This is a genomic window from Sulfitobacter brevis, from assembly GCF_900112755.1.
Taxonomy (GTDB): Bacteria; Pseudomonadota; Alphaproteobacteria; order Rhodobacterales; family Rhodobacteraceae; genus Sulfitobacter; species Sulfitobacter brevis.
Genome location: NZ_FOMW01000003.1, coordinates 1 through 57,671, shown reverse-complemented (window position 1 = coordinate 57,671; position 57,671 = coordinate 1). Strand labels below are relative to the sequence as shown.

Genomic DNA, 57,671 nt, shown 5'->3' with positions numbered 1-57,671 from the left:
ATCGCGGGCAATTACCTGTTTGCGGGTACATTGCTGAACGCGCCCGATAAAAGTCTGTGGGAAGTGACACCGCCTGATGCCGCCTATGCCGCCGCCCTGCACGGTTTTGCCTGGATGGATGATCTGGCCGCAGTTGGTGACCCGCTGGCGCGGCAGCAGGCTCAGACATGGATTTGGGGTTGGATTGACGCCTATGGCAAAGGTCATGGCGCGGGATGGACACCTGATCTGACCGGACGCCGCCTGATCCGCTGGATCAACCACGCCATCTTCGTGCTGCGCGGGCAGGACTCGGCACAAAGCAAAGCGTTCTACCGTTCGCTGGAACAGCAGGCCAAGTTCCTGTCGCGCCGTTGGCGGGCCGCAGCACCGGGATTACCCCGTTTCGAGGCGCTGACAGGGCTGATCCATGCGGGGCTGTCGCTGGAAGGGCAGGAGAATCTCGCCGGTCCCGCGATCAAGGCGCTGGCCCGCGAATGCAGTACCCAGATCGACAAGGAAGGCGGGCTGCCAACCCGTAACCCCGAAGAATTGCTAGCGGTGTTCACCTTGCTAACATGGGCGGCAGCGGTGCTGAGCGACGCGGGTCGTGGCGCACCCAAAGAACATCTCGCCGCGATTGCCCGCATTGCACCGACCCTGCGCACCCTGCGCCATTCGGACGGGGCGCTGGCGCGGTTTCATGGCGGCGGGCGCGGGGCCGAGGGTTGGCTGGATCACGCGCTGGCGGCGGCTAATGTTCGCGCTGGCCAAGTTGACGGGCTGTCGATGGGCTATGCCCGTTTGTCCGCAGGACGCACCAGCGTGATCGTCGACGCAGCCTTGCCCCCGCAGGGTGACGGTTCGGCCAATGCCCATGCCTCGACCCTCGCGTTCGAGCTGACCTCGGGGCGGCGTCCCTTGGTGGTCAACTGCGGGTCGGGTGCGGCTTTCGGCATTGAATGGCGGCGGGCAGGGCGCGCGACGCCGTCTCATTCGACCCTGTCGCTTGGCGGTTATTCCTCTGCCCGACTGGCTGAACCGGACCCGACCACGGGACAGGAAGACCTGATCGAAGGCCCCACCCATGTGCCCATCGAGATCGGCACCGCCTCGGATGGGCTGCGCTTTCAGGGCGGCCATGACGGATATGTGCGCAGCCACGGGCTGACCCATGCGCGCACGCTGGAGCTAACCCTCGACGGGCGCGGTTTGGCGGGCGAGGACATGCTGCTGGCCCTGAATGATGTTGAAAAGCGGCGTTTTGACAAGGCCTTGGACACCGGCCAGCTCAAAGGCGTGCGGTTTGAGTTGCGGTTTCACTTGCACCCTGATGTAGACGCCACGCTGGACTTGGGTGGGGCGGCGGTCTCAATGGCGCTAAAGAGCGGGGAAATATGGGTTTTCCGCCATGACGGCACCCATAATCTCTCGCTCGAGCCGGGGGTCTATCTGGAAAATACCCGTCTTAAACCCCGTGCAGCGGAGCAGATTGTGCTCAGCGGAATGGCCTTTGCCTATGCCACCCGTGTGCGCTGGTCCTTGTCGAAGGCGCAGGAAACTGCGATTGGCGTGCGGGATCTCTCCCGAGACGACATTTATCTTGATGACGACGACTGACCAAAGGATGCTGCCCATGCCCGACCTCGCCCCGCTTAACCGCGCTTTGCTTTCCGTTTCCGACAAAACAGGGTTGGTCGAACTGGGCCGCGCACTGGCCGCAAAGGGGGTCGAGCTGCTTTCTACCGGTGGCACTGCCAAGGCGCTGCGCGATGCCGGGCTTGAGGTGAAGGACGTGGCCGAGGTAACCGGCTTTCCCGAAATGATGGATGGCCGCGTCAAAACCCTGCACCCGGTGGTGCACGGCGGTTTGTTGGCCCTGCGCGACAATGACGATCACGTGGCCTCGATGACCGAACACAGCATTGGTGCGATTGATCTGGTAGTGGTCAACCTCTACCCGTTCGAGGAAACCGTCGCCAAGGGCGCCGATTATGCCGAGACGATCGAGAATATCGACATCGGCGGCCCGGCGATGATCCGCTCTGCGGCCAAGAACCATGGTTTTGTGAACGTCATCGTTGATACTGAAGACTACGCGCCGCTGATTGCCCAGATGGAGGCGAACGACGGCCAGACCACCTATGAATTCCGCCAACGTTTGGCGCAGACCGCCTATGCCCGCACCGCAGCCTACGATACCGCCGTCAGCACATGGATGGCCGCGCAGGTTGGCGGCACGCCGCGCCGCCGCAGCTTTGCGGGCACGCTGGCCCAAGGCTTGCGCTATGGCGAGAACCCGCATCAGTCGGCAGCATTCTACACCGATGGCGCCGCGCGTCCCGGCGTGGCGACCGCCACCCAGCATCAGGGCAAAGAGCTGAGCTATAACAACATCAACGACACAGACGCCGCGTTTGAATTGGTCAGTGAATTCACCACAGACAGCGGCCCTGCCTGCGCCATCATCAAACACGCCAATCCCTGCGGCGTGGCGCGTGGCGCGACGATGCTGGAGGCCTATACTCGTGCGTTTGACTGTGACCGCACCTCGGCCTTTGGCGGCATCATCGCGCTGAACCAAGTGTTGGACGGTGAAACCGCCGAAGCCATCGCGGCGATCTTTACCGAAGTTGTTATTGCGCCCGGGGCGGATGCCGACGCGATGGCCGTTTTCGAGCGAAAGAAGAACCTGCGACTGCTCACCACCGACGGGCTGGGCAATCCTGCTGCGGCGGCGCTGGCCGTGCGTCAGGTCTCGGGCGGGTTTCTGGTGCAGGACAAGGACGTGGGCCGGATCAGCCGCGATGACCTGAAAGTGGTGACCAAACGCGCACCAACGGAGCAGGAGCTGAACGACCTGCTGTTCGCTTGGACCGTGGCGAAACACGTCAAATCCAACGCGATCATCTACGTTAAGGACGGCGCCACCGTGGGTGTCGGCGCGGGCCAGATGAGCCGCGTCGACAGCACCCGCATCGCGGCACGCAAGGCACAGGACATGGCCGAGGCGATGGGCCTTTCTGCACCGCTGACCCAAGGTTCGGTCGTGGCATCGGACGCGTTTTTCCCCTTTGCAGATGGGTTGATCACTGCCGCCGAAGCCGGCGCCACGGCGCTGATCCAGCCCGGCGGATCGATGCGTGATGACGAGGTGATTGCCGCAGCGGATGAGGCCGGGCTTGCCATGGTCTTTACCGGCATGCGCCACTTCCGGCACTAAAGGAGCGAGCGGATGCGGGTATTTTCCATAGCGGCCCTCGTGGCTTTTCTGATCGACCAGATCAGCAAATATGTGGTGATCCACTCAATGGAGCTTGCCCGCGTCGGGTCCATCGACGTTTGGCCGCCGCTGGTCAACTTCCGCTACGGCGAGAACCGTGGCATCAACTTTGGCCTGTTTGGTGACGGCTCCGAAGTCAGCCGCTGGTTTTTAATCGCCTTGGGCGTGGTGATATGTGCGGCAGTAACCTTCTGGATGTACCGTCGTCGCTTTGACTTGTGGCCGCAGATCAGTGCAGGGCTGCTGGTGGGGGGCGCGATGGGCAATGTGGTGGACAGGCTCTACTACGGCTATGTTCTGGATTTCCTCAACAATTCTTGCTGCGGGTTGCGCAATCCGTTCGTCTATAACGTCGCAGATATCTTTATCTTTGCCGGTGCGATCGGGTTGGTCCTGTCCACCGATGACAAAAAGACGGGCGCAAAAAAGCCGCCCAAAGTACCTGGCAAAAAACGCCAGTGACATTGACCTGTTGCCTGCGTTAATACTTGGGTGACCACGAAGGAGACGACCCATGCGCCGCTTTGCCGGATTGCTCATCATCTCGCTCGCCCTTGCTGCCTGTAGCAACAAGGGATTGAGAGACATGCCCCATGCCGGCAATGGGCCGAACGAATTCATGATCGCGCCTGTCAAACCGCTGGAAGAACCAAGCAGCTATACCGATTTGCCAACCCCGACACCGGGGCAGGCCAACCTGACAGACCGGTCCGCGATCTCCGAAGGTATTGCAGCCTTTGGTGGCAGCCCTGCCGCGACTGCAGGGGGTGTTCCGGCAAATGATGGCGCGTTGGTGCAACACGCCAGCCGCATGGGCGTTCTGCCCGGCGTCCGGCAGGCACTGGCCACCGAAGATGCCAAGTTCCGCAAGCGCAAAGGCCGCTTTACCAGCATCCGTCTGGTGCCGGTTGATCGGTACAATCAGGCGTATAAACGCCAGTCGCTTGATGCCCAACAAGAGGCCAGCCGCTGGCGTCGTGCAGGTGCACGCACGCCGTCTTCGCCTCCCGCTGCGGGCATTTCGCTCCAGTAATCTACCCAGTTCTCGCTGTTGATGCAGGCAGGCGCAGTTTTGCGCCTGCTTCACATTTGCGCGTTTCGGCTTGATTGTGCGGGCAGGGGGCGTACCTAGGGTGAGAGAAATAATCTGGGGAAACATCATGTTCCGACTGCCGGTCCTTGCCGCCGTTGCGGCGCTGTGCCTGCCACCTGCTGTGGCTCAGGCGCGCGACAACGAAGCTGTCACAGCCTTCACGCTGGAGAACGGCATGCAGGTGGTGGTGGTCGAAGATCACCGCGCCCCTGTGGTTCAGCAAATGGTCTGGTACCGTGCGGGATCGGCGGATGAGCCCAAGGGCGCCTCGGGCGTGGCGCATTTTCTGGAGCACCTGCTGTTCAAAGCCACAGACAAGATGGAGTCTGGCGAGTTCTCTTCCACCGTGGCGGCCAATGGCGGGCAGGACAACGCCTTTACCAGCTATGACTACACCGCCTATTTCCAGCGCGTCGCTGCCGACAGGTTAGAGCTGATGATGCAGATGGAAAGCGACCGGATGAAGAACATCCGCCTCACGCCGGAAAACATCGAAACTGAACGCGACGTGATTTTGGAAGAGCGCAACCAGCGGACCGAAAACAGCCCCGGTGCACTGCTCAATGAACAGGTCAGCGCCACCCAGTATCTTAACCATCGCTACGGTACGCCGGTGATCGGCTGGAAGCACGAGATGCAGGAGCTGCAACTCAAGGACACGCTGGCGTTCTATGCGCTTTATTACTCGCCCAATAACGCCATTCTGGTTGTGTCTGGCGATGTGCTGCCCGACGAGGTGAAAACCTTGGCAGAAAAGTACTACGGCGCGATCCCTGCCAACCCCGATTTGCCAGAGCGGCTACGTACCAAAGAGCCGCCACAAATCGCCGAGCGACGGGTTACCTACCGCGATGCACGGGTAGCCCAGCCCTATATCAGCCGGTCCTACATGGCACCGGAGCGTGACAGTAGCGCGCAGGACAAAGCCGCAGCGTTAACGATTTTAGCCGAGATTCTAGGGGGTGGCACCACATCGTTCCTCGCTGAAAAACTGCAGTTCGACACCCAGGTCGCAACCTATACCGGCGCATTTTACAGCGGTGCCACACTTGACGACACGACATTTGGTTTTGCCGTGGTGCCAGCAGCAGGTGTCACGCTGGAAGAAGCCGAAGCAGCTCTGGACGGTGCGCTTGCCGAGTTCATGGAGGCCGGCGTCGACCCCGAGCAGTTGGAACGGATCAAATTGCAAATCCGCGCCGATCAGATTTATGCCCGTGACAATGCCGACAGCGTCGCCAACCGTTACGGTCAGGCGCTCGCGATCGGGTTGACTGTCGAGGACGTGCAGGCTTGGCCCGACGTGCTGGAAGCGGTGACCGGAGAGGACATCATGCAAGCCGCGCGGGACGTGTTTGACCTGCGCACCTCGGTCACTGGAATGTTGAAGAAGAAAGAGGCCGCAGAATGAAGCTGTTTTATGCATTGATCCTGACGTTTGCGGCCGCACTGCCGGCCCGTAGCGAAGTCGAAATCCAGTCGGTCACCAGCCCCGGTGGCGTCACTGCGTGGTTGGTCGAGGAGCATTCAATCCCGTTCACAGCGCTCGAAATCCGGTTTCGCGGTGGCGCGTCGCTGGACCGGCCCGGTAAACGCGGTGCGGTAACAATGATGACGGGGCTCTTGGAAGAAGGGGCCGCCGACCTTGATGCGCGGGCTTTCAGCCGTGCTACCGAAGCTTTGGCGACCACGTTCGGGTTCGATTCTTCGCATGATGAAGTCTCTGTCTCGGCACGGTTTTTGACCGAGAACCGCGATGCCTCGATGGCGCTGCTGAAGGATGCGTTGCAATCGCCACGTTTTGATCAGGACGCGCTCGACCGTGTGCGCGGACAAGTACTGTCAATCATCAATTCGAGCCTCAAGAATCCGGGCGACATTGCGAACCAGACGTTCAACGAAACCATATTCGGCGGGCATCCTTATGGCAGTTCTATCAACGGCACTGTGGAGAGCGTGAACGGGCTAACCCGCGAGGATTTGTTGCAGGCCCAAGGTGATGTATTGGCACGCGACCGCATTTACGTGGGCGCCGTGGGGGACATCACGCGCGAGGAACTGGGCATGTTGCTCGATGATCTACTGGGGGATCTGCCAGAAACCGGTGCGCCGATGCCACCACGGGCCGAGGTAAGCATCCCCTCCGGCGTCAAGGTCGTTGATTTCGCGACACCGCAATCGGTGGCTTTGTTCGGCCACAAAGGCATCAAGCAAGATGATCCCGACTTTTTCGCTGCCACTGTGCTTAATCAGGTGCTGGGCGGCGGGTCGTTTGAAAGCCGTTTGATGACCGAAGTGCGTGAAAAACGGGGGCTTACCTATGGGGTGTCTTCCTATCTGGTGCCGCGTGATCTGGCCGAGACCTATATGGGATCGGTCAGTTCGGCCAACGACCGCATTGCAGAGGCGATTTCAGTGATCCGCGATGAGTGGTCCAAAGCGGCCACCGAAGGGGTGACCGAGCAGGAGTTGCAGGACGCCAAGACTTATATCACCGGGGCCTATCCGCTGCGGTTCGATGGCAATTCGACGATTGCGAATATTCTGGTCGGGATGCAGATGATTGGCTTGCCGATTGACTACATCGCGACCCGCAATGACAGGGTCGAGGCGGTGACGTTGGCGGATGTCAAACGGGTTGCCGGTGAATTGCTGACGCCGGACGATATGCTGTTTGTGGTGGTCGGCCAACCGGAAGGGCTTGAGACCACGATCCCTGAAGATGCGCCTGCCGAGTAACGATGGTGCTTGCGGGTTGATTGTCCTGACCCTTGCGGGTCAGGACGTGCCTCCGGCGGGGTTTTTTCGCCAACGGGAGCGGTATCATTCGCCGTAGGGGATCCAGACGTTTTTAACTTCGGTGGCGGCTTGCAGGAAGGCGCGGCCTTCGCCTTCGGCCTCGGACCAGTTGCGGGCCATGCCGTGATTGACCCATGTGCGTTTGAGATTGCTGGCGGCGGCTTTTTCGATCACCGCGCTGAGATCGGCGGCGCCAAAGCTCCAGACCGCATCAACATCCATATGGCGCGCCAAGGGCTCGGCGAGATCGGCGTGCGGGCCCGTGAGGATGTTAACCACACCTGCGGGAATATCAGAGGTTTCCAGTATCTGTGCGAAGTCGGTAGCAGCCAGCGGGAAAGGCTCCGAGGCCGCGAGGATCACGCGGTTGCCCATCGCGATGGCCGGAGCCATGCAGGAGATCAGGCCCAGAAGCGGGGCCTCGGCAGGGCAGAGGGCGCCGATCACGCCAACGGGCTCTTTCATCGCCAATGCGACACCGCGAATGGGCACGCCGTGGATCTGGCCGTCATATTTGTCGGCCCATGCAGCATAGGTAAAGAGCCTGCGGATCGCGGCTTCGACCTCGGCGGCGCCTGATTTTCCGCCCTGCAGATCATTCAGACGGTTGGCGAATTCGTCGGATCGTGCGGCGAGATTTTCGGCCACGTAATAGAGGATCTGCGCCCGCAGGTGGCCCGTCGTGCCCGACCAGCCTTTGGCCGCATGGGCGGCTTCGACTGCGTTGCGCACATCTTTGCGGCTGGCGAGGCTGGCATGACCCAAAAGCGCGCCGGATTTGCCCCAAACCGGAGCGGAGTAGCCGCTGTCGGGGCGCGATTGCTTGCCACCGATATAGAGCTTGGCAGTCCGGTCGATCGGGTCTGACGGGGCACCCTCGCCGCTGAAGGGCTCGATGTATTTCAGCGGTTTGGCGGTGCCTTTGGGGCGGGTGTATCCTGCCAGCCCTTCCCAGCCGCCTTCACGGCCAAAACCGCTTTCGCGCACGCCGCCAAAGCCTGCGGCGGCGTCCATCATATTGGTACCGTTGATCCAGACAATACCCGCCGCCAGCTTGGGCGCGATATCCAGCGCGAGGTTGATGTTCTCGCTCCAGACCGTCGCGGCGAGGCCGTAGCGGGTATTATTGGCAAGGCTCACGGCTTCGAGTGGCGTGCGGAAGGTGGTGGAGACCAGAACGGGGCCGAAAATTTCTTCCTGCATCAGCGTATCGGCGGGGTTGAGGCCGGTGATCAGGGTCGGGGGATAGAAGCACCCCTGTTCGGGCATCGCTGCGGTCGCGGTAAAACGCTCGCCCGCCGTATTGGCCGAGACCAAGTCGCTGACCGATTTAAGCTGAACCGGATCGACCAAGGCACCGACATCAATGCTTTTGTCGAGTGGATCACCGACACGCAGTTTTTCCATCCGGTTGCGCAGCTTGGCATAGAATGCCTCGGCCACTGGCTCGTGCACCAACAGGCGCGATCCTGCGCAGCAGACCTGCCCCTGATTGAACCAGATCGCATCCACCAGCCCTTCGACCGCGCTGTCGAGATCAGCGTCGTCAAAGACGATGTAGGGCGACTTGCCGCCGAGTTCCAAGGTGAGGGCCTTGCCACTGCCTGCGGTGGCTTCGCGGATGCGGCGGCCTACGGCGGTGGAGCCGGTAAAGGCGATCTTGTCGACTTCCGCGCTGACGATCATTTCGCCCACGGCCCCGTCGCCTGTGACGATATTGACCACGCCTTTCGGCAACCCTGCCTGGCGACAAATGTCGGCGAATAGCAGTGCAGTAAGGGAGGTGTACTCCGCCGGTTTTAGCACCACGGTATTGCCCATCGCCAGTGCGGGCGCGATCTTCCATGCCAGCATCAACAGCGGGAAATTCCACGGGATGATCTGGCCGCAGACACCCAACGCCTGCGCATCTGGCAATTCGCTTTCCATCAGTTGGGCCATGCCCGCATGATAGTAAAAGTGCCGCTGCGCCAAGGGCACATCAATGTCACGCGCCTCGCGGATCGGTTTGCCGTTGTCGAGCACTTCGAGCACAGCAAACAGCCGGCTGTGCTTTTGCAAGAGCCGCGCCAGAGCATAAAGATAACGTGCACGGCCATGACCGCCCAGTTTTTCCCATTTTGGTTGCGCCTTGCGCGCAGCTTTGACGGCGGTATCTACATCGCTTTGGGTGGCCTGCGTGAGCGTCGCCAGCACCTCGCCGGTGGCGGGATTGCGGCTGTCGAAACCATCGCCGGGCTTGGTAAATTCACCGTCGATAAAATGGCCGAAACGACTGCCCTGATCGACCAGCCACGCCAGCGCCTCGGCGGCTGACTCTGGGGCTTTGCCATAGTCCATCGTTTCAAAGATTTGCGAGACTGTCATGGGGTAACCTTTCGAAAAGGCATTGAATGTAAGGGGGCCAAAGAAGGGCTTAGCTGGAAGCGTGGCGGTAGCCAGCGGAGTAGCTGCCGGTCATAAAATGCTCTAGCTGGCGCTCGATATCATTGAGCAGCGAGGAGGCACCGAACCGGAAAAGGTCGGGCTGGGTCCAACGGTCGCCAAGCTCCTCCTTCATCATCGCCAGATAGGTGATCGCGTCCTTGGCTTTGGAGATGCCGCCCGCAGGCTTGTAGCCGACGCGAATGCCGGTCTTTTCATAATAATCGCGGATCGCACGGATCATCCCCAGCGAGACAGGCAGGGTCGCATTGACGCTTTCCTTTCCGGTCGATGTTTTGATGAAATCGGCACCGGCCATCATGCACACAAGGCTGGCGCGGGCGACATTGCGCAGACTGCCAAGCTCGCCGGTGGCCAGAATGGCTTTGACATGCGCCTCGCCGCAGGCGGCGCGAAAGGCGCGCATCTCGTCGTAGAGCGCTTGCCAATCGCCCGAAAGCACATGGCGGCGCGAGATGACGATGTCGATCTCGCTGGCACCTGCTTCGACGCTCATTTCGATCTCGCGGATGCGTAACTCGAGCGGTGAAAGCCCTGCGGGGAACCCTGTGGAAACCGCCGCGATCGGGATATTGGTGCCTGCAAGCGCGGCGCGGGCGGCAGGGATCATCTCGTGGTACACGCAAACTGCGCCCACGGTAATCGGCCCCATGCCGAGCGATTTAAGCAGCGCCTGAGCCACCGGTTGGCGCGCCTTGGCACACAGACGCTCGACACGGCGGGCCGTATCGTCGCCGGACAGAGTGGTCAGATCAATGCAGGTAATCGCGCGCAGCAACCACGCGGCCTGATGGGCTTTCTTCACCGATCGGCGCGCCGGCAAACTGGCGGCGCGACGTTCAATCGCGGAGGGATTGGCCTGCACACGGCGGACCCAGTCCATATCCAGATCCATGCCCTGATTGCGTGGCTCGGTCACCTGCGGCAGGTGCGTTTGAGCCTGCACCGCGGCCGTAGACTGGGTTGGGGAATTCTGCGTTGCCATCGGCGTCCTCCGAGCGTTTTTCAGACAGGCAAGGTGCCATGCCGCAGCACTGCTTGGCAAGCACATCTGCGGGTGCCGCTTGGGCAGCCTGCGGGCCTCAGGCCAGCGGCGCAATCGTATGGACGTTGATCAGAAATCAGCTGCCGCGATAGGTGGAATAGCCGAAGGGCGAAAGCAGCAGCGGCACGTGATAATGCTTGTTCGCGTCTGATACGCCAAAGCGCAGGGGGACCACGTCCAGAAAGCGCGGCGCTTCGGGCGGGGTGCCCGTGCGGTCAAAATATGCGCCCGCCTCGAACACCAGTTCATAGGTGCCGGTGGAGAGCTGGCCTTTGGGCAGGATCGGCGCATCGGTGCGCCCGTCGGCATTGGTTTGGGCCGCACCAAGCTTGAGCCGGTTGGTGCCTTCAATGCGGTAGAGCGTCACTGCGACCCCTGCGGCGGGCGCGCCGCGGGCGGTATCAAGTACATGGGTCGTCAAATATCCATCAGCCATCGGGGCACCTTCGTTTATGATGCCACGATAGCTAAAGCAAAGTGGCGGGTTTGTGTATCTGTTAGCGAGCTAGCGGGAATAGGGCCTTTGGCAAATTGTCCCACGTGAAACAGGCGGGGGCAGGATCGAAAGAAATCTATTTTCTACCCTTCCGCGATTTTTGTTTTGACCTGCGAATCATCCTTTGCCTATATGTAGGCAAGCAAGCCGAGAAGCAGCGCCATCTGCCCTAAGCAACCAGTCTGTGTGGTTTCTGGGCACAAAGCGCCGATATGTAGGGTGGGATGGGCGCAATGAGACGTTTCTGCCAGTCTGGCAACCCTGCGGCCCTCGGCGCCAGACTTTACAGCTTTCGAGTAACACCGAGTTTCAGATTGGCCAGCACCTGACAAACTTTAAGCAATAAAAACCCAAGCGTGTTCAGCAGCCATCTGGCAACGGGCCGTGTTCTTTCAGGAACGCGGCCCGTTGGCTTTTTATGCCGCTGTTTTTGGCAGAAGCCGAATTGCACCTCTGCGCCGATATGTGCAGTGTGGCGCGAAACCAGCAGGACCCGATGATGAACCGCTATCCCAGAGATTTCCGTGGCTACGGCGCGACACCGCCCGACGCGCAATGGCCCGCCGCCGCACGCATCGCCGTGCAGTTTGTGGTAAATTATGAAGAGGGCGGCGAGAACTGTATCCTGCACGGTGATGCGGCATCCGAGGCATTCCTCTCCGAGATTGTCGGTGCGCAGCCTTGGCCCGGGCAGCGTCACTGGAACATGGAATCGATCTATGACTACGGCGCACGGGCAGGGTTCTGGCGTCTGCACCGGCTGTTCACTACGGCGCAAATTCCTGTCACGGTTTACGGGGTGGCAACAGCTCTTGCCCGCGCGCCTGAGCAGGTCGAGGCGATGCAATCCGCCGCGTGGGAAATCGCCAGTCACGGATTGAAATGGATCGACTACAAAGATCACACCCCCGAGGCGGAGGCGGCCGACATTGCCGAGGCGATCCGCCTGCATACCGAAGTCACCGGAGAGCCCCCGCGTGGCTGGTATTGTGGCCGCACCTCGATCAACACAGTAGCGCTGGCGGCACGCACCGAGGCGTTTGACTATGTCTCCGACACCTATGACGATGATCTGCCCTATTGGGCCGAGATCGACGGGCGCGACCAGTTGATCATCCCTTATACGCTGGATTGTAATGATATGCGGTTCGCCACCCCGCAGGGCTTCAATTCCGGTGACCAGTTCTATGCCTATCTGCGCGATACCTTCGATGCACTTTATGCCGAAGGAACCGCAGGGCAGGCCAAGATGATGTCGGTCGGTTTGCATTGCCGTCTCATCGGGCGGCCCGGCCGCATTCAGGCGCTCAAACGGTTAGTTGACTACATTCAGTGCTTTGAGGGCGTCTGGACCCCGCGCCGCATTGATATCGCTGACCATTGGCGCGCCACCCATCCGCCAAGCCGTCAATTACGCCCCAGCCGGATGGCGCAAGACACATTTGTCAAAAACTTCGGCAGCGTGTTCGAGCATTCGCCATGGATCGCCGAGCGCGCCTTTGATCTGGAATTGGGTCCGGCCCATGACAGCGCCGCGGGCCTGCACAACGCTTTGGCGCGGATGTTCCGCTCGGCCACTCAAACCGAGCGTCTGGGCGTGTTGAACGCACACCCCGATCTTGCCGGAAAACTCGCAGCCGCCGAACGGCTCACCGCCGAAAGCACTGCCGAACAGGCCAGCGCTGGATTGAACGCGCTGACAGATGCGGAGCGCGCCGAGTTCGAAGCCCTCAACCAAAGCTATGTCGAAAAGCATGGCTTTCCCTTTATTATCGCGGTCAAGGATCACGACAAGGCAGGCATCCTGCGCGCCTTTGTGACCCGCATCGCCAACGACACAGATACCGAATTCGCGACCGCCTGCGCACAGGTTGAACGGATCGCGCGACTTCGACTGGAGGATATACTTTGACCTACGCTTTCCCCCCCGGCGGCCTGCCGGACCAATCCGCCAATCCCGAAGGCACGGCCGTCTTCACGCCCGCCTACGCGGTGCTGCCCGCCATCACCCAAGCGGATATTGTCACTAGCTTGCTGCCCGGCTGGCGCAACATGCGCATGTGGATTTTGGCCCGCCCACTTTCGGGTTTTGCCGAGACCTTTTCCCAATATGCGGTCGAATTGTTGGCAGGCGGCGGGTCTGACGCGCCCGAAGTCGATGAAGAAGCGCAATCGGTGATATTCGTGGCCAGCGGCACGCTAACTCTCAACATCGACGGCTCGACGCATCAGCTCGCACCCGGCGGCTATGCCTATATCCCCCCCGACACGGTTTGGACGGTCTGGAACGATGGTGATGCGGCCGCAAACTTCCACTGGATCCGCAAGCGCTATGTTCCCGCCGAAGGAGTGGAGGCGCCCAGCGCCTTCGTGACCTCCGAAAAAGACGTGGCGCCCACAGAAATGCCGGATTGCAACGGCGTCTGGGCCACCACCCGCTTTGTCGAGCCAACCGACCTGCGCCACGACATGCACGTCAACATCGTCACCTTCCAACCTGGCGGGCGCATCCCCTTTGCCGAAACCCACGTGATGGAGCACGGTCTTTATGTGCTGCAAGGCAGCGCCGATTACCTGCTGAACAAAGACTGGGTGACTGTTGGTGCCGGAGACTTCATGTGGCTGCGCGCCTTCTGCCCGCAGGCCTGCATCGCCACGGGCGACGCGCCGTTCCGCTATCTGCTCTACAAAGACGTCAACCGCCACGCCCTGCTATGACCCGCAACATCACAATAGAACCGCTCAGCGCTTCCAGCTTCGCCCCTTTTGGCGATGTGCTGGATGCGAGCGGAACGCCGGATAAGATGATCAACGCAGGCCTCTGTGCCCGCCACCACGACCGTGCCAATCTCGACTTTGGCCCCGATGGTCGCGCTGGCATCAGCATTTTTAATGCCGAACCCCGCGCCCTGCCGTATTCCCTCACCCTGATGGAGCGGCACCCAGACGGCAGCCAAGCCTTCCTGCCGATGTCGGACGCTGCCTTCCTCGTGATCGTGGCTGCCGATGACAACGGCCAGCCGGGCACACCCCGCGCTTTCCTCACCACCCCGCACCAGGGGATCAACCTGCACCGCGGTATATGGCACGGCGTTCTGACGCCTCTCAAAAGCCCCGGCATCTTCGCCGTGGTCGACCGGATCGGCGGGACCGCCAACCTCGAAGAAGTCCACCTCGATCCGCCCTACCTGATCAACGCATAATCAAAACCACTGGCTTGCGCGCACTTTTTGACCCAAAATATCCCCGCCGGAGGCTCCCGACCAAGGCCCCGCCCGCATCCGCTGCTTCTGGAGACACCGCATGTACGACCTCGCCGCCATTGCCACCTGGATCGAATTTGCGGTGCGTTGGGTGCATGTTATCACCGCCATCGCCTGGATCGGATCATCGTTTTATTTCATCGCGCTCGACCTCGGCCTGCACCGGGACCGTAACCTTGCCACGGGTGCTGATGGTGAGGAATGGCAGGTCCACGGCGGCGGCTTCTATCACATCCAGAAGTACCTGATCGCGCCGGACAAAATGCCCGGCGATCTGATCTGGTTCAAATGGGAAAGCTACGCCACATGGCTCAGCGGCTTTGCCCTGCTGGTGCTGGTCTACTATCTCGGCTCAGAATTTTACCTGATTGATCCGCGCATTGCCGATCTTTCAGCCTTCCAAGCCATCGCCATTTCATTGGCCTCGCTCACCTTTGGCTGGGTCGCCTACGACCAACTTTGCAAAAGCCGCTTTGGCGAGGACAGCACCCGCCTGATGGTGTTGCTCTATGTTATCCTCGTCGGCATGGCGTATTTCTACACCTCGGTCTTTTCGGGCCGTGCCGCCCTGCTGCACCTCGGCGCTTTCACCGCTACGATTATGAGCGCGAATGTCTTTTTCACCATCATGCCGAACCAGCGGATCGTCGTCGCCGACCTACAGGCAGGGCGAACCCCCGATGCCAAATACGGCAAGATCGCCAAACAGCGCAGCACCCATAACAACTATCTGACCCTGCCGGTGATCTTCCTGATGCTCAGCAACCACTACCCGCTGGCCTTCGCGAGCGAGATGAACTGGCTGATCGCCGCGCTGGTCTTTCTGATGGGCGTCACCATCCGGCACTACTTCAACTCCCTGCACGCCCGCCAAGGCAATCCGATCTGGACATGGCTCGCCACTGCACTCCTGTTTGTGGCGATCATCTGGCTCTCCACCGCGCCAATGTTCCGTATGGACGAGCCGACCGAGGCACAGGGTGGCGCATTGCGCTTTGCACAGGCCGAAGGCTTCGATCAGGTCCATGACATTGTGCGGGGCCGCTGCTCCATGTGCCATGCCGCCGAGCCTGATTGGGAGGGGCTACACTGGCCCCCCAAAGGCCTGCGGCTCGAGACGGAGTACCAGATCACCAGTGCCGCCAAGCAGATCTATCTGCAAGCCGGTCTGACACACGCGATGCCCCCCGCAAACCTCAGCCATATGCAGGCCAGCGAACGGGCTGAAATCATCGCATGGTATCGGGCGGCGACCCGCTGATCCGCGTCAGAACGTCGCCGAACCCGCCGTCATTCTTCCGTCAGAATCGGTTTTAGAATCGGGAATGAACATGCTAGGTCTTGCGGCATGGCACATCCCAACCCCAATATAAGCACCCTTTCGCCGGTTATCCGTCAACTCGACGAATCCGCGATCAACCGTATCGCAGCGGGCGAGGTGGTCGAACGGCCTGCCTCCGTGGTCAAGGAACTGGTGGAGAACGCGCTTGATGCAGGGGCGCGGCGCGTCACAGTAGAATACGCTGATGGCGGCAAAACCCTGATCCGCGTCACCGATGATGGTTGCGGCATCGCGCCGGGTGATCTGCCGCTTGCCCTGTCGCGCCACGCGACCTCGAAAATCGACGGCTCCGACCTGCTCAACATCAACACCTTCGGCTTTCGCGGTGAGGCATTGCCCTCGCTGGGCGCTGTCGGGCGCTTGACCATCACCAGCCGTGCCAAGGGCGCTGAGGGCGCCGAGATCACTGTCAACGGCGGTCGCACTGAACCCGTCCGCCCCGCCGCGCTGAACGGCGGCACGGTGGTCACACTGCGCGATCTCTTCTTCGCCACGCCTGCACGGCTGAAATTCCTGCGCACCGACCGCGCCGAAGCCCAAGCCATCGCAGATGTCATCAAACGTCTGGCCATGGCCGAACCCTTCGTGCGCTTTGTGTTGCGCGATGTTTCGGGCGAGGGCGATGGGCGCGAGGTGTTCCGCACCGAGGCCGAACAGGGCGATCTATTCAGTGCGCTTCATGGCCGATTGGGCCGTGTTCTAGGCCGTGACTTCGCCGAGAATTCCTTGCCGATCGACGCCAACCGCGACGGGCTGCACCTGACCGGATTTGCGGCGCTGCCGACCTATTCACGCGGCTCTGCCGTGGCGCAATACCTCTTCGTCAACGGGCGGCCTGTGCGTGACAAGCTCCTCGTCGGAGCATTGCGCGGGGCCTATTTTGATTTTCTCAGCCGCGACCGTCACCCCGCCGCCGCCTTGTTCCTTGATTGCGAGCCGACACTGGTCGACGTCAACGTCCACCCTGCAAAATCCGAGGTCCGGTTCCGCGATCCCGGCATGGCGCGCGGGCTGATCGTTTCAGCGCTGCGTCACGCGCTGGCCGAGGCAGGCCACCGCGCCTCCAGCACCGTCGCGGGTGCCACTCTCGGGGCGATGCGCCCCGAAAATACCAGCGCACGGGTCTATCAGATGGACCGACCCTCCGGCGGCGCGCGCTTTGCGCCCTCAACTTATAGCGCCCCCGCGCCAGAAGCCCCCGCCTTTGCCGAGATGAGCGGCGTCTGGGGCCGCGTGGAACAAACCGAAGAAACCGCCGATACCCCACAGGACTACCCGCTTGGCACCGCACGCGGGCAGGTCCACGAAAATTACATCATCGCGCAAACCGCCACAGGTATGATCATCGTCGACCAACACGCAGCCCACGAGCGGCTGGTCTATGAAAAGCTGAAAAAGCAGATCGCGGGTAGCGGCGTCGCCGCCCAAGCCCTCTTGGTGCCCGAAATCGTCGAGCTTTCTGCCAGCGATTGCGCCCGTCTGCTCGATGTCGCGGATGATTTGGCAAAGCTCGGCCTCGGCATCGAGCCCTTTGGCGGCAGCGCCATTGCCGTGCGCGAAACCCCCGCGATCCTCGGTACCGTCGATGCCCGTGGCATGCTTCTGGATATTCTCGATGAACTCGCCGACCAGAACGACAGCAACCTTGTTCAGGCGCGGATTGAAGCGATCCTCAGCCGCGTCGCCTGCCACGGATCAATCCGCTCGGGCCGCCGGATGCGCGCCGAAGAAATGAACGCCCTGCTGCGTGAGATGGAGGCTACGCCCCATTCCGGCCAATGCAACCACGGTCGCCCCACCTATGTGGAACTCAAGCTGGCAGATATCGAACGGCTGTTCGGTCGCACATGATCGAAATCGCCGGCCAAAGCTATAGCTGGGACAGCCCGCTGGTGATCCTGATCCTTGCAGGCGGCGGTGTGTTGCTGCTCATCGTGATCTTGCTGGTGATGGCCGTCCGTGCGGCAGGGCGCTCGGCCCGGATGGCAGCGCCGCTGGCGCAGCAGATGCATATCCTCGGCGGCCATGTCCAGCAACTCGGCGCAGGCCAGCAACAACTGCGCGGCGGGCTGCAAACCGTCTCTGACACCCAAGCCCACGCCCAAGCGCAGATGATCCAGACTGTCGAGGCGCGGCTCAACCACGTCCAGCTTCAAATGCAGGAACGCCTTGCCGACAACGCCGCCAAATCCGCCCGCGCCATGGCCGAGATGCAACAAAGGATGAGCGAAACCCTGCACGGCTCGTCTAAACGCACCACCACCAGCCTGACGCAACTGCAAGAACGCCTCGCCTCTATCGACAAGGCCCAAGATAATATTACTAAACTCTCCGGTGATGTCCTTAGCTTGCAAGACATCCTCAGCAACAAACAAACCCGCGGCAATTTTGGCGAAATCCAACTGCGCGATATCGTGTCAAAAGCCCTACCCAGCGATAGCTACAGCTGGCAGGCTACACTCTCCAACGGCAAACGCCCCGATTGCCTGATCCACCTGCCTAATCCGCCCGGCCCGATTGTCATCGACAGCAAATTCCCCCTCGAAGCCTATGAGGCCCTGCGCCGCGCCAGCACCGAGGCCGAGACCCGACAGGCCGCAGCCCAGATGCGCGTCGCGATCCGCACCCATATCAAAGCAATCTCCGAGAAATACGTCCTCGACGGCGAAACTGCCGATGGTGCGCTGATGTTCCTCCCGTCCGAGGCCGTCTATGCCGAGCTGCACGCGAACTTCCCCGAATTGGTGCGCGAAGGTTTCGCCGCGCGGGTCTGGATCGTCTCGCCCACCACCTGCATGGCAACCCTGAACACCATGCGCGCCATTCTCAAAGACGCCCGTATGCGCGAACAGGCAGGTGCGATCCGTAAAACTCTTAAGCTCCTGCACCGCGACGTGGAAATTGTGGTGGAACGTGTGGGCAAACTTCACACCCACTTTGGTCAGGCCCGCGCCGACCTCGAAGGTCTTGGTACCGCAGCAGAGCGCGCCGGCAAGCGCGCTGCCCGCCTCGACAACTTCGATTTTGAGGAACTCTCCCCAGAAGAAACCGCCAATGTCGTCCCGCTCACCCCGCCCGACCCCTGAGCGCTTCACTCCTCTATTTGAAGATAACTCCTTCGACGGAGGTCAGAAATCTCTGCCGGTCGCACCTCGTTGAGCCTTCGTTTTTCTAAGACAGCTCCGCGTACGACGTAACGTCCCCTCTGCAAGACGCAGCCATAGCATCGATAATCTGCTCTAACGGCCTATCTTGCCGCATGGCTGTGACACCTGCACTGGGCGCGCGGTTGGCCGAACCCATCTATCTCTGCCAAAGATACTGATTTTTAACGCCACTGCCTCAATCTGACGCAACTTTTCCACGCCCCGCCCCGTGTCTGCCCTACAGACACCAACCGATCAGAACTTTTTACAGGACGCGCACCATCCATGCCATTCGAAGCATTGACCCCCGATCCGGAGCAGTCGCGTCCGAACCGCCGAAGAATTGCCGTGATCGGCGCGGGCATCTCTGGCATGGGGGCGGCGTATATGCTGGGTTTGGATCACCACGTCACCCTGTTTGAGTCAGGTCCAAAGCTTGGCGGCCACGCGCGCACCGTTGTCGCCGGTAAAAACGGCGACCAGCCTGTCGATACGGGGTTCATCGTGTTTAACTACGCCAACTACCCGCATCTGGCAGCCCTCTTTGCCGAGCTTGACGTGCCAGTCGTTCCCTCGAATATGAGCTTTGGCGCCTCGATTGACGGCGGGCGGATCGAATATGCGCTGACCAGCATGAACGCGGTCTTTGCACAACGGCGCAACATGGTGAACCCGTCGTTTCTGCGCATGCTGCGCGACATTTTCCGTTTCAACAAACACGCGCTCAGCTTTGCCGGTGACCGCTCGCTTACCATTGCCGAATTTCTGCAGGTGCTGGGCACGGGGCAATACTTCCGCGACTATTATCTCTCGCCGCTTTCCGGCGCGATCTGGTCGACTCCGACTGATAAGATCATGGATTTTCCCGCCCACGCGATGATCAACTTTTTCGAGAACCACGCGCTGCTCAATTATTCGGGCCAGCATCAGTGGTACACAGTCAAAGGCGGCTCAACCGAATATGTCTCCCGATTGGCCGCTGCGCTGCGTACGCGCGGGGTCGAGACGCGCTTGAATGCCGATGTGGCAGGGGTGCGGCGCTCCGCTCAGGGCGCCCAAGTGCGCGTGACCGGTGGCGAGTGGCAGGATTTTGACGAGGTCATCTTTGCCACCCATTCCGATGACACGCTGGCCCTGCTTTCAGATGCCACCGCGCAGGAACGTGCCGCTCTGGGCGCGATCCGCTACCAGCCCAACGATATCACCCTGCACGCCGATGCCAACATCATGCCCAAGCGCCGCGCCACTTGGGCCTCTTGGGTATATACCGAAGACCGCAAGAAAACCTCCGACCGGATCGACCTGACCTACTGGATGAACTCGCTTCAACCGATCCCGCAGGACGATCCGCATTTCGTGACCCTCAATACCAAACGCACGATCCGCGAGGAGTTGATCTATGATCAGGTCACTCTGCGCCATCCGGTGTTCGATCTGGCCGCTTTGGCCGCGCAAAAGCAGGTGGCGGCCTTTAATGGCGCGCAAAACACCTGGTTCTGCGGGGCATGGATGCGCAATGGCTTCCACGAGGACGGCCTTGCCTCCGCCGTGGCGGTCGTCGACGGTATCCGCGACCGCAGCGCGTTGTCCTTGGCCGCTGCGTGAGAGCACGGGTCGATCATATCGCGGGCCAGACTTTTCATGGCCGCAAGGGGCCCGTGAAGAATGCCTTTCGCTACCGGATCGACTATGTGCTCTGCGACGCTGAAGCCGAGGTATCAGAGCCGCTGCTGTTTGCCCGTAACAAGGCCGGGCTGATCTCCTTGCACGATAGTGACCACGGCGGCCCACCAAAAGAAGGCCGAGGTGCCGTTTGGGTGCGCGAAGTTCTGGCGGCCAACAGCATCCGGAACGTCGCGCGGATCGAGATTTTGGCGCAGCCGAGGGTGTTGGGCTATGTGTTCAATCCGGTCAGCTTTTGGCTGTGTCGCGATGCCCAAGAGGCGCTGATCGCTGTCATTGCCGAGGTTTCCAACACTTATGGCGACAGGCACAGCTATCTTTGCCATCACGGTGATCTGCGCCCGATCTTGCCGGATGACCATCTGACGGCAGCCAAAATCCTCCACGTCTCGCCGTTTCAGCCGGTTGCGGGCGGCTACCGCTTCCGTTTCGACATCCGCGAAGATCGCATCGGCATTTGGATCGACTACACGACCGAAGGCGGCGGCTTGATTGCCACGCTTAGCGGCAAGCGCAAACCCTTGCGCAGCCTTGCGATCTCGAGGGCGTTGCTGACAAGGCCATTGGGGGCGCGGCGGGTACTGGCGTTGATACACTGGCAGGCGCTGAAGCTGTGGTGGAAAGGCGCCGGATTTCGCAATCGCCCTGCGCCGCCCGCACCGGAAGTCACGCGCGGATGACGATGGCACGCCGCTCACTGGCCGCTTACGCAACCTTTGCCGCGCTGCTGGCGGCGGCGGGGTTGCCCATCTACATCCATGCGCCGAAATTTTATGTCGATACCTACGGTGTTTCACTGGGCGCGTTGGGCTTGGCGCTGTTTGGCTTGCGGTTGTTGGACGTGGTGCAAGACCCCGCGCTGGGATGGCTGGCTGAACGTTTGCGGCATCGGCGCGGGCAGGCTGTCGCGCTGGGGTGCGGCGGCATGGCCTTGGGGATGCTGGGGCTCTTCGCGGTCGCGCCGATGCTGCCGCCCTTAGTGTGGTTCGCGTTGATGCTGGCGCTGGTCTTCACCTCCTTCAGCTTTCTGACCATTTGTTTCTATGCCCAAGGTGTCGCGAAAGCCGCCACCCTGCCGGGTCAGGGGCATCTCATCCTGGCGCGTTGGCGTGAGACCGGCGCACTTTTGGGTGTCTGCATCGCCTCGATCACGCCGGTTGTATTGGGTATCTGGATGAATGCGCCCTTTGCGGGGTTCGCCCTTGGCTTTGCCGCGCTGGCGCTGGTCGCTGCCCTCGTGATGCGCGGAGAGTGGGGCAGTAGCGGTATCGCAGGCCCATCGGGTTTTGGCGTTGTACTAGGCGATGCGCCCGCGCGGATGCTGTTGTTGATCGCGCTGGTCAATGCCGCGCCTGTGGCGATCACCTCGACACTATTCCTGTTCTACGTCGAACTGGCTTTGCAGGCGACGGGTTGGGAAGGCCCGCTGTTGCTGCTGTTCTTTTTGTCCGCTGCCTGCGCCGCGCCGCTTTGGGGCAAGCTGGCCGAGCGGTTCGGCAGCTACCGCACCCTAACGGTGGCGATGTGGCTGGGCATCATGACCTTTGGCGGCACGCTATTTCTGGGCGCGGGCGATTTGTGGCAATTCGGGCTGATTTGCGTGGCATCCGGGGCCGTGTTGAGCGCAGATATGACGATCCTGCCCGCCATCTTTGCCGGACGGCTGGCAATAATCGCGCCCGCCGCTGCGCAGGGTTTCGCCTTGTGGTCCTTCGTGTCGAAATTCACCTTGGCTTTGGCGGCCGTTGTCCTACTTCCATTGTTGCAAGGCGCGGGCTTGCAGAGCGGCATCGGCCAAAGCTCTGACAGTGCGATCAACCTGCTGATCATATTTTACGCGGGTATCCCTTGCGGGCTTAAGGTCATTGCGATTGTATTGCTCGAATTTGTTAAACAGTTAGAGGCGTCTTGATGGAACCGGTGATCTTTACTTTGCTCGGGTTGGGGCTGGCGGGTATCATGGTGGTTATCCGCCGCCGCTTTGCCGAATTTTATGGCCAGACACCGGATGACTACACTGACGGTTTCCCCCATTTCGAACTGCGCAAACATTTGAATGGCCAGATGGTCTGCGAAGGTGCGATCTTTGGTCCGCTGGGGCGTGTGACAAGCACTTTCGTCGCGGATTTCGATATAGAGTGGACCGGCAACACTGGCGTGATGAGCGAGAAGTTCCGCTATAATGACGGCTCGCGGCAGGATCGCGAATGGGTGATCACACTGGGCGAAGAAGGTGCATTTACCACGCAGGCCAGCGATGTGCCTGCAGGCGGGCGCGGCATTCAGACCGGATTGGCCGCCCAGATGCGCTATGTGATTCACCTGCCAGAGAGCAGCGGCGGGCATAAGTTAAACACAGTCGACTGGATGTATCTGACACCGGACGGGGCGATCGTAAATCGCAGCCAGTTCCGCAAATACGGGTTTAAGGTGGCCGAGCTTGTCGCCACCATTCGCCCCAAGGAGGCGTGATGAAACATTGGCCAAAAAAACGCTATTGGTTGATCGGGGCCAGCACGGGACTGGGTGCTGCGCTGGCGCAAAAGCTTAACCGTGCCGGAGCCGAAGTGATCTTGTCCGCACGCTCAACCGACAAGCTGGAGCGGCTGGCTGCGGAACTGCCGGGGCGGGCGCATGTGCAGACGATAGACGTGACAGATGACGCCAGCGTCGCTGCTGCTGCCGAGGCGGTGGGCGAGGTCGATGGGGTGGTTTATCTGGCGGGGGCCTATTGGCCGTTCGGGGCCAAGGAATGGGAGCCCGCGCATGGCACCGCGATGGCCGATGTGAATTTCACCGGCTTGATGCGGGTGATGGGGCAGGTGGTGCCAAAGATGGTGGCGCGCGACGCAGGCCACATCGTTATCACCTCCAGCCTGACCGGATTCCGCGGATTGCCGGGATCAATCGGCTATACTGCATCCAAGGCCGCGACGATGTCCCTGGCGGAGTGCATGTACGCCGACCTGCGCAAGACCGGCGTGCAGGTTCAGGTCATCAACCCCGGTTTTATCAAGACCCAGTTGACCGACAAAAACGACTTTAAGATGCCCTTCCTGATGGAGCCGGAGGCCGCCGCGCAGGCGGTGTTCGAGCATATGAACGGCGACAGCTTTAAAAAGAGCTTCCCTTGGGGGTTCTCATTGTTGTTTCGGGGCGCACAGTTCTTGCCGGACTGGCTCTATTACCGGATATTTTCCTGAAACAGGGCGCGGGCGCGGGACCAGACGGCGGCGTCTTCGCGTGCCAGTTCTGCCAGTGTCGGCAATAGTTGTGCTGCATAGTCCTGCGAGCTTTCCAGCGGCAGCATCGACGGCAGATTATCGATCGCCATAACGTCGAGCGGCGGAATATCATGCACCCGCAGGGCTGGGTGTTGCCATGTGGTGGCGCGGTCATAGACCTGCACGGGGTTAAAATCGCTGTCTGGGTCGCAGGCGACATCACCGATCACCCGCAGCGCGCGCTCGGCGCTCGGCGCGTCAGGGCGCACGAAGGCCGGCGTTTTCGGTCCCGCGAGGATGCAGTTGATAAAGATCGCATGCGCCAGAATTTCGGGAAACGGCCCGCCGTGCGCGGTTTCGGCCATGTCCCAGCTGGTCACTGGGCATTCAAGGGCGCGTAAAAGGTCAGCAGCGCCGGAGCCGACGCGGCCCAGCGCACCGATGATCAGCGCATCGGGGCGCGCCAAGCCTGACAGGTCTTCGGCCAGCGCGGATTTGAGAGCTTCGGCGTTCCTGTAGGGTGTGACGGGTCCCGCGATACCACCGTGCTGCTGCGCCGCCCAGCATTTTAGCGCCACGGCCGCGCCCGCAAAGCCCGCCCAATAGCCGAAAGCAGCGACCCTGCGACCAGAGGCTTCGGTCAGATATTCCAGATCAAGCAGAGTGCCGCCCCCGGCGCGAAAGCGCTCCAGTAATACACGGCCAGAAGCTTGGCCCTTGTAGGCATGGCCAAACATGATGTGGGTGTGAGGCAGCGGCGTGCCGTCATCTGGCAGTTCTTTCAGACCAAAGATAATCGCATCGCGCGGGGCGTGGGGCCATGTGCCCGCGGGGGCGATAGCGCAGCCAGCTTTGGCGTATTCCGCTGTAGAAATCACGCGACTGTCGCTGTCTTCGACCGTGACGGTGAAACCTGCGGCCAGAAGCTCGGCCGCCCCTGAGGGGGTCAGCCCGACGCGGGTTTCATTGGCGCGTTGTTCGGCGCGGAGCCAAAGGTGCGGCATGATCAAAGCAACCCTTTGGAGCGCACAGATTGCACGCTGGGGCGGGCTTCCATGCGGGCCAGAAACGCCGCGATACGCGGATAATCAGCGGGGTTCACGCCGTCGCCTTCAAGCCATTGCCCGACTGTAAAAAGATAGGGGTCGGCAAGGCTGAAACTATCGCCCAATACAAAGTCGCCTTGTAGGCAATTGTCTTCGATGTGGCGGGCGCAGGCGGCTACGGTTTGCGGCACTTTAGCGGTCATGTCGTCAAAGCTTTCCTGCTTATCGGCCCAGCGACTGCCGCGCATTTTATGGGCGTGGGCCACATGCATGGTCGAAGCGAGGTAATACATGACTGCGCGCATATGGGCGGCGGCTTCGGCGTTGAGCGGGACCAGATCTGCCTGCGGTGCCAAGGCCGCGACGTACTCAAGCAATGCACCGGTTTCGGTAAGCACGGTGCCGCCTTCGGTCACCAACGCGGGCACGCGGCCCTTGGGGTTGAGCGCAAGATACTCCGGCTTGGTCTGCGCGGCGCTGGCAAAATCTACGCGCACTGGCGTGTAGGGCAAACCAGCCTCTTCTAGGGTGAGGGCAACCGCAATCGCGATCGTGCCTTTGGCGTAATAGAGCGTGTGCATGGGCTGGCCTTTCAGATGTGGGTTTGTGCGCTTTGACGGTCGGGCGTGTCGAGATGCGGGACCGCGTTGAACAGGACCGGCGACCAATGACCGCCAATCGGATAAAGCCGGTGCATAGAGGTATGCATAATCGCCAGTGCGATCCGCGACATCGCCGGAATGCCTAGACCCATCGCTTGGGCCATGACCATCGAAATCAGCCCGCCGGAGGTGACCACCAGCGCCGGCCCGTCGCCTTCGGCAATTTCGTGCAAAACCGACTGGATGCGCTGCTCGAAGCTTTCGTAGCTTTCGGGCGGGCCTTCGAGCTTGCCAGCTTTCCAGTAGTCGAACACCTGCGGCAGGTGCAGGGCGAACTGGCCTTGTTCGGCGGGGAAGGGCACCGCGTGCTGTTGCTCCAGCAAGGTTGCGAGGGTGAAATATTCCAGTTCGTTCAGGCGTGCGTCACGGATCGGCTCAAGGCCGGTATCCATGCCTTGGGCGGTCTCCACATGGCGGCGCAAGGTCCCGGTATAAAGGCGGGTATGCTGGGTGGCACTTTGCTCAAGATGAGCGCCGAGCCATGCGGCTTGCTCGTGGCCCAAGGGGCTGAGCCGGTCATAACTGATCTCGTCGCGGGCCAGTGAATTGGCCTGACCGTGGCGGATGAGGGTGATGTGGGACATGACGCGGCTCCTTTGTCGCTTTGATAGGCGAGCGGGGGCGGGGAGGAAAGTGCGGGACGCTTCGCGGCGCGTTTATTTGGCCAAATGATGGCGGGGCGACGCGCATCGGAAACGCGGGTGGCGTAAAAACGGGTATGGGTGTCGGGATTGGCACTCCTGAGCGTGGCGGGTTTTGGCTATAGATTAGGGGATATTGCAGGAGGCATCCCATGGCGGACAGGATCACATTTACGCTGAACGGCGAAACCGTTGAAGCCGAGGCGGGGATGACCATCTGGGAGGTCGCCAACGGGCGCGGGTTGAAGATACCGCATCTGTGCCACAAGCCTGCGCCGGGATATCGCCCTGACGGCAATTGCCGCGCCTGTATGGTCGAGATCGAGGGCGAGCGGACATTGGCCGCCAGCTGCATCCGCGAACCTGCCGAGGGCATGGTAGTGGTGACCAACAACGCGCGGGCCGAGCGCGCGCGCAAGATGGTGGTAGAGCTTTTGGTTGCCGATCATCCGGCCCATGAGGTTGCGCATGATAAATCGAGCCACATGTGGGATATGGCCGCGCTGAACGGGGTGGAGGAGAGCCGCTTTCCCAAACTCGAAGCGGGGCGGATTCCGCTGCTGGATGACAGCCATGTGGCGATGCGGGTCAATCTGGATGCCTGTATCCAGTGCGGGCTTTGTGTGCGGGCCTGCCGCGAGGTTCAGGTGAATGATGTAATCGGCATGTCGGGACGTGGGCAGGACAGCTATCCGACGTTTGATATGGCCGACCCGATGGGCGCGTCATCCTGTGTGGCGTGCGGGGAATGTGTGCAGGCATGTCCGACGGGGGCCTTGATGCCAGCGAGCGTGGTGAACGAGAACCAGATCGGCGATTCTGCGGATTTCGACGAAGAGGTGAAAAGCATCTGCCCGTTCTGTGGCGTTGGCTGCCAGATTTCGCTGAAGGTAAAGGACGGCAAGGTCAAATACGTCGACGGGATTAACGGGCCTGCCAATGAAGGGCGGCTCTGCGTCAAGGGGCGCTTTGGCTTTGATTATATCCATCACGACCACCGTCTGACCAAGCCGCTGATCCGGCGCGACGATGCGCCTGCTAAGGGGTTGAACGTCGATCCGGGCAACTGGAGCGAATTTTTCCGCGAAGCAACATGGGACGAGGCGCTGGATGTGGCGGCCAAGGGCTTGCGCGATATTGGCGGGCGCGGCGTTGCCGGTTTTGGCAGTGCGAAATGCACCAATGAAGAAGCCTATCTGTTTCAGAAGCTGATCCGGCAGGGATTTGGCCACAACAATGTCGATCACTGTACGCGGCTGTGCCATGCGTCCTCGGTGGCGGCACTGATGGAGAATGTCGGGTCCGGCGCTGTGACGGCGACGTTCAACGAGATCGAAAACGCCGATGTGGCGATCGTGATCGGGGCCAATCCGGTGGAGAACCATCCGGTCGCTGCAACCTTTTTCAAGCAGTTCACCAAGCGCGGCGGCAAACTGATCGTGATGGACCCGCGCGGGGTCGGGCTCCGGCGCTTCGCCAGCCATATGTTGCAGTTCCGGCCCGGTACGGATGTGTCGATGCTGAATGCGATCATGCATGTGATCGTGGAAGAGAAGCTCTACGACGAACAATATATCGCCGCCTATACCGAGAATTGGGAGGCCGAGAAGGCGCATTTGGCCGATTTTACGCCAGAGAAGATGGCGGCGGTTTGCGGCATTGAAGCCGAGGTTCTGCGCGACGTGGCGCGGACCTTCGCGGGGGCCAAAGCAGCGATGATATTCTGGGGAATGGGTGTGTCGCAGCACATTCATGGCACCGACAACGCGCGCTGTCTGATCTCGCTGGCATTGATGACCGGGCAGGTCGGGCGGCCAGGATCGGGGCTGCATCCGCTGCGTGGGCAGAACAATGTTCAGGGCGCGTCGGACGCCGGATTGGTGCCGATGTTCCTGCCCGATTACCAGTCGGTGATGGATGACGGCGTGCGCCGCGCCTTTACCGAAGTGTGGGGGTCGGAAGACTTCAGCGCGCAGAAGGGGTTGACCGTAACCGAGATTATGGATGCGGTGCATGAAGGCTCGATAAAGGGGATTTATGTGCTGGGTGAAAACCCTGCGATGTCGGACCCGGATGTGGAACATGCGCGGGATGCTTTGGCGAAACTGGAGCATCTGGTGGTGCAGGATATCTTTATCACCGAGACTGCGAATTATGCGGATGTGATCCTGCCGGCGTCGGCCTTTGCCGAAAAATCAGGGACGGTGACCAATACCAACCGTCAGGTGCAAATGGGCCGCCGTGCTGTGGCGCCTCCGGGCGAGGCGCGTGAGGATTGGTGGATCGAGGTGGAACTGGCCAAGCGGCTGGGGCTGGGGTGGAGCTATGAAAGCCCTGCCGAGGTTTTTGCCGAGATGAAGCTGAACATGCGCAGTCTGAACAACATCACATGGGAGCGTTTGGAGCGCGAGAACGCGGTGACCTATCCCTCGCTCAGCGAGACTGATCCGGGGCAGGCGATTGTCTTTGCCGACGGTTTCCCACGGCCCGACGGGCGGGCGCGGTTTACGCCTGCGAGCATCATTGCACCCGATGATGTGCCGGATGCAGACTTTCCGATGATCCTGACCACAGGGCGGCAGCTGGAGCATTGGCACACCGGTTCAATGACGCGGCGGTCCACGGTGCTGGACGGGCTGGAGCCGGAGGCGAATTGCTCGCTTCATCCCAGCACATTGCGCAAACTTGGCGTGGCGCCGGGCGGGCACGTGCGATTGACCACCAAGCGCGGATCGATCGAGATCATGGCGCGGGAAGATCGGGCGGTTTCGCCGGATATGGTGTTCTTGCCCTTTGCCTATGTCGAGGCGGCGGCGAATATTCTGACCAATCCGGCGGTGGACCCTTACGGGAAAATTCCGGAGTTCAAATTCTCGGCTGTGAAAGTGGAGGCGGCTGTTGTGGTGGCGGCAGAGTGACATCTTGCCTCGGCTTGTCTGGTTCTGGATTATCGGGTTGATGAGGGGGCTTTGCCCCCTCAAAGTCCCTCGGGATAGTTTGGGCGGTAACAGGGGCGAGCGATGATCAACGCAGAACGGTTTTTGGCAGATTTGCACGAGTTGCGCAGCTTTGGCGCGGCAGGCGTTGGTAAGGGCGTGGTGCGTCCGGCCTATTCGGATGCGGATGTGGCGGCACGCAGGTGGTTGGCGACAAAATTTGAAGCGGCGGGATTGCGGGTCGCGGTGGATGCGATGGGCAATTTGTTTGGCATCGCGCAGGGGCCATCGGTTTTGATGGGATCGCATTCTGACAGCCAGCCGGAAGGCGGGTGGCTGGACGGTGCGCTGGGCGTGATTGCGGCATTGGAAGTGGCGCGCAGCTGTGGCGGCGTTTCGGTGGTGTCGTTCCAAGATGAGGAGGGGCGGTTCGGGGTGACGACCGGATCGGCGGTTTGGTCAGGGCATTTGACGTTGGCCGAGGCGGACTTGCTAAAGGATCATAGCGGCGTGGCCTTGGGCGCGGCACGATTGGCGGTGCAGGGCATGGTCACGGGAGAGGTTTCGCCTGCGCAATTCAGCGGTTTCATTGAGCTGCATATCGAGCAGGGGCCAACGCTGGACACCTCGGGCGAGCAGATCGGGGTGGTGACGGATATCGTTGGCATCAGGGATATGAAAATCACTTTTGAGGGCCAGCAAAACCACGCAGGCACCACGCCGATGCATTTGCGGCGCGATGCGTTTCAGGCGGTTGCGGCATTCAATGCGGAGTTGAACGAACGGTTTCGCAATGTGGTGACGCCCAGCACGGTCTGGACCATCGGGCATCTGTCGCTGCATCCCAACGCCTCTTCGATCGTGCCAGGCAAGGCGGTGTTTTCGATGCAATGGCGCGATGGCGATGCAGAACGGTTGGGCCGGATGGAAACGATCATCCGCGACACCGCCGCCGAGATCGCCGAGGCGCGCGGGATGATTTTGAATTCTGGCACCATGCTTGGGCTAGAACCGGTGCAGATGGATGCAGGCTTGCGCGGCGCGTTGGAGCGCGGGGCTGAAGCGGTGGCACCGGGCCGGTGGCGCAAGATGCCTTCAGGCGCGCTGCACGATGCAACCAATGTATCGCGGCTGATGCCCGTGGCGATGTTGTTTGTGCCGTCGATTGGCGGGATCAGCCATGCGTTCGAGGAAGATACCGACGAGACGGATTTGGTCGCGGGTGTCGAAGTCCTGGCACAGGCAGTGGCGGGGCTGAAATAGGTCTGATTAACGTGGGTCTACTGCGCAGCGCAGGGTGATTGATGTGGGACGGCTAAAGCCTGCATGGGCCGTGCGGGCATGTTCGGAGAACCCCAAGGCCGCGAAAGTTGCGTGGTTTTCGACCAGTTCGATGCGGGTTTGAAGTTCCAGCCACGGCAGGCCAAGGGCGGCGGCGCGGTGGTGGGCCAGATCAATCAGTCGTCGGGAGAGACCTTGGCGGCGGGCGTGGGCTGCCACCGAGAGCTTGCCGATATAGAGACGATTCGGCTTCGCGGTGAACAGGACGCAGGCCGTCACAGGCACCCCCAGCGACCAGACCTCGCCCATGGTGCAGTGACCTTGTAGTTCAGCAAGGGTAAGGCGCTGCATTGAGGACGGTGGGTCGATACGCCCCTCCATCGAGGCAAAACTGGCTTGGATCAGCGTCAAAACTTCAGCCAAAGCGGGGTCGTGGGCGCGATGCTGTTGCGCCTTTAGCGCCATGTAACGTCGCCGAGAAAGATATAGCCCGCGCCGTAGATGGTCTTGATGAGCTGTGGATTTTTCGGGTCTTCACGCAGTTTGGTGCGCAGGCGCGAAATACGCACATCCATCGCACGGTCAAAACTTTCGGAGGCGGCACCGCCAAGGCTTTCCTGCATTTGTGCGCGGCTGATCAGGCGTTTGGGGCTGTCGAGAAACAGCCGCAGCACCTCGCCTTCGGCATGGGAGAACGGGGTCTCGGCGCCCGCGTCGTCTTCCAGAACGTAGCGGTCGAAATGCGCGGTCCAACCGTTGAACTGCGCGGTGCTGCCGGTTTGGGGGGTGGCGCGGGCGCTGCGCAAGCGGGCGCGAATGCGGGCGACAACCTCGGCAGGCTCGAAGGGTTTGATGATGTAGTCGTCAGCACCGAGTTCCAGTCCTGTGACGCGATCCTGCACTTCGGAACGGCCTGAAATGATGATCACAATCGCGCCCTGTTCCAGCGCCAGACGGTGCACGAGCGTCAGCCCATCGGTGTCCGGCAGACTAAGATCGACGAGACAGACATCGGGGGTATGGGTCGCCAAGGCGGCCTCGAACGCGCGGGCGCGGCCAAAGCTGAGGGTGTCAAAGCCTGCGTCTTCGAGCACATCGACCAGCATGGTGCGAATCGCCGGTTCATCGTCGAGGATGGTCACTAGGGGGCGGGTCATTCGGCGGCAGCCTCGCTGGGGGTGATCAGGGCGACCAGATCATCGTTGGAAAAAGGTTTGCGCAGCAAAGGCGCCAGAGTCTGGCCCTTGAGGAACAGCGGGTGATCTGCGGGCAGTGAGGTCATCAGCACCAAAGGCAGAGTGCCCGCGATGCGGTTGGCAAGGTCGATGCCCGTGGCGTCGCCTTTAAGCTGGATATCAGACAGGACCAGCGAGATGTCTGGCAGATCGGCAATAATCGCAACCGCCTCGTCGGCGCTGGTGGCCTCAATGACGGAATGGCCCAAATCCATCAGAATTTCACGGACAACAGCACGCAGATCGTCAGCGTCTTCGACCAGCAGGACAAGCCCCGTGGTGGCGGGGACGGCAACGCGGTAGGGCAGGCGCAACACCACTTTGGCGCCGCCGTCGGGCAGGTTTGACAAGCGCAGATCACCGCCGCAGGAGCGGGTCATGTCATAGGCCATCGACAGTCCGAGCCCCGATCCTTCGCTGCCTTTAGTAGTGAAAAACGGGTCAAACCCGCGCTCCAGCGCCGAAGGGGAAAATCCCGGTCCGCTGTCACAAACGGTCCATTCGATCCATGTGTCATGCACGCGCTTTTGGCTGAGAGTGATCAGCCCGCTGGCCCCGCAGGCATCACGGGAATTGAGGATCAGGTTGAGCAAACTATCTTGCACCAAGCCTTTGTCGAGCAGCACAAGCTCGTCGGGGGCCTCGTTTTGCACGCTAAGGGTCACCCCGTCGGATAAGGTGGGTGCGGCGAGAATTTCCAGATCGGCCAATAGGGCGGCAAGATCGGTGGCAATCGGGCGCAGAGCACGCGGGCCGGTGACATCGGCGATCGAGCTGAGCAGGGTGCCGCCCCGGCGTGCGGCGGCAAGTGTGCCTTCAATCAGCGGGGCCGCATCGGCGGGCAGGGCGGGCAGCCGGCCCAGACGCGACTGCATCCCAAGGATGATGGTCAGCAGGTTGGAGAAATCATGTGCGAGGCCCGAGATCATCTGCGCCGCGATTTCGCGCTTGCGGGTTTGCTGCAGGGCCACGCGCGCTTGGGTTTCTTCGGTCACGTCCATCGACAGAATGTACACTCCACCGCGTGTATCAGGGGTGAACGAGCCTCTGATCCGTCGCGCCGAGTTGTCGTCGCTAAATTCAATCACCGCGGCAGAACCAGAATAGGCCTGCGCCAGCGAGGCGGAGATATTGGCATAGGCAGACGCGCCCAAAGCATCAGAGATATGCATGCCGATGATGTTGCTGGGTCGCCCCGAGATCACCGAGGACAGGCGGCGGTTGGAATAGGTGTAGTGGCCGCTGGCATCGACGTGGGCGATGTGGGCGGGCATCATTTCGGTGGTTAGTCGCATTCGCGCTTCGGAATCGGTCAGCTGGCGTTTGGTCTCCTCCAGCGTGGTGATCATCGAAGCCAGCTCGCGGTTTGATTTGCCCAGCTGTTCGGCATGGTCAAGCAACTGGTCGGACAGCGCATCCGAGCGGGCGCGCAACAAGGTCTCTTGCTGCTTGGTGGCGGTGATATCTGTATAGACCGTGACCCAGCCACCCTGCGGCAGCGGGGATCCTTCGACACTGATGGTGCGGCCATTGGCGCGGGTCCGTTCCATATAATGCGGAGCAAATGCGCGGGCCTGTTCGACACGTTCGGCAACAAAGCTGTCTATATCGTCAACAACGCCGTATTCGCCACGGCTGGCGAGGTGATGGATGGTTTGCTCGAAGGTGGCACCGGGCGTGACGAGCACATCAGGCAGGTCGAACATCGACTGGAACGGCGCGTTGCACACGACAAGTCGCAGACCGGAATCGTAGATGGTCAGCGCTTGGGCAATCAGGTTGAGCCCCGCCGTCGTCATTGCCTTGGTTTGTCGGTCGGTGATCTGCATCCCATATCGCTAGCACCGCCCCCGCCCGCAGAAAAGCGGATTGCGCCTTGTTACAATTCGTTAGGTTTTAGCAATCATCAGGAAAAAGTTGACCTTCAGCATTTACCCAACAAGCTTGTGCACACAAAGAATCGCACGAGCGATCGACCTCGCCGGAAAAACGGTGGGCATGGGAGGAGATAGGTTTGGCCAAGTCGCTGAACGCCGACGGACCGCAGTCCGTCCCGGCGCTATTGCATCGGAATGCAACGCAATTTGCAGGTAAGCCTGCATACCGCGAAAAAGAGTATGGCATCTGGCAAAGCTGGACGTGGTCGCAGACCCGCGACGAGGTTGAGGCCTTGGCGCTGGGGATGATGGAGCTTGGCCTGCGCGAAGGTGACTTTGTCGCCGTGATCGGGCGCAACCGACCCTACCTCTATTGGGCGATGATTGCTGCCGAAATGTGCGGCGCGGTGCCTGTGCCGCTTTACCAGGACGCCAATGCCGAAGAGATGGCCTTTGTGATGAGCCATTGCGGCGCACGCTTTGCTGTGGTCGGCGATCAGGAGCAGGTCGACAAGATTTTTGAAGTGCAGGAACAACTGCCGGAATTCGAGCGGATGATCTATCTCGATCCGCGGGGCCTGCGCAAATACGACCACGCTGTGCTCGATGCCTACCGCGATGTGCAGGAAATGGGCCGCAACAACCGCGACAAACACATCGCGGAACTGGAAGCGCGACAGGCTAAGCTGAACTACGATTCCACCGGCGTGATGCTCTATACCTCCGGCACCACCGGGCGCCCCAAGGGTGTGGTTTTGAGCAACCGCAACATCATCGAAACGGCGAAATCATCGTCGGAGTTCGACAACCTGCGCAGCACCGACGAAATTCTGGCCTATTTGCCGATGGCATGGGTCGGGGATTTTATCTTCTCCGTCGGGCAGGCGCTCTGGACCGGGTTCTGCACCAACTGCCCCGAAAGCGCCGACACCATGCATGTGGATTTGCGCGAAATTGGCCCGACCTATTACTTTGCGCCACCACGGGTGTTTGAAACCCAGCTGACCAATGTGATGATCCGCATGGAAGACGCCAGCCGCTTTAAAAAGTGGCTGTTTGACACCTTTATGGCCCATGCCCGTAAGGTTGGCCCCGCGATCCTTGACGGCAAGCAGGTCGGCACGATGGATCGGATAAAGTACCAGCTGGGTGAACTGATGGTCTATGGCCCGCTAAAAAACACGTTGGGTTTCAGCCGCGTGCGGGTCGGCTATACGGCGGGCGAAGCGATCGGGCCGGAGATTTTTGATTTTTATCGCTCGCTCGGGATCAACCTGAAGCAACTTTACGGACAGACCGAAGCCACCGTGTTTATCACGGCACAGCCCGACGGGCAGGTGCGTTCAGATACAGTGGGTGTGACTTGCCCGGGTGTGGAGCTCAGGATCGCGGAGAACGGCGAAGTGTTCTACCGCTCGCCCGGCGTTTTTGTGGAATACTACAAGAACCCCGAAAGCACGGCCGAGACCAAGGACGCCGACGGTTGGGTTGCCACGGGCGACGCGGGCTTCATCGAGGAAAGCACCGGACATCTGCGGATCATCGACCGCGCCAAAGATGTGGGCAAAATGGCTGACGGATCGCTGTTTGCGCCGAAATACGTGGAAAACAAGCTCAAGTTCTTTCCGAACATTCTTGAGGTTGTGGTCTTCGGAAACGGGCGCAGCGAATGCACGGCCTTTGTGAACATTGATCTCACCGCAGTCGGCAACTGGGCCGAGCGCAATAACATCGGTTACGCGAGCTATCAGGAGCTAACGCGGCATCCTCAGGTGATGGACACGATTCAGAGCCATGTCGAAGAGGTGAATGCCTCGATCGCCGAGGACGAGATGTTGTCGGGCTGTCAGGTGCACCGCTTTGTTGTGCTGCATAAAGAGTTGGACGCCGATGACGGCGAACTGACCCGCACCCGCAAGGTACGCCGCAAGGTGATTAGCGAGAAATACGCGGATATCATCGCGGCGCTGTATGATGGGTCGAAATCCGTCAGCACCGAGACCGAAGTCACCTACGAAGACGGGCGCAAGGGCAGCATCAAGGCGACCTTGGACGTCCGCGACGCCAAGGTTTTCGCAGATACCCGCAAGATGGCGGCGCAATGAGCGTGCGGCGCTTTGGTGCTGTGGTCTCGGGCATGAATAAGATTGAGAAAGTGAAGGGTGGGATAGCGTGAAGGATCAGGCTGACAGCTATCAGACTGCGGATGGCCGGACCATCGGTCCCGTAGTAATGGAAATGCGCAATATCACGCTGCGGTTTGGCGGTGTTGAGGCGATCAAGGACATCTCGTTTGATATCCGCGAGGGCGAAATTCGCGCCATTATTGGCCCGAATGGCGCCGGTAAATCCTCGATGTTGAACGTGATTTCAGGGTTCTACGTCCCGCAGGAGGGCGAGGTCTGGTACAAAGGCGCACGGCGCCCGCCAATGAAGCCCTTCGAGGTCGCCGAGCAGGGCATCGCGCGGACCTTCCAGAACATTGCGCTTTTTGAGGGCATGAGTGTTCTGGACAACGTGATGACCGGGCGTTTGACCCACATGAAAACCGGCCTGTTCAGCCAGTCCCTCTGGAAGGGCAAGGCCGAGCGTGAAGAGGTCGCCAACCGCGAAGTCGCTGAAAAGATCATCGATTTTCTGGAAATTCAGGCCATTCGCAAAACGCCCGTGGCACGTCTGCCTTATGGTTTGAAAAAACGGGTTGAGCTGGCACGGGCATTGGCTGCAGAGCCTACGATCCTGCTGCTGGACGAGCCGATGGCGGGGATGAACGTCGAGGAAAAAGAGGACATGAGCCGCTTCATTCTGGATGTGAATGATGAATTTGGCACCACTATCGCGCTGATCGAGCATGATATGGGCGTGGTGATGGACCTGTCCGACCGCGTTGTCGTGATGGATTATGGCCGTAAGATCGGCGACGGCACGCCGCAAGACGTGCGTAACAATCAAGAGGTCATCGACGCCTATCTGGGGGTCGCCCATGACTGATCGTATCTGCCGCATCCAAGTCTGCGTGTTTGAGGAAGGACAATCGAATGCCTGAGCAACTGGCGTTTACCATCGAGGTTTTCCTCAACGGACTTATGGCGGGCGTGCTTTATGCGCTGGTCGCACTGGGCTTCGTATTGATCTATAAAGCTTCGGGAATTTTCAATTATGCCCAGGGGGTTATGGCGCTGTTTGCGGCGATGACCCTTGTTGGCATCCAAAACGGTCAGGTGCCGTTTTCTCATCTGATCAACGCGATCTTTGGCACCGACGTGCATAGCTTTGGATGGTCCGTCCATTCGGGTTTGGCCATTGTGTTTACGGTGTTCGTGATGATCGCCTTGGCATGGATGGTGCAAAAATTCGTCTTCAGGCACCTTGTCGGGCAGGAGCCGATCATTCTGTTTATGGCGACCATCGGACTGGCTTACTTCCTTGAAGGCGTGGCGGATCTGATGTGGGGGTCGGAGATCAAGTCTCTGAACGTCTGTGCCGCAGAGGGCGCATGTTTGCCGCAGGGCATCAACATGTGGATCGACGAGACGACCTTTACCGCTTTCGGCTACGGCTTCTTCATCGACAACCTTGATATTGTTGCCTCGATCGTCGCGGCGATCCTCGTGATCGGGTTGGTGGCCTTTGCGCAATATACCAAGCAGGGCCGCGCGATGCGGGCTGTGGCAGATGACCATCAGGCGGCGCTGAGCGTGGGTGTTTCGCTCAACTTTATCTGGGTGTTGGTCTGGTCGCTGGCAGGGTTTGTCGCCTTGGTGGCGGGCATCATGTGGGGCGCCAAATCGGGAGTGCAGTTCTCGCTGTCGCTGATCGCTTTGAAAGCGCTGCCAGTTCTGATGCTGGGCGGGTTTACCTCGATCCCCGGCGCGATTGTCGGCGGTTTGATCATCGGTGTTGGTGAGAAATTGTTCGAGTTTCTGATCGGTGCGCCCTTCCTGGGTGGCGCGACAGAGAACTGGTTCGCCTATATGTTGGCGTTGCTGTTTCTGGTGTTCCGTCCGCAGGGTCTGTTCGGGGAGAAGATCATTGAGCGTGTTTAAGGCAACAGCCGACCGGACCGGGGCGCTGCCCCGTAACCCGGAGTTTATCTGGCCAAATGAAGCAAGAGAGGCGGTCTGATGTTTTACCGTGAAGCAGGCGATTTCAGCACCACCTATGCCGAGGACCAGCAGACATTTCCGATCAAGTTCGACCGGTATCGCTATTACGTTGTGTTGTTCATCGCGATCTTTGTAATCCCGTTTATCATTAACGACTATTGGGCGAACTCACTGCTGGTGCCGTTTCTGATCTACGCAATTGCGGCGATTGGATTGAACATTCTGGTGGGATATTGCGGGCAGGTCAGCCTTGGGACTGGCGGGTTTATGGCCGTAGGTGCCTATTCCTGCTATAAATTCATGACCGCGTTTCCCGATCTGAGCATGTTTGTTAGCGTCTTGTTGGCGGGCGTTGTGACGGCGGCAGTGGGTGTGCTGTTTGGTCTGCCAAGCTTGCGGATCAAGGGATTTTACCTTGCGGTGGCAACGCTGGCGGCGCAGTTCTTTCTGGTATGGCTCTTTAACCGTGTGCCGTGGTTCTACAACTACTCGGCCTCTGGCCAGATCAGCGCGCCGGAGCGGGATACCTTTGGCATCTTGATCACCGGGCCGAATACTGAAGCTTGGGCGACCTATCTGTTCTGTCTGATTTTCACCGTTGGTAGTGCGCTGGTGGCGCGCAATCTGACGCGCGGTTCGGTCGGGCGCAAATGGATGGCGATCCGCGATATGGATATTGCCGCAGAGATCATCGGGGTGAACCCGCTGCGGGCCAAGCTGACAGCCTTTGCTGTTTCGTCCTTCTTCATCGGCATTGCAGGCGCCCTGTTCTTTTCGATCTATCTGGGCGCGGTCGAGGTCGGGGAGGTCTTTGGCATCCAGAAATCATTCCTTGTACTATTTATGATCATCATCGGCGGCTTGGGCAGCATCTTTGGCAGCTTTGCAGGGGCCGCGTTTCTGGTGCTGTTGCCGGTGGCTCTGAAGGTTGTTGGCGTGGACTGGCTGGGCTGGCCCACAGATATTGTGGCGCATCTGCAGCTGGTGATCGTCGGCGGGTTGATCATCATCTTCTTGATCGCCGAGCCGCACGGGATCGCGCAGCTATGGCGTGTCGCCAAGGAAAAACTGAGATTGTGGCCTTTCCCGCACTAGGGTGGGGCGCAAGGTGGGCCGCAAAGCCTGCCGCATGACGACCGGGGACACCTCGGCAGACGTATCGGAAGAAATCCAGGGAGGAAACACCGATGAAAATGAAACTGGCAACAATGGCTGTCGCAGGCCTGATGGTCGCAGGCCCGGTGATGGCGGACCTCGTGTTCCCGTCACTGAGCTATCGCACAGGTCCTTATGCTGCGGGCGGTATCCCGTTTGCGGATGGCTATGCTGACTATTTCACACTGCTGAATGAGCGTGACGGCGGCATTGGTGGCGAAAAGCTGCAGGTGCCCGAGTGCGAGACCGCCTATAACACCGAAAAAGGCGTGGAGTGCTACGAGTCGCTGAAAGGCACCGGCGGGTTGGTCTATCAGCCGCTGTCCACAGGGATCACCTATCAGCTGATCCCCAAAGTCACGGCGGATGACATCCCGATGCTGACGTCCGGTCTGGGCCGTACCTCGGCAAAGAACGGCAAAGTCTTTAGCCATGTCTTTAACTTCCCAGCCAACTATTGGGATGGTGCGTCCGTGGCCGTCAAGCACATGCTCGACGAAGAAGGTGGCGATCTTAAAGGCAAGAAGATCTCGCTGGTCTATCACAACTCTGCCTATGGCAAAGAGCCGATCCGGACGCTTCAGGAGCTGAGCAAAAAGCACGGTTTCGAATTGACAGAAGTACCGGTTGACCATCCTGGTCAGGAACAAAAATCGCAGTGGCTGCAGATCCGCCGCGACAAGCCTGATTATGTGATCATGTACGGCTGGGGTGTGATGAACCAGGTGGCCATTCAGGAAGCCGCCAACATCCGTTTCCCGATGGACAAGTTCATCGGCATCTGGTGGTCTGGTTCTGAAAACGACGTGTTGCCAGCAGGTGCTGCAGCCGACGGTTACAAAGCGCTGACGTTCCACAACGTGGGCAGCGACTACCCGCTTTACGACGATCTGAAAACGCATGTCTATGACGCGGGTAAATCAGCGGGCGCGGGCGACCAGTCCGGTACGGTGCTGTATAACCGTGGCATGTACGCGGCGATGCTGGTGTCTGAAGCTGCCAAAACTGCGCAAGAAATCCACGGCGTATCGGCAATCACTCCAGGCCAGATGCGGGATGGCATGGAAGCTCTGAACATTACCGAAGCAAAGATGGCCGCACTTGGCCTGCCGAACTTCGGTCCTGAGTTTCAGGTCTCTTGTGACAACCACGGCGGTAACGGCTTTGCGGCCATGACGCAGTGGGATGCCACAGCCAAGGAATGGAAACTGATCTCTGACTTCGTGCAGTCGGATCAGGACATCATCCAGCCGCTGATCGACGAAGACTCCACGGCCTATGCCACCGAAAACAGCATCGAGCCTACATGTAAGTAAGAACGCCTTCTCCGGCCATTGCATCTGCGGTGGCCGGAGAATCCGGAACAAATCGTAAAAAGAGTGAAGCCCATGCTGGACGCCGCCTCCCCCCCTACTGACATCGCAGTCGACAATCTGCTTGAGGTCAACAATATCGAGGTGATCTACAATCACGTGATCCTTGTACTCAAAGGGGTCAGCCTGAACGTGCCTAAGGGCGGCATCACCGCGCTGTTGGGCGGTAATGGCGCAGGCAAGACGACAACCCTTAAAGCGATCTCGGGGTTGCTGGCTTCCGAGCGTGGCGAAGTTACCAAGGGCAGCATCAAATATCGCGGCGAGGCAATCGAGCATCGCGATCCCGCCGAAACGGTGAAAAAGGGTGTGGTTCAGGTCATGGAAGGCCGGCACTGCTTTGAACACCTGACAATCGAGGAAAACCTGCTGACCGGCGCCTATACGCGCAGCGATGGCAAGGCGGCGATCGCTGCCGATCTCGAGATGGTTTATGAGTATTTCCCGCGTCTACGCGAACGTCGCAAGTCGCAAGCCGGCTATACCTCGGGCGGGGAGCAGCAGATGTGCGCCGTGGGCCGCGCCCTGATGAGCCGCCCCGAAACCATTTTGCTGGACGAGCCGAGCATGGGTCTGGCGCCGCAGCTGGTTGAGCAGATTTTCGAAATCGTCAAAACGATCAACGAGAAGGAAGGCGTGACCTTCCTGTTGGCCGAGCAGAACACCAACGTGGCGCTGCGCTATGCACATTACGGGTACATCCTTGAATCGGGTCGCGTGGTGATGGACGGTCCTGCTGCCGATCTGCGCGAAAATCAGGACGTTAAAGAGTTTTATCTCGGGATGTCGGACGAGGGCCGCAAATCCTTCCGCGACGTGCGCAGCTATCGCCGCCGCAAACGCTGGCTGAGCTAAGAGCCACGGCGGCAGCCGCGGCCCGAAATCAACGAAACGACAGGGTGCGGCCTCGCTGCACATGGAGAGAACGGTATGTTGAACCGACCCTATTTTGACGAGCTGGAAACCCGCAGCAGCGCAGATCGCGCCGCCGCTCTGGCCGAGGCGCTGCCTGCGCAGATCACCCGCGCACAGAAGTTGCCGGGTTATGCGCAGACGCTTGGCGCGGTCGACGCGTCCCGCATTCGCAGCGTTGCCGATCTGGCCCAGCTGCCGGTATTGCGCAAGTCTGAATTGGGCAAGGCACAGGCCGCCTCCGCACCGTTTGGCGGTTTCACGACCCGCCCTGCCTCCGGCTTTAGTCATGTGTTTCAATCCCCCGGTCCGATCTATGAACCCTCAAACACAGCACCGGATTGGTGGCGCATGGGGCGGTTTTTGCATGCCTGTGGCATCGGCAAGGGCGACATCGTGCAGAACTGCTTTGGCTACCATCTGACGCCAGCGGGGATGATCTTTGAATCCGGCGCGCGGGCGGTCGAGGCGACGGTACTGCCCGCCGGTACCGGCCAGACCGAATTGCAGGTGATTGCCGCGCGCGATGTCGGCACGACGGCCTATGCGGGCACGCCTGATTACCTGAAGGTGATTCTGGAAAAAGCCGATGAAATGGGCATAGAGCTGAAACTGACCAAGGCAGCGGTGGGTGGCGGCGCGCTCTTCCCCTCACTCCGGCAGTATTATGCCGATCGTGGCATCACCTGTCTGCAATCCTACGCGACCGCCGATTTGGGCAATATCGCCTATGAGAGCGCGGCGATGGAGGGGATGATCGTCGATGAACATATCATCGTCGAGATCGTGACGCCGGGCACGGGCGACCCTGTTGCGGCAGGCGAGGTCGGCGAGGTTATCGTGACCACGCTCAACCCTGACTATCCGCTGATCCGCTTTGCCACCGGCGATTTGAGCGCGGTAATGGAATGCACATCGTCCTGTGGCCGTACAAATATGCGTATCAAGGGCTGGATGGGCCGTGCCGACCAGACCACGAAGATCAAAGGAATGTTCGTGCGTCCCGAGCAGGTGGCGGCTCTCGTGGCGCGTCACGCCGAGATCAGCAAAGCGCGGGTGATCGCCAGCCGCGCGGGCGAACAGGACGTGATGACTGTGCAGATCGAAAGCACTGGCAGCGATGCGGAGGCTTACGGCACCTCAATCGCGGAGCTTTTGAAGCTGAAGGGTAAGGTCGAAATCGTCACCCTCGGCAGCCTGCCCAAAGATGGTCTGGTGATTGAGGATCAGCGCAGCTACGACTGACCGCTTAAACGGTCCGGAGTTGTTGAGATGTTGAGATGGATGATGGTTGTCGTCCTTGCAGTGCTGGGCGGTTGCGCGAACGCGCGCCAGCCCGCGCCCTTTAATGATCCGATTATGTTTGACCCCGATCTGGTCGCAAAGGCCGATACGGTGGTAATCATGATCCCCGGGGCAATGACCTCGGTAGGGATGTTCACGCCCGCGCTGCATTGGGCGAGCCGTGAGGGCGTTGCTTTGGCGTTCTACCGCTTTCCGGGGATGCACGGCCTTCCGGTGGATCGAAAGCTTGATATTGCCCTAGCAGGCAGCCAGATCGCCGGTTTTGCCAATAGCCTAGAGGGCAAAAAAATTCGGCTGCTGGGCTATTCCACTGGCGGGCCGATTGCCATTCTTGCCGCGCAGGAGATTGAGGGCGATGTGCGGATCGCCGCGATCTCCAGCGCTGTTGAGCGGGCAGGGGGCGTCAGCACTGCAGCGCGGATTGTGGCCGATGTGGCCGAGGCCATTGTGCGCGCCCGATCCCTGCGACGCGAGGCGGTCTGGCTGCAATATTACCGCACCTTGCTGGTGGGCCGCGAGGCGGCGCGAAAGCCGCTACCGCCGGAAGTGGTGGCGTCCGCCAGTCCCATTTCATCACAAACGGCTGTTGCCGCAGGTACTGTGAAGCTGCCCGAAAAAGGCCTGCCCGCCGCGCAATCGCGCGATATTCGCCGCTGGACCCTACCCGATGACATTAAGCCGATGCCGGGCCGGCTGCGCTTTTACGTTGGTAAGGAAGATCCGGTTTTTGCGACCCACCAAACGGTTGCTTTCGCCAAAAAACTGGGCAGTCCGCCTATCTATGCCTACGCAGGGCAGGGGCATCTGATGTATATGACCAATCCGCGCGTTTTCGAGGATATATATCGCTGGTTCACCGCGCCGTAATGCAGGCCTTGGCGTAGAAAGCCTGCGCTGGTAATTCCGACCAAAATAGTCATAAACCGGACCATGCAACAGACCCAGACCCAACCTGTGCCCAGATCCAGCCGCCCGTCCCGCGACGGGCTGCGCAGTCTTGCTGCGGTGGCGATCACGGTCGCATGTATCTGCGCCTTGCCGATGATTGCGGTTCTGGTTGCTGCCCTGAGTGGTGGCACCGAAACCGTCAGCCATCTGATCCAGACGGTACTGGGCCGTTATGCGGTAACGACCTTGCTGCTTGTGCTTTTGGTCGCCTCTGGCACCTTCGCGATCGGCGTGGGTGCGGCATGGCTGGTCACGATGACCCGCTTTCCGGGGGCGCGGTTTCTCGAGATTGCGCTGGTACTGCCGCTGGCCTTTCCGGCCTATGTGCTGGCCTATGCCTACACTCATGTTCTGGATCATCCCGGTGTGGTTCAGTCGGTCCTGAGGGCCGCAACAGGATGGGGGCCACGTGATTATTGGTTCCCTGAAATCCGCTCGCTCGGCGGCGCGGCGGTGATGCTGGTACTTGTGCTCTATCCTTATGTCTACCTCTTGGCCCGCGCGGCGTTCTTGCAGCAAAGCGGCACGACATTTCTTGCGGCGCGGGCGCTGGGGTCCAGCGCTTGGGCGGCGTTCATGAAGGTCAGCCTACCTCTGGCGCGGCCTGCGATTGCGGGCGGGGTGCTGCTTGCCGTGATGGAGACCATCGCCGACTTTGGCACCGTCGCCTATTTCAGCGTGCAAACTTTCGCGACGGGGATTTACACCTCGTGGTTCACTCTGTTCGACCGTGCAGGCGCGGCGCAGCTTGCTTTGTGCCTGCTGAGCTTTGCCTTGCTGCTCGCGATGCTGGAGCGGGTCCAGCGTGGCCGCGCACGGTACCATGATCCGGCGCGCCGCAGTCAGGCGATGCCGCCGATGCGGCTGCGAGGGTGGTCGGCTGTTGCGGCCACAGTTGCCTGTAGCATTCCGGTGCTGTTCGGAGCGGTCCTGCCAATCGGGATCCTGCTTTGGATGGGCATCGGCTCGGAGCAAAATCTGCTGAGCCCGCGCTATCTTGGTTTCATCCGCAACTCGGTGACGCTGGCCGGCGTTGCCGCGGTGCTGACCGTGCTCGCCGCGATTGCCGTGGGGTTCTTTCACCGCTTGCGCCCGGGTGGCGTATCTCAAACGGCGGCTTATGTGGCACGGCTGGGCTATGCGGTGCCGGGCGGGGTGATTGCCGTGGGTCTGCTGGTTCCGTTTGCTGCCTTCGATAATGCCTTGGACGCGTGGATGCGGCAAACCTTTGATATCTCCACAGGCTTGCTGATCACCGGATCGATTTGGCTCCTCGTGATGGCCTATCTGGTGCGGTTTTTGGCGGCCGCGCTTGGTGCCTATGAAGGCGGGCAGGCGATGGTGCATTCCAACATGGATGCGGCCGCACGGTCTTTGGGGCAATCGCCTTTGGGCACCCTGCGTCGGGTGCATCTGCCAATCCTCGCGCCCAGCCTTCTGACAGCCCTGCTAATTGTATTTGTTGATGTGATGAAAGAGCTGCCCGCGACACTGATCATGCGGCCCTTCAACTATGACACGCTGGCGGTGCAGGCATATCGGTTGGCCAGTGACGAACGGCTGGATGGTGCCGCTGTGCCGAGCCTTGTGATTGTCGCGATGGGTTTGTTGCCGGTCATATTGATCTGCAAGCAGGTCGGGCGCCAGCGGTAGCGCAGCTTTTAACTGGCATTCCGAAACTGAAAAAGGGCGGGCTCGTAAGAGTCCGCCCTTCCATTTTGATCGCCTCATGCAGTGGACCGGGGTTATTCCCAGCCGACGGTGTCAAAAATCTTCTGCGCGGTTGGGATGTTCTCTGCGACGTCGGAGAGGTTGACCTCATCGGCTTTGAACTTACCCAGCTTCTCGACGGAGGGGGCGAGCATGACGCCTTCGACGGCTGGGAACTCATCGTTGCCCTGCGAGAAATACTCCTGCGCGGAGTTCGAGACGAGGTATTCGAGGAACCGCACTGCATTGTCGCGGTTCGGGGCATGGGCCGCGACGCCGCCGCCCGAAAGGTTCATATGTGCGCCGTTGCCGTCCTGATCGGGCCAGACCCAACCGATCTTGTCGATCTCGCCGCTGACGCCGTCTACTTCAGTGCGCAGGGCGCGGGCGAAGTAATAGGTGTTGGAGACAGCGATATCGCACTCGCCGGAAATGATGCCGCGCAGCTGGTCAGTGTCGCCGCCTTGTGGGGCACGCGCCATGTTGTCGACGATGCCCTGCGCCCAATCGCGGGCCTTTTCCTCGCCCTCATGGGTCACAATCGCGGCCAACAGGGTCTGGTTGTACTCGTTCGAGGAGGACCGGATGCAGATTTTGCCCTTAAACGCTGGATCGGCAAGATCGGCATAGGTCTGCGGCGGGGTGGTCACTGTGTCTTTGTTGTAAAAGATGATCCGCGCACGCTGGGACAGGCCGAACCATTCGTTATCGCTGTCCTGCAGGTTGGCAGGGATGCGGGTTTCAAGTGTTTCGCTGTCGGTGCTTTGCAGCAGGCCCATATCTTTCGCTCGTTTGAGACGGCTGGTATCGACTGTGAGCAGCACATCTGCCGGAGAATTCTTGCCCTCAGCCTGCATCCGCGCCAGCAACTCGTCAGCCTTGCCTTCGATACGGTTCACGGTGATTCCAGTGGCTTGGGTGAAATCGGTGTAGAGCCGCTCGTCGGTGTCATAATGGCGCGAAGAATAGAGGTTTACGTTGCCCTCGGCAAAGGCGGGGGCGGCAAATGCCAGCAGTGCCAGCACGGCGGTGGAGGTATGGGATAAAGTCATCGGATGCTCCGTTGATCAAGTTTCTAATCTGAGTGAAACGGTAAGAAACAGATTTCAAATGCCTTGGCAAGCTAATCCTGATTGTTTTACTTGGAATTGGCGGCCCGCCGCTTTTGCAAGGACGGACCGCCTGAATAGTGGCCTATTTCAGCTCTCTGTCTGAACCTTGTCTTGGGTTTTTGTGGCAAAGTCCGACGCGTCGTGACGCTCATGCAGTTGCATCGACAAATCATCGCCAAATGCGCGGTTGACCATGCGGCCACGGGTCACGGCGGGGCGGGCGTCTATGGCGTTGGCCCACCGCATCACGTTGGTGTAGCTTTCAACTTCGAGGAACTCGGCCGCTGAATAAAGCCGTCCGAGCACAAGCTGCCCGTACCATGCCCAATTCGCCATATCGGCGATGGAGTAGTCGCCCGCGAACCATTCGTTATCCGCGAGGTGGCGGTCCATCACGTCAAGCTGGCGTTTCACTTCCATCGAGAAGCGGTTGATCGGGTATTCATACTTCTCGGGCGCATAGGCATAGAAGTGACCGAAACCTCCGCCGAGGTAGGGCGCGCTGCCCATCTGCCAGAACAACCACGACAGCGCTTCGGTTCGCTGGGCAGGGGCTGTGGGCAGGAAGGCACCGAATTTTTCGGCGAGATAAAGCAGGATCGCACCGGATTCGAAAACACGCTGCGGGGTATCGCCGGAACGGTCCATGAGGGCAGGGATTTTCGAGTTCGGATTTACATCGACAAAGCCGGAGCCGAATTGCTGGCCTTCGGAGATATCGATGATCCATGCATCATATTCGGCACCGCTGTGGCCTGCGGCGAGCAGCTCTTCGAGCATGACGGTTGCTTTGACGCCGTTTGGCGTGGCGAGCGAGTACAGCTGCAAGGGGTGCCTGCCGACGGGCAGCTCTTTATCGTGGGTAGCGCCAGCGATCGGTCGGTTGATCGACGCAAAGCGGCCGCCGCTTTCGGCATCCCATTTCCAGACTTTGGGGGGCTCGTAGGTCATAACTGTCTCCTGTGGTGACGGGTTTGGCCGCAGGGTGACGTTATGCCGACGCAGGTGCAACAACGAAAAAAGCCGCCCGGAGGGCGGCTTTGATCACGATGCGGTCAGATGACCGCAGCCAGTTCAACCCTGACGGGCTTTGAACCGACGCTGTGTTTTGTTGATCACGTAAACGCGGCCTTTGCGACGCACAACACGGCAGTCGCGGTGCCGGTTCTTGAGCGAGCGGAGCGAATTGCGAACTTTCATGTTCGAACCTTTCCATCTGTGGCCCCGCCTTTACCAAAAAGGCAAGGACCAGCGCCGAGTTACGGTCGACCCCGCGGTGGGGCCAGTGAATTATATGGTGGGCGATACTGGGATCGAACCAGTGACCCCTTCGATGTCAACGAAGTGCTCTACCGCTGAGCTAATCACCCACTTTATATAGCGCGAAACCCTTGACCCCAAAACAAAATGGGGCGCGAGGTGCCGCGCCGGTTTGGCTGCTATAAAAGGAGTCGCGGGTATGATCAAGGGCTTTTGACAACGAAGGAACAGGGCTTATATAAACAAAAGAGGGGCGAACATGCCAAACACTGCTTACGAAGTACTGCATCCCGACCGCAATCTCTCGTGTGTGGTCTTTGCGTCGCCCCATTCAGGGCGCGATTATGCGTGGTCATTCCTGCGCAAAACAGTGCTCGACGAGCAGGCCATCCGCTCCTCAGAAGACGCATTTGTAGATCAGCTTTTCGATTGTGCACCTAGATATGGTGCCGCCTTTATAAAGGCGGGCGCGCCGCGTGCCTATGTTGATCTGAACCGCTCGCCAGATGAGCTTGATCCTGCATTGATAGAGGGGGTGCGCAAACAGGGCCATAATCCTCGTGTGGCATCGGGCCTTGGCGTGATCCCGCGCGTTGTGGCCAACGGACGCGCAATTTATCGCGGCAAGATATCTGCCGCCGAAGCCCAGCACCGTATTGATTCGTTTTGGCATCCCTACCACCGGATGGTGCAGAAACTTCTGGATCAGTCGCATACGCGCTATGGTCAGGCCGTTTTGATCGATTGCCACTCCATGCCGCATGAGGCAATGGACAGCACCGCTCGTATGGGCGCACGGCGGCCTGATGTGGTGTTGGGTGACCGGTTTGGCGCGGCAGCAAGCGGTGAGGTGGTGGATCGTATCGAAGAGGCTTTTGTCTCCGCAGGGTTTGTCGTGACGCGCAACACGCCTTTCGCGGGTGCCTATATCACCCAAGCCTACGGGCGTCCGTCACGCGGGCAGCACGCGGTGCAGATCGAAATCGACCGTTCGCTCTATATGAACGAGGCGTTGATTCGCCCCAATGGCAATTTCGAAGCCGTAAAGTCGGCGCTGGAACGGGTCGTCGCCCAAGTGGTGCAAATTGGCCAAGGGCGGGTGCCACTGGCTGCAGAGTGAGCGGAAGCGCGGGGCCACAGTCAACGCAAGGCGCGACCCTTAACGATAGCGCGCGCCCCAAAGCGGTTGCGAATGCTATCGGTGGCGCGCTCGGCCTTTGTGCGCCGCTCGGCATCTGGGTCCAGTAAATCAGCAGAGAAATCCGCCCCCGCGGCGGGGCTGAGATCGGAGATGCCGCAGCCAATCAACCTGTAGGGACCAGGATCGCCCAATTGGTCAAAAAGTGCGCGGGCGTGGCGGTATATTCGGTCTGCGAGCTGGGTCGGATCTTGTAGCGATACGCGGCGGGTAAGCTGGGTGAAGTCGCCGCGTTTGAGTTTGAGTGTCACAATCCGGCCTGCATGCCCCTTGGCCTTGGCGCTGTCGGAGACCTGTTCTGACAGCCGCCACATATGCCCGTCCAGTATCTCGGGGTCCGAGGTGTTTTCGGAAAAGGTGGTTTCCTTGCTGATCGATTTGATCGGCTCGTGGGCGCTGACGCGGCGCTTGTCCTGACCGCGCGCGAGGTGCCAGAGGCGATCCCCCATGCCGCCAAAACGGGTGATAAGGTCCGTCTGCTCCCAGCGCAGGAGGTCGGAAAAGCTGCGGATGCCGGCGGCCTCGAGCGCGGTTTGCGTGGCCGCACCCACACCCCAGATCATCCGCACCGGTTTGTCTTTCAAGAAATTTGGCGTCTCTGCCGCACCGATCACTGAAAACCCGTGCGGTTTGTCGAGATCAGAGGCGACTTTCGCGAGAAATTTGTTGTGGCTAAGCCCGATCGAGCCTGACAGGCCCAGCTCGGTCTTCATCCTGCGCACCAACCGCGCAAGCATAACGGCAGGGGGCTGGCCGTGCAGCCGCGCCGTGCCGGTCATGTCGAGAAACGCTTCATCCAGCGAGAGCGGCTCAATCGCCGGGGTCAGATCTTGCATCATTTCCCGAATCGCGGCGGAAGCTTCGACATAGGCGTCCATGCGCGGTTTGATCACCACCGCTTCTGGGCAGAGCTTGAGCGCTTGGAACATCGGCATCGCGGAACGCACCCCGCGAATACGCGCCACATAGCAGGCCGTTGAGACCACGCCGCGCCGCCCGCCCCCGATAATAACGGGCTTGCCCGCCAGTTCGGGGTTGTCGCGTTTTTCGACCGAGGCATAAAAGGCATCGCAATCCATATGTGCTATGGACAGTTCGAAAAGTTCCGGATGCGCCAGAACACGCGGGCTGCCACACTGGGGACAGCGGCGGGCAGGGGCGATCTGGGATAGACAATCACGGCAAAGGGCAGGCATCAACACACCAAGATGTTGGATCTGGTTCTACAGTTTATCGCAGCGGCAGGAGTTTGAACATGGGCGAACCACACCGCTTTGAAGGCGCGAAACTGGCGCTCTACCTTGGCGACAAATTGGCCGTAATCTTGCGTGACGATATTGCGGGTTTGCCGTTTGCCGGATTTTGGGATTTGCCCGGTGGCGGGCGTGAAGGGGCCGAGACGCCGCTGGCATGTGCGCTGCGCGAATGTCGTGAGGAGTTGGGGCTGGTCGTGCCGCCCGAAGCAGTGGTCTGGCAGAAAGAATTTGCCGAAGGGGCAGAGATCAAATGGTTTTTCGTCGCGAAGCTATCCGCCAATGCCGTCAAAGACGTGATTTTCGGCGACGAAGGTCAGCGCTGGCAGCTGATGAGCGCAGCGGAGTTCATGGCTCATCCTAAAGCCGTGCCTGCGTTTCAGGATCGGCTGGGCAGCTATCTGGCTGGGGTTCGGCAGGATACCCTTTAACGAAAGGCCCCCCGCTGGCTTAAGCGGGGGGAGGTGACGAACATCAGGAAGATCGAGTTCGTCGGGGAGTATCACCTGTGTCCAAGCTAGCACGGTGTTAATCTATGACATAGCAAGGATTTCCCGAATTACGGGCGTCACTTGTAAGTTGTTGTCAATTTGTGACAGTCGCCACCTATATTTTATGGCAGATTTGCAAGCTCGGCCAGCACCGCGCGGGCTGCTGCGGCGGGGTCAGTCGCCTGCCAGATCGGGCGCCCAATCACGATATGATCCGCCCCGTCTGCAATAGCTTGGGACGGCGTAGCGACGCGCTTTTGATCGCCCAGGGCGGCTCCGGCCGGCCGTACGCCGGGGGTGACGATCAACTTGCCCGTGGCCTCGGGCAGCGCCCGAACCAGTGCAGCTTCTTGCGGTGAGGCAATGATACCATCTGCCCCTGCATCAAGGGCACGACCTGCGCGGGTCACAACAAGATCAGCGATATCGCCCTGCTGAATCAGCGCAGCATCCAGGTCGGCGCGGTCAAGCGAAGTAAGAATTGTGACGGCGAGAATTTTCATCGAGCTGCCCGCAGCGCCGTCTTTCGCGGCGCGTACCACGTAGGGGTCGCCATGCACGGTGAGGAAATCCAAATCGAACTGCGCCAGCCCGCGCACGGCTGCTTCGACAGTGGCGCCAATGTCGAAAAGTTTCATATCGAGGAAGATGCGCTTGTTGTGCTCTTGCTTAAGCTCGTTGGCCAGCGCCAGCCCGCCCCCCGTAAGCATGCCCAACCCGATCTTGTAGAACGACACCGCATCGCCGAGTTTTTTGGCAAGCTCCAGCCCCGCATGGGCATTGGGGACGTCGAGGGCAACGATAAGACGGTCATCAGTCATGGCGGAGAATCCTATTGGGGCAAAGCAAACGGACTTGCTATAGGACGGGGGCCAGGCTGTGTCTATCGTCGTTCGGGAATTGGCGGACTGCGGGTGTCGTCTGGGCTGGAAAGTCTACAGCACCACGAAAAAAAGCCCGGACAACGCTCTCGGCGTGTCCGGGCAAGTGTCAGAGACTGTGCAGGCAGGCAGATGTCTCTGTGTTGCGGATGCTGCGCAGGGACAGTGGTGCGCAGCGGCAGGTTCCGCAAAATTCACGCAACAGGCAGGTACTGCGTGAAAACTCTATAATATCAAGCGGCGCGTTTACCGGGATGTACGATGGCTTCGAGCCAGCGGAGCGCTTCAAGCGATTTGCGTCCGGCGCGCTGCACTGGCAGGTGGCGCGAAACCTCGGAATACATGCCGCCGCGGGCTTCGTGGCGTCGTATCGCTTGTTTGGATAGCCCCTCTGCCGCTTCGGCATAGGACATGGTGATGGGTGCATCGATCGAACAGGCGTATTTGCGCACGCTGTTGTCGTCGTAGACACAGACCAGCGCTTCAAAGCTCTGCTCGGCTGCGTTGTAGATAACATCGCTCAACTGTATGGGTCGTGTATGCATCTTGTTTGCCTCAATTCTAGCGTGGTCACTCAAGGACGAATCATTCGAACTGGCCTTCTCATCCATACAACTCCTTGCGTCGCTAAAAGGTTTCACCTTTCTTAATCCTCCTGTGTAAAACTTTTAAAAATTCTTTAATTTCAGTCAACTACAACTGTATCGTTTTTCTCTTGCAATGCGCGCATCGGCTGATAAGCGCCGATATTTTGCCAAGTTCCCGCCTAGATTATGTTTCGTTGCGCCAAATGAATGTGGCGAGATTGCGGCGGCATTGCGGCGGCGGACATGGCACAACTCTGCCACCTTCAGGCCTTGAAATGGCAGGTCTGGTTTCCCAGATTAATCCTGAGGCCCAATCCGCCTGTGCTACGCATGTAGGCAGGGATTCCACGGGCGCTTTTTAAAAAGGAGAGAACCATGGACTTGAGCAAGTTCACGGAGAGATCGCGCGGCTTTGTGCAAGCGGCGCAGACCATTGCAACCCGCGAAAGCCACCAGCGGCTGACGCCAGAGCACATCCTCAAAGCATTACTGGACGACGACCAAGGGCTGGCGAGCAATCTGATTGCCGCATCGGGGGCCGACCCCAAGCGCGTGACCGAGAGCCTTACCGCCGCCTTAGCAAAGTTGCCCAGGGTTACGGGCGACGCGGCGCAGGTCTATCTGGATGGCACCACCGTTAAGGTTTTGGCCGAAGCTGAGGCGCTGGCCAAGAAGGCAAGCGACAGCTTTGTGACGGTCGAGCGTATTTTGATGGCGCTTTGCATGATCAAATCTGGCGCGAAGACGGCGCTGGATGCCGGCGGTGTTTCTGCCCAAGGGCTAAACACTGCGATCAACGACATCCGGAAAGGCCGCACTGCTGACACAGCTTCTGCTGAAGAGGGCTATGAGGCGCTGAAAAAATACAGCCTCGACCTGACCGAGCGGGCGCGGCAGGGCAAGATCGACCCGATCATTGGGCGTGACGAAGAAATCCGTCGCGCGATGCAGGTGCTGAGCCGCCGGACCAAGAACAACCCCGTGCTGATCGGGGAACCGGGCGTGGGTAAAACCGCGATTGCCGAAGGTCTCGCGCTGCGCATTGTCGATGGGGATGTGCCGGAATCGCTGCGCAATAAGCGGCTGCTGGCGCTTGATATGGGTGCACTGATCGCTGGTGCGAAGTATCGCGGTGAGTTTGAAGAACGGCTGAAGGCGGTCCTCAACGAAGTTACCGACGCTGCGGGCGAGGTGATTTTGTTCATCGACGAGATGCATACGCTTGTAGGTGCAGGCAAGGCGGATGGCGCGATGGACGCGGCCAACCTGATCAAACCTGCTCTCGCGCGGGGTGAGTTGCATTGCGTCGGCGCTACCACGCTGGATGAATACCGCAAATACGTCGAGAAAGACGCGGCCCTTGCGCGCCGGTTCCAGCCCGTGATGGTGCAGGAGCCAACGGTCGAGGATACCATCTCGATCCTGCGCGGTATCAAGGAGAAGTACGAGCTGCACCACGGTGTGCGGATCTCCGACTCCGCACTGGTTGCCGCAGCGACGCTAAGCCACCGTTATATCACTGACCGCTTCTTGCCAGACAAAGCCATCGACCTGATGGATGAGGCAGCGTCGCGGTTGCGGATGGAGGTCGACAGCAAGCCCGAAGAACTGGACGCGCTGGACCGTCAGATCTTGCAGTTGCAGATCGAAGAGCAGGCCTTGAAGCTGGAAGATGATCAGGCGTCGAAAGATCGGCTGGAAACTCTCCAGAAGGACCTCAGCGATCTTCAGGAGCGCAGCGATGGCATGACCGCCGCATGGCAGGCCGAACGCGACAAGCTCGCCGATGCCCGCGGGATTAAAGAGAAACTGGACCGCGCCCGTGCCGATCTGGAAATTGCCAAGCGCGAAGGCAATCTGGCCAAGGCCGGAGAGCTTTCCTATGGCGTGATCCCGGGGTTGGAGCGGGATCTGGAGCTGGCCGAATCCCGCGAGGATAGCATGATGGTCGAAGAGGCTGTGCGCCCTGACCAGATTGCCAGCGTCGTGGAGCGTTGGACGGGTATTCCTGCCGGTCGCATGTTGGAAGGCGAGCGCGACAAGCTTTTGCGGATGGAAGAGCAGTTGCACGGTCGGGTAATCGGCCAGAACGCAGCCGTGAAAGCGGTGGCGAGTGCTGTGCGCCGGGCACGGGCTGGTCTGAACGACGAGAACCGCCCGCTGGGGTCGTTCCTGTTCCTCGGACCAACCGGTGTCGGTAAGACCGAGCTGACCAAAGCGGTGGCCGAATTCCTGTTTGACGATGACAGCGCGATGGTGCGGATCGACATGAGTGAATTCATGGAGAAACACGCCGTGGCCCGTCTGATTGGTGCGCCTCCCGGCTATGTTGGCTATGACGAGGGTGGCGTGCTGACCGAGGCAATACGGCGCAGGCCCTATCAGGTCATCCTGTTTGACGAGGTCGAGAAAGCCCACCCTGACGTATTTAACGTGCTGTTGCAGGTGCTCGACGATGGTGTGTTGACCGACGGTCAGGGCCGCACGGTCGACTTCAAGCAGACGCTGATCATCCTGACCAGCAACCTTGGGGCGCAGGCGTTGAGCCAGCTTCCCGATGGAGGTGACATGGCAGGGGCGCGGCGCGATGTTATGGACGCGGTGCGGGCACACTTCCGCCCCGAGTTCCTGAACCGTCTGGACGAGACGATCATCTTTGACCGTCTGGGCCGTGCCGACATGACCGGTATTGTCGAGATCCAGTTGGCGTTGTTGTTGAAGCGTTTGGCCGGTCGCAAAATCGCGCTGGAACTGGACGCAGGGGCCAAGACATGGCTCGCCGACGAGGGTTATGATCCGGTGTTCGGGGCGCGTCCGCTGAAGCGTGTGATCCAACGCGCCTTGCAAGACCCATTGGCCGAGATGATCTTGGCCGGTGATCTAAAGGACGGCGAGACGGTCAGCGTGACTGCGGGGGCTGATGGATTAATCATCGGCGACCGGGTGGCCACGTCAAACCGCCCTAAGCCGGGCGATGCGACAGTGCACTAACGTCACACTATATATGCAGCTAAAAATGGCCGGAGATTTCTTCGGCCATTTTTGTATTAAAAGCGTAGACAGGCGCGTGGTTATTCCTGACCGATCGCGGTTTTCGCGATGGTGTCGAGCAGCGCCTGCACCTCTTGCATCGCGCCCTCGGGAAAGCTGCGATAGCCAATGGTCACGGTGTCTTGGTTCGGCAGTTGCATCACGAAGATATCGTAAGGGCAAAAGCGGATGTTCATCACGTCCGCCTCCATCACCTTGCGCGACAGCGCGGCCGAGCAAAAGCTGAACACCTCTGCGGCCTCGAACAACACAACATCCGATCCGACATCGGCGCGGGTACGCTCCAGCATCTCGCCGACATGGCTGGTGCTATCAACCACAAGCCCTTGGCCGATGATCGCGTTTTCGACGCCAAACAGGACGTCTTCGAGGCTTTGGTCCGTGGTGTAGGTGACCATGTCCTGCGCGTAAGCGGGGAGGGCGGTCAGGGCGAGAGCAGCGATTAAAGGGCGTATCATGGAGGACCTCCGGGATGTTGGATTGCTGACAATAGGGTGAAGTGCCTGAAATGTGACGCAAAGGATTTGGTGTGGTCCGGTGCGGGCACTACGTTCTTTCGTATTGTATAGTAAGGAGTGCCCCATGGCCAATCGCTGGATCAGTACGCTGACGAAAAAGGATGTCACCCCGGAGGCGTCATTCCTGAACCGACGGCAGATCATGGCAGGGGCGCTTGCGGGTGCGGGCCTGTCGAGCATCGCAGGCGGGCTGCATGCCGCGCCGGACGGGCTGGAGCCGAACAGCTATGAGGACATTACCCAGTACAACAACTATTACGAATTCGGCACCGGCAAATCCGACCCCGCCGAAAACGCGCATACGTTGACGACGACCCCCTGGAGCGTCGAAATCGCAGGATTGGTCGATAAGCCCGCGACCTACGCGATGCAGGACATCATCGACGCGATGACCATTGAAGAGCGGATCTATCGTTTCCGCTGTGTCGAGGCATGGTCGATGGTAGTGCCGTGGAACGGGTTCGAGCTGGCTGACCTGCTGAATTTGGCAGGGGTGCAGTCGGGCGCGAAATACGTCGCTTTTGAAACTGCCTTTCGCCCCGATGAAATGCCGGGCGTGAAGTATCCGGTGTTGGAGTGGCCTTATGTCGAGGCGCTCCGGCTCGACGAGGCGATGCACCCGCTGACCCTGATGGCGACGGGCATCTATGGTAAACCGATCCCCAACCAGAACGGCGCGCCGCTGCGTTTGGTGGTGCCGTGGAAGTATGGCTATAAATCTATTAAATCGATTGTCCGCATCACCCTGACCGATACCCAGCCGCCGACCAGCTGGAACAAGGCTAATCCGGGCGAATACGGGTTCTATAGCAATGTGAACCCAGACGTCAGCCATCCGCGCTGGTCCCAAGCCTCCGAGCGGCCCATCGGTGGTGGGTTATTTGCCGGACGGCAGCCAACTTTGATGTTTAACGGGTATGAAGACGAGGTCGCCGGGCTGTACGCGGGCCTCGATCTGGTGGCGAACCCCTGAGCCGAATGAAACAGGATTTCAAAGCGGCTGGGGCGCGGCCTGCTCCTCTGCGTAAAAAGAGTGTCGTTGATAGGGTGAATGGTGCGGCGCGCAAGCTTCCCGCTTGGGCCGTCTATATTGTCGGGCTGCTACCCGTGCCTTGGATGTTCTATCTGGCGCAGACGGGGGGCTATGGTCCCGATCCGGTAAAGGGTCTGGAGCACGCGTTGGGACAATGGGCGCTGCAGCTGTTGATCGCTGGATTGGCGATTACCCCGCTGCGCCGTTTTGCCGGTATCAACCTGATCAAGTTCCGCCGTGCCTTGGGCCTGCTGGCCTTCGCCTATGTCAGCTTGCATCTAACCGTTTGGATCGCGCTGGATATGGGGCTGTTCTGGGCGCAGATGCTCGGCGATGTCATCAAGCGCCCTTATATCACCATCGGAATGACCGGGTTCCTCTGCCTGATCCCACTGGCGCTCACGTCCAACAACAGGTCGATCCGCAAGCTGGGGCCAAAGTGGCGAAGCCTGCACAAGCTGGTTTACTTGGCGGTTCTGCTCGGCGGAATTCACTTCATCTGGCTGGTGAAGGGCGTTCAGCTTGAACCCCTCATCTATATGGCAGTGATTTTGGCGCTGCTGGCAGTACGGCTGCCACACTTTGCCAAAGTGCGGGCATAAAGCATCGGTCAGAAGTGTCCGCTTTTCTTGCAGGCATTTAAATCTGCCTTTCGGGCAGAAACTGCGGAACGCTTCGGATGATCGCGCCAAATCACCCCGACTCGGGCACCCTGATTCCGTCGCGGGCGCCATCAGAAACTACCCAAATTGGGTGTCGGGCATTTCCGACCACAACATCTAGGTGATAGCGGTACCAGCCGCTCTCTCGATCCGCGATCTGGCGCAATGTGCTCAGCGCCAAGCGGCCGAAGCCGGCGAAGTAAGTTATTGATATTAAACAAACTTAAATTAGTTCCGCAAAAAAACTGTATTTCTGGTAAAAAAGGGTTGCGGGTCTGAGCTACTAACCTTAGATACGCCTTCACCGGAGACGCAAACATGCAGACACGGGGCGCTGGACGGGTTAGACGGAAGCTGCGAAGCGGAGGTTTGGTTCGGAAGGTGGAGAATAAAATCAGAGGTATTCGAGGCGGGGCGCGCTGAAAGTTACGGCGCATCTTGGTTTCTTTTGTCTCTACGCTCTTTGAAAATTTGATATCTGAAGAGATATGTGGGCGGTTTGGTTCATTCGATGGATCAACCTCTTCATATCGCGCTACTAGCGAGGCACATTTTGTGTTGAGCGATGATGTAGTGTCAGCTTCACTGTTTGGACGGCTTCTGGTTACTTTGGTAACTGAAAGCACAACAAACAGAAAAG

At 59.9% G+C, this 57,671-nt stretch carries 49 protein-coding genes and 1 tRNA gene (1 of these 50 running past the window's edge); 33 read left to right on the top strand and 17 right to left on the bottom strand.

The genetic code is table 11. The annotated features are described in order from the left end of the window. The 6 genes from BM174_RS04660 to BM174_RS04635 form a co-directional block, all read left to right on the top strand. A protein-coding gene (locus BM174_RS04660; RefSeq protein WP_093922681.1) for a heparinase II/III family protein crosses the window boundary here: on the top strand, positions 1-1,599 show its 3' portion. The gene continues 153 nt to the left of window position 1, outside the view; only the last 1,599 of its 1,752 coding nucleotides appear in the window; the start codon falls outside the window, past its left edge; it ends in the stop codon at positions 1,597-1,599. Between the two features lie 16 nt (positions 1,600-1,615). Further along, a complete protein-coding gene (gene purH / locus BM174_RS04655) occupies positions 1,616-3,202 on the top strand; it encodes a bifunctional phosphoribosylaminoimidazolecarboxamide formyltransferase/IMP cyclohydrolase (RefSeq protein WP_093922680.1) in 1,587 nt (528 codons plus the stop codon). A 12-nt stretch (positions 3,203-3,214) separates the two neighbouring features. Continuing rightward, positions 3,215-3,724, top strand: coding sequence for a signal peptidase II (gene lspA, locus BM174_RS04650; protein WP_093922679.1), 510 nt, complete (start codon positions 3,215-3,217; stop codon positions 3,722-3,724). 52 nt (positions 3,725-3,776) lie between these two features. After that, positions 3,777-4,295, top strand: coding sequence for a DUF3035 domain-containing protein (locus BM174_RS04645; protein ID WP_093922678.1), 519 nt, complete (start codon positions 3,777-3,779; stop codon positions 4,293-4,295). Between the two features lie 127 nt (positions 4,296-4,422). Further along, positions 4,423-5,766 carry a M16 family metallopeptidase gene (locus BM174_RS04640; RefSeq protein WP_093922677.1) on the top strand — a complete coding sequence of 448 codons (1,344 nt, stop codon included), beginning with the start codon at positions 4,423-4,425 and terminating at the stop codon, positions 5,764-5,766. Beyond that, positions 5,763-7,094, top strand: coding sequence for a M16 family metallopeptidase (locus BM174_RS04635; RefSeq protein WP_093922676.1), 1,332 nt, complete (start codon positions 5,763-5,765; stop codon positions 7,092-7,094). The genes BM174_RS04640 and BM174_RS04635 overlap by 4 nt, the downstream gene beginning before the upstream one ends. Before the next feature lie 84 nt (positions 7,095-7,178). On the opposite strand, the gene BM174_RS04630 is transcribed toward BM174_RS04635, so the two are convergent. From BM174_RS04630 to uraH, 3 genes are all read right to left on the bottom strand, one after another. Then, the gene (locus BM174_RS04630) at positions 7,179-9,521 is read right to left on the bottom strand and encodes an aldehyde dehydrogenase family protein (RefSeq protein WP_093922675.1); all 2,343 of its coding nucleotides are present in this window, start codon (positions 9,519-9,521) and stop codon (positions 7,179-7,181) included. Between the two features lie 49 nt (positions 9,522-9,570). After that, a complete protein-coding gene (gene deoC / locus BM174_RS04625; RefSeq protein ID WP_093922674.1) occupies positions 9,571-10,584 on the bottom strand; it encodes a deoxyribose-phosphate aldolase in 1,014 nt (337 codons plus the stop codon). A 136-nt stretch (positions 10,585-10,720) separates the two neighbouring features. Next, complete coding sequence (uraH, locus tag BM174_RS04620) at positions 10,721-11,080, bottom strand: hydroxyisourate hydrolase (RefSeq protein WP_093922673.1); 360 nt, start codon at positions 11,078-11,080, stop codon at positions 10,721-10,723. A gap of 559 nt (positions 11,081-11,639) precedes the next feature. On the opposite strand from uraH, the gene puuE reads away from it, so the two are divergent. The 11 genes from puuE to BM174_RS04565 all read left to right on the top strand — a co-directional run bounded on the left by puuE (position 11,640) and on the right by BM174_RS04565 (position 23,777). Further along, the gene (gene puuE / locus BM174_RS04615) at positions 11,640-13,052 is read left to right on the top strand and encodes an allantoinase PuuE (protein WP_093922929.1); all 1,413 of its coding nucleotides are present in this window, start codon (positions 11,640-11,642) and stop codon (positions 13,050-13,052) included. Continuing rightward, entirely contained in the window at positions 13,049-13,858 is an 810-nt protein-coding gene (locus tag BM174_RS04610) for a bifunctional allantoicase/(S)-ureidoglycine aminohydrolase (protein ID WP_093922672.1), read from the top strand. Before puuE ends, BM174_RS04610 begins: the two co-directional genes overlap by 4 nt. After that, complete coding sequence (locus BM174_RS04605; protein WP_093922671.1) at positions 13,855-14,343, top strand: ureidoglycolate lyase; 489 nt, start codon at positions 13,855-13,857, stop codon at positions 14,341-14,343. The genes BM174_RS04610 and BM174_RS04605 overlap by 4 nt, the downstream gene beginning before the upstream one ends. 100 nt (positions 14,344-14,443) lie before the next feature. Continuing rightward, positions 14,444-15,664, top strand: coding sequence for a urate hydroxylase PuuD (locus tag BM174_RS04600; RefSeq protein ID WP_093922670.1), 1,221 nt, complete (start codon positions 14,444-14,446; stop codon positions 15,662-15,664). A gap of 87 nt (positions 15,665-15,751) precedes the next feature. After that, complete coding sequence (gene mutL, locus BM174_RS04595) at positions 15,752-17,596, top strand: DNA mismatch repair endonuclease MutL (RefSeq protein ID WP_093922669.1); 1,845 nt, start codon at positions 15,752-15,754, stop codon at positions 17,594-17,596. Then, the gene (locus BM174_RS04590) at positions 17,593-18,831 is read left to right on the top strand and encodes a DNA recombination protein RmuC (RefSeq protein WP_093922668.1); all 1,239 of its coding nucleotides are present in this window, start codon (positions 17,593-17,595) and stop codon (positions 18,829-18,831) included. The genes mutL and BM174_RS04590 overlap by 4 nt, the downstream gene beginning before the upstream one ends. Positions 18,832-19,176: 345 nt before the next feature. Further along, entirely contained in the window at positions 19,177-20,496 is a 1,320-nt protein-coding gene (locus BM174_RS04585) for an NAD(P)/FAD-dependent oxidoreductase (RefSeq protein ID WP_093922667.1), read from the top strand. Next, positions 20,493-21,254, top strand: coding sequence for a DUF1365 domain-containing protein (locus tag BM174_RS04580; RefSeq protein WP_093922666.1), 762 nt, complete (start codon positions 20,493-20,495; stop codon positions 21,252-21,254). Before BM174_RS04585 ends, BM174_RS04580 begins: the two co-directional genes overlap by 4 nt. Then, positions 21,251-22,486, top strand: a complete 1,236-nt coding sequence (locus tag BM174_RS04575; protein WP_093922665.1) for an MFS transporter — start codon at positions 21,251-21,253, stop codon at positions 22,484-22,486. The genes BM174_RS04580 and BM174_RS04575 overlap by 4 nt, the downstream gene beginning before the upstream one ends. Continuing rightward, entirely contained in the window at positions 22,486-23,046 is a 561-nt protein-coding gene (locus BM174_RS04570) for a DUF3833 family protein (protein WP_093922664.1), read from the top strand. Before BM174_RS04575 ends, BM174_RS04570 begins: the two co-directional genes overlap by 1 nt. Then, a complete protein-coding gene (locus BM174_RS04565) occupies positions 23,046-23,777 on the top strand; it encodes an SDR family NAD(P)-dependent oxidoreductase (RefSeq protein ID WP_093922663.1) in 732 nt (243 codons plus the stop codon). Before BM174_RS04570 ends, BM174_RS04565 begins: the two co-directional genes overlap by 1 nt. On the opposite strand, the gene BM174_RS04560 is transcribed toward BM174_RS04565, so the two are convergent. The 3 genes from BM174_RS04560 to BM174_RS04550 are packed head-to-tail and all read right to left on the bottom strand — an operon-like array spanning position 23,759 to position 26,090. Then, on the bottom strand, positions 23,759-24,802 hold the full coding sequence (locus BM174_RS04560) for a saccharopine dehydrogenase (RefSeq protein WP_177209415.1): 1,044 nt from the start codon (positions 24,800-24,802) through the stop codon (positions 23,759-23,761). The genes BM174_RS04565 and BM174_RS04560 overlap by 19 nt on opposite strands. 2 nt (positions 24,803-24,804) lie before the next feature. Continuing rightward, on the bottom strand, positions 24,805-25,425 hold the full coding sequence (locus tag BM174_RS04555) for a glutathione S-transferase family protein (RefSeq protein WP_093922661.1): 621 nt from the start codon (positions 25,423-25,425) through the stop codon (positions 24,805-24,807). Positions 25,426-25,436: 11 nt separating this feature from the next. Continuing rightward, positions 25,437-26,090 carry a histidine phosphatase family protein gene (locus BM174_RS04550; protein WP_093922660.1) on the bottom strand — a complete coding sequence of 218 codons (654 nt, stop codon included), beginning with the start codon at positions 26,088-26,090 and terminating at the stop codon, positions 25,437-25,439. Between the two features lie 209 nt (positions 26,091-26,299). Between BM174_RS04550 and fdhF the strand changes: the two genes are divergently transcribed. Together fdhF and BM174_RS04540 are read left to right on the top strand one after the other, a co-directional pair. Then, positions 26,300-29,065, top strand: a complete 2,766-nt coding sequence (gene fdhF / locus BM174_RS04545) for a formate dehydrogenase subunit alpha (protein WP_093922659.1) — start codon at positions 26,300-26,302, stop codon at positions 29,063-29,065. Between the two features lie 102 nt (positions 29,066-29,167). After that, positions 29,168-30,346, top strand: a complete 1,179-nt coding sequence (locus BM174_RS04540) for a hydantoinase/carbamoylase family amidase (protein WP_093922658.1) — start codon at positions 29,168-29,170, stop codon at positions 30,344-30,346. A 6-nt stretch (positions 30,347-30,352) separates the two neighbouring features. On the opposite strand, the gene BM174_RS04535 is transcribed toward BM174_RS04540, so the two are convergent. From BM174_RS04535 to BM174_RS04525, 3 genes are read right to left on the bottom strand one after another with little or no spacing between them, the layout of a single operon-like run. Then, positions 30,353-30,829 (bottom strand): GNAT family N-acetyltransferase, encoded by a 477-nt coding sequence (locus BM174_RS04535; protein ID WP_093922657.1) that lies wholly within the window; start codon positions 30,827-30,829, stop codon positions 30,353-30,355. Further along, positions 30,820-31,521 carry a response regulator transcription factor gene (locus BM174_RS04530; RefSeq protein WP_093922656.1) on the bottom strand — a complete coding sequence of 234 codons (702 nt, stop codon included), beginning with the start codon at positions 31,519-31,521 and terminating at the stop codon, positions 30,820-30,822. The genes BM174_RS04535 and BM174_RS04530 overlap by 10 nt, the downstream gene beginning before the upstream one ends. Then, positions 31,518-33,428 carry a PAS-domain containing protein gene (locus BM174_RS04525; RefSeq protein WP_093922655.1) on the bottom strand — a complete coding sequence of 637 codons (1,911 nt, stop codon included), beginning with the start codon at positions 33,426-33,428 and terminating at the stop codon, positions 31,518-31,520. The genes BM174_RS04530 and BM174_RS04525 overlap by 4 nt, the downstream gene beginning before the upstream one ends. Before the next feature lie 197 nt (positions 33,429-33,625). Between BM174_RS04525 and BM174_RS04520 the strand changes: the two genes are divergently transcribed. The 9 genes from BM174_RS04520 (at position 33,626) to BM174_RS04480 (ending at position 44,928) form a co-directional block, all read left to right on the top strand. Further along, complete coding sequence (locus tag BM174_RS04520; protein ID WP_093922928.1) at positions 33,626-35,581, top strand: AMP-binding protein; 1,956 nt, start codon at positions 33,626-33,628, stop codon at positions 35,579-35,581. Between the two features lie 67 nt (positions 35,582-35,648). Then, positions 35,649-36,467 carry an ABC transporter ATP-binding protein gene (locus BM174_RS04515; protein WP_093922654.1) on the top strand — a complete coding sequence of 273 codons (819 nt, stop codon included), beginning with the start codon at positions 35,649-35,651 and terminating at the stop codon, positions 36,465-36,467. A 47-nt stretch (positions 36,468-36,514) separates the two neighbouring features. Further along, a complete protein-coding gene (locus BM174_RS04510; protein ID WP_093922653.1) occupies positions 36,515-37,522 on the top strand; it encodes a branched-chain amino acid ABC transporter permease in 1,008 nt (335 codons plus the stop codon). A gap of 78 nt (positions 37,523-37,600) precedes the next feature. Beyond that, positions 37,601-38,677, top strand: coding sequence for a branched-chain amino acid ABC transporter permease (locus tag BM174_RS04505; RefSeq protein WP_093922652.1), 1,077 nt, complete (start codon positions 37,601-37,603; stop codon positions 38,675-38,677). Positions 38,678-38,769: 92 nt separating this feature from the next. Next, on the top strand, positions 38,770-40,053 hold the full coding sequence (locus BM174_RS04500) for an ABC transporter substrate-binding protein (protein ID WP_093922651.1): 1,284 nt from the start codon (positions 38,770-38,772) through the stop codon (positions 40,051-40,053). Between the two features lie 72 nt (positions 40,054-40,125). Next, the gene (locus BM174_RS04495) at positions 40,126-40,965 is read left to right on the top strand and encodes an ABC transporter ATP-binding protein (protein ID WP_093922650.1); all 840 of its coding nucleotides are present in this window, start codon (positions 40,126-40,128) and stop codon (positions 40,963-40,965) included. Between the two features lie 75 nt (positions 40,966-41,040). Then, positions 41,041-42,267: a phenylacetate--CoA ligase family protein gene (locus BM174_RS04490; protein WP_093922649.1), complete on the top strand. Its 1,227-nt coding sequence runs from the start codon at positions 41,041-41,043 to the stop codon at positions 42,265-42,267. A 27-nt stretch (positions 42,268-42,294) separates the two neighbouring features. Further along, a complete protein-coding gene (locus BM174_RS04485; RefSeq protein ID WP_093922648.1) occupies positions 42,295-43,194 on the top strand; it encodes an alpha/beta fold hydrolase in 900 nt (299 codons plus the stop codon). 63 nt (positions 43,195-43,257) lie between these two features. Then, positions 43,258-44,928 carry an ABC transporter permease gene (locus BM174_RS04480; RefSeq protein ID WP_093922647.1) on the top strand — a complete coding sequence of 557 codons (1,671 nt, stop codon included), beginning with the start codon at positions 43,258-43,260 and terminating at the stop codon, positions 44,926-44,928. 92 nt (positions 44,929-45,020) lie between these two features. On the opposite strand, the gene BM174_RS04475 is transcribed toward BM174_RS04480, so the two are convergent. From BM174_RS04475 to BM174_RS04460, 4 genes are all read right to left on the bottom strand, one after another. Next, complete coding sequence (locus BM174_RS04475; RefSeq protein WP_093922646.1) at positions 45,021-46,037, bottom strand: Fe(3+) ABC transporter substrate-binding protein; 1,017 nt, start codon at positions 46,035-46,037, stop codon at positions 45,021-45,023. Positions 46,038-46,184: 147 nt separating this feature from the next. After that, positions 46,185-47,048, bottom strand: coding sequence for a glutathione-dependent disulfide-bond oxidoreductase (gene yghU / locus BM174_RS04470; RefSeq protein WP_093922645.1), 864 nt, complete (start codon positions 47,046-47,048; stop codon positions 46,185-46,187). Positions 47,049-47,171: 123 nt separating this feature from the next. Further along, on the bottom strand, positions 47,172-47,297 hold the full coding sequence (gene ykgO, locus BM174_RS04465; RefSeq protein WP_005850168.1) for a type B 50S ribosomal protein L36: 126 nt from the start codon (positions 47,295-47,297) through the stop codon (positions 47,172-47,174). A gap of 95 nt (positions 47,298-47,392) precedes the next feature. After that, positions 47,393-47,467 (bottom strand) — tRNA-Val (locus BM174_RS04460). Between the two features lie 149 nt (positions 47,468-47,616). On the opposite strand from BM174_RS04460, the gene BM174_RS04455 reads away from it, so the two are divergent. After that, positions 47,617-48,477 (top strand): N-formylglutamate amidohydrolase, encoded by an 861-nt coding sequence (locus tag BM174_RS04455; protein WP_093922644.1) that lies wholly within the window; start codon positions 47,617-47,619, stop codon positions 48,475-48,477. A 20-nt stretch (positions 48,478-48,497) separates the two neighbouring features. Here the strand turns inward: BM174_RS04455 and BM174_RS04450 are convergent, their stop codons facing one another. Further along, the gene (locus BM174_RS04450) at positions 48,498-49,751 is read right to left on the bottom strand and encodes a DNA polymerase IV (RefSeq protein ID WP_093922643.1); all 1,254 of its coding nucleotides are present in this window, start codon (positions 49,749-49,751) and stop codon (positions 48,498-48,500) included. 59 nt (positions 49,752-49,810) lie between these two features. On the opposite strand from BM174_RS04450, the gene BM174_RS04445 reads away from it, so the two are divergent. Continuing rightward, positions 49,811-50,239, top strand: a complete 429-nt coding sequence (locus tag BM174_RS04445; RefSeq protein WP_093922642.1) for an NUDIX hydrolase — start codon at positions 49,811-49,813, stop codon at positions 50,237-50,239. Positions 50,240-50,421: 182 nt separating this feature from the next. Here BM174_RS04445 and pyrF read toward each other — a convergent pair whose 3' ends face one another. Both pyrF and BM174_RS04435 read right to left on the bottom strand, forming a co-directional pair. Further along, on the bottom strand, positions 50,422-51,120 hold the full coding sequence (pyrF, locus tag BM174_RS04440; RefSeq protein WP_093922641.1) for an orotidine-5'-phosphate decarboxylase: 699 nt from the start codon (positions 51,118-51,120) through the stop codon (positions 50,422-50,424). Positions 51,121-51,413: 293 nt separating this feature from the next. Further along, complete coding sequence (locus BM174_RS04435) at positions 51,414-51,725, bottom strand: orotidine 5-phosphate decarboxylase (RefSeq protein WP_093922927.1); 312 nt, start codon at positions 51,723-51,725, stop codon at positions 51,414-51,416. 417 nt (positions 51,726-52,142) lie between these two features. Between BM174_RS04435 and clpB the strand changes: the two genes are divergently transcribed. After that, positions 52,143-54,758, top strand: coding sequence for an ATP-dependent chaperone ClpB (clpB, locus tag BM174_RS04430; RefSeq protein WP_093922640.1), 2,616 nt, complete (start codon positions 52,143-52,145; stop codon positions 54,756-54,758). Between the two features lie 80 nt (positions 54,759-54,838). On the opposite strand, the gene BM174_RS04425 is transcribed toward clpB, so the two are convergent. Continuing rightward, positions 54,839-55,276, bottom strand: a complete 438-nt coding sequence (locus BM174_RS04425; protein WP_093922639.1) for a DUF302 domain-containing protein — start codon at positions 55,274-55,276, stop codon at positions 54,839-54,841. Between the two features lie 124 nt (positions 55,277-55,400). On the opposite strand from BM174_RS04425, the gene msrP reads away from it, so the two are divergent. Continuing rightward, positions 55,401-56,309 (top strand): protein-methionine-sulfoxide reductase catalytic subunit MsrP, encoded by a 909-nt coding sequence (msrP, locus tag BM174_RS04420; protein WP_093922638.1) that lies wholly within the window; start codon positions 55,401-55,403, stop codon positions 56,307-56,309. 5 nt (positions 56,310-56,314) lie between these two features. Further along, entirely contained in the window at positions 56,315-56,971 is a 657-nt protein-coding gene (gene msrQ / locus BM174_RS04415) for a protein-methionine-sulfoxide reductase heme-binding subunit MsrQ (RefSeq protein ID WP_093922637.1), read from the top strand. Positions 56,972-57,671 lie beyond the last annotated feature (700 nt).

What these genes read in the sequence shown, in the direction of transcription:
- BM174_RS04645 (WP_093922678.1), top strand. Translation starts at nt 3,777, where the DNA reads ATGCGCCGCTTTGCCGGATTGCTCATCATCTCGCTCGCCCTTGCTGCC.
- deoC (WP_093922674.1), bottom strand. Translation starts at nt 10,584, where the DNA reads ATGGCAACGCAGAATTCCCCAACCCAGTCTACGGCCGCGGTGCAGGCT.
- BM174_RS04585 (WP_093922667.1), top strand. Translation starts at nt 19,177, where the DNA reads ATGCCATTCGAAGCATTGACCCCCGATCCGGAGCAGTCGCGTCCGAAC.
- BM174_RS04530 (WP_093922656.1), bottom strand. Translation starts at nt 31,521, where the DNA reads ATGACCCGCCCCCTAGTGACCATCCTCGACGATGAACCGGCGATTCGC.
- uraH (WP_093922673.1), bottom strand. Translation starts at nt 11,080, where the DNA reads ATGGCTGATGGATATTTGACGACCCATGTACTTGATACCGCCCGCGGC.
- ykgO (WP_005850168.1), bottom strand. Translation starts at nt 47,297, where the DNA reads ATGAAAGTTCGCAATTCGCTCCGCTCGCTCAAGAACCGGCACCGCGAC.
- BM174_RS04495 (WP_093922650.1), top strand. Translation starts at nt 40,126, where the DNA reads ATGCTGGACGCCGCCTCCCCCCCTACTGACATCGCAGTCGACAATCTG.
- BM174_RS04490 (WP_093922649.1), top strand. Translation starts at nt 41,041, where the DNA reads ATGTTGAACCGACCCTATTTTGACGAGCTGGAAACCCGCAGCAGCGCA.
- BM174_RS04555 (WP_093922661.1), bottom strand. Translation starts at nt 25,425, where the DNA reads ATGCACACGCTCTATTACGCCAAAGGCACGATCGCGATTGCGGTTGCC.
- msrP (WP_093922638.1), top strand. Translation starts at nt 55,401, where the DNA reads ATGGCCAATCGCTGGATCAGTACGCTGACGAAAAAGGATGTCACCCCG.
- pyrF (WP_093922641.1), bottom strand. Translation starts at nt 51,120, where the DNA reads ATGACTGATGACCGTCTTATCGTTGCCCTCGACGTCCCCAATGCCCAT.
- BM174_RS04635 (WP_093922676.1), top strand. Translation starts at nt 5,763, where the DNA reads ATGAAGCTGTTTTATGCATTGATCCTGACGTTTGCGGCCGCACTGCCG.
- BM174_RS04540 (WP_093922658.1), top strand. Translation starts at nt 29,168, where the DNA reads ATGATCAACGCAGAACGGTTTTTGGCAGATTTGCACGAGTTGCGCAGC.
- BM174_RS04570 (WP_093922664.1), top strand. Translation starts at nt 22,486, where the DNA reads ATGGAACCGGTGATCTTTACTTTGCTCGGGTTGGGGCTGGCGGGTATC.
- puuE (WP_093922929.1), top strand. Translation starts at nt 11,640, where the DNA reads ATGAACCGCTATCCCAGAGATTTCCGTGGCTACGGCGCGACACCGCCC.
- BM174_RS04565 (WP_093922663.1), top strand. Translation starts at nt 23,046, where the DNA reads ATGAAACATTGGCCAAAAAAACGCTATTGGTTGATCGGGGCCAGCACG.
- msrQ (WP_093922637.1), top strand. Translation starts at nt 56,315, where the DNA reads ATGAAACAGGATTTCAAAGCGGCTGGGGCGCGGCCTGCTCCTCTGCGT.
- BM174_RS04480 (WP_093922647.1), top strand. Translation starts at nt 43,258, where the DNA reads ATGCAACAGACCCAGACCCAACCTGTGCCCAGATCCAGCCGCCCGTCC.
- clpB (WP_093922640.1), top strand. Translation starts at nt 52,143, where the DNA reads ATGGACTTGAGCAAGTTCACGGAGAGATCGCGCGGCTTTGTGCAAGCG.
- purH (WP_093922680.1), top strand. Translation starts at nt 1,616, where the DNA reads ATGCCCGACCTCGCCCCGCTTAACCGCGCTTTGCTTTCCGTTTCCGAC.
- BM174_RS04590 (WP_093922668.1), top strand. Translation starts at nt 17,593, where the DNA reads ATGATCGAAATCGCCGGCCAAAGCTATAGCTGGGACAGCCCGCTGGTG.
- BM174_RS04525 (WP_093922655.1), bottom strand. Translation starts at nt 33,428, where the DNA reads ATGCAGATCACCGACCGACAAACCAAGGCAATGACGACGGCGGGGCTC.
- BM174_RS04560 (WP_177209415.1), bottom strand. Translation starts at nt 24,802, where the DNA reads ATGCCGCACCTTTGGCTCCGCGCCGAACAACGCGCCAATGAAACCCGC.
- BM174_RS04535 (WP_093922657.1), bottom strand. Translation starts at nt 30,829, where the DNA reads ATGGCGCTAAAGGCGCAACAGCATCGCGCCCACGACCCCGCTTTGGCT.
- BM174_RS04605 (WP_093922671.1), top strand. Translation starts at nt 13,855, where the DNA reads ATGACCCGCAACATCACAATAGAACCGCTCAGCGCTTCCAGCTTCGCC.
- BM174_RS04455 (WP_093922644.1), top strand. Translation starts at nt 47,617, where the DNA reads ATGCCAAACACTGCTTACGAAGTACTGCATCCCGACCGCAATCTCTCG.
- BM174_RS04630 (WP_093922675.1), bottom strand. Translation starts at nt 9,521, where the DNA reads ATGACAGTCTCGCAAATCTTTGAAACGATGGACTATGGCAAAGCCCCA.
- BM174_RS04510 (WP_093922653.1), top strand. Translation starts at nt 36,515, where the DNA reads ATGCCTGAGCAACTGGCGTTTACCATCGAGGTTTTCCTCAACGGACTT.
- yghU (WP_093922645.1), bottom strand. Translation starts at nt 47,048, where the DNA reads ATGACCTACGAGCCCCCCAAAGTCTGGAAATGGGATGCCGAAAGCGGC.
- lspA (WP_093922679.1), top strand. Translation starts at nt 3,215, where the DNA reads ATGCGGGTATTTTCCATAGCGGCCCTCGTGGCTTTTCTGATCGACCAG.
- BM174_RS04500 (WP_093922651.1), top strand. Translation starts at nt 38,770, where the DNA reads ATGAAAATGAAACTGGCAACAATGGCTGTCGCAGGCCTGATGGTCGCA.
- BM174_RS04575 (WP_093922665.1), top strand. Translation starts at nt 21,251, where the DNA reads ATGACGATGGCACGCCGCTCACTGGCCGCTTACGCAACCTTTGCCGCG.
- mutL (WP_093922669.1), top strand. Translation starts at nt 15,752, where the DNA reads ATGGCACATCCCAACCCCAATATAAGCACCCTTTCGCCGGTTATCCGT.
- BM174_RS04485 (WP_093922648.1), top strand. Translation starts at nt 42,295, where the DNA reads ATGTTGAGATGGATGATGGTTGTCGTCCTTGCAGTGCTGGGCGGTTGC.
- BM174_RS04445 (WP_093922642.1), top strand. Translation starts at nt 49,811, where the DNA reads ATGGGCGAACCACACCGCTTTGAAGGCGCGAAACTGGCGCTCTACCTT.
- fdhF (WP_093922659.1), top strand. Translation starts at nt 26,300, where the DNA reads ATGGCGGACAGGATCACATTTACGCTGAACGGCGAAACCGTTGAAGCC.
- BM174_RS04640 (WP_093922677.1), top strand. Translation starts at nt 4,423, where the DNA reads ATGTTCCGACTGCCGGTCCTTGCCGCCGTTGCGGCGCTGTGCCTGCCA.
- BM174_RS04435 (WP_093922927.1), bottom strand. Translation starts at nt 51,725, where the DNA reads ATGCATACACGACCCATACAGTTGAGCGATGTTATCTACAACGCAGCC.
- BM174_RS04425 (WP_093922639.1), bottom strand. Translation starts at nt 55,276, where the DNA reads ATGATACGCCCTTTAATCGCTGCTCTCGCCCTGACCGCCCTCCCCGCT.
- BM174_RS04450 (WP_093922643.1), bottom strand. Translation starts at nt 49,751, where the DNA reads ATGCCTGCCCTTTGCCGTGATTGTCTATCCCAGATCGCCCCTGCCCGC.
- BM174_RS04475 (WP_093922646.1), bottom strand. Translation starts at nt 46,037, where the DNA reads ATGACTTTATCCCATACCTCCACCGCCGTGCTGGCACTGCTGGCATTT.
- BM174_RS04600 (WP_093922670.1), top strand. Translation starts at nt 14,444, where the DNA reads ATGTACGACCTCGCCGCCATTGCCACCTGGATCGAATTTGCGGTGCGT.
- BM174_RS04505 (WP_093922652.1), top strand. Translation starts at nt 37,601, where the DNA reads ATGTTTTACCGTGAAGCAGGCGATTTCAGCACCACCTATGCCGAGGAC.
- BM174_RS04550 (WP_093922660.1), bottom strand. Translation starts at nt 26,090, where the DNA reads ATGTCCCACATCACCCTCATCCGCCACGGTCAGGCCAATTCACTGGCC.